The sequence below is a fragment of the Sphingomonas sp. GC_Shp_6 genome (assembly GCF_026540835.1).
Classification (GTDB): Bacteria; Pseudomonadota; Alphaproteobacteria; order Sphingomonadales; family Sphingomonadaceae; genus Sphingomonas.
Genome location: NZ_JALNUO010000002.1, coordinates 57,536 through 112,942 on the forward strand (window position 1 = coordinate 57,536; position 55,407 = coordinate 112,942).

Annotated in this window: 55 protein-coding genes (1 of these 55 running past the window's edge); 25 read left to right on the forward strand and 30 right to left on the reverse strand. The window is 69.0% G+C overall.

The features are described 5' to 3' along the window. On the forward strand, positions 1–594 hold the end of the coding sequence (locus OXQ95_RS02965) for a DegT/DnrJ/EryC1/StrS family aminotransferase (protein WP_267379468.1). The gene continues 1,878 nt to the left of window position 1, outside the view; the window shows 594 of its 2,472 coding nt (coding positions 1,879–2,472); its start codon lies beyond the left edge, outside the window; its stop codon occupies positions 592–594. After that, positions 591–1,667: a glycosyltransferase family 2 protein gene (locus OXQ95_RS02970; protein WP_267379471.1), complete on the forward strand. Its 1,077-nt coding sequence runs from the start codon at positions 591–593 to the stop codon at positions 1,665–1,667. Before OXQ95_RS02965 ends, OXQ95_RS02970 begins: the two co-directional genes overlap by 4 nt. On the opposite strand, the gene OXQ95_RS02975 is transcribed toward OXQ95_RS02970, so the two are convergent. Next, on the reverse strand, positions 1,649–2,332 hold the full coding sequence (locus tag OXQ95_RS02975) for a murein L,D-transpeptidase catalytic domain family protein (protein WP_242096197.1): 684 nt from the start codon (positions 2,330–2,332) through the stop codon (positions 1,649–1,651). The two genes, OXQ95_RS02970 and OXQ95_RS02975, sit on opposite strands and share 19 nt — an antisense overlap. Before the next feature lie 209 nt (positions 2,333–2,541). Between OXQ95_RS02975 and OXQ95_RS02980 the strand changes: the two genes are divergently transcribed. Then, positions 2,542–3,147: a L,D-transpeptidase family protein gene (locus OXQ95_RS02980; RefSeq protein WP_267379474.1), complete on the forward strand. Its 606-nt coding sequence runs from the start codon at positions 2,542–2,544 to the stop codon at positions 3,145–3,147. Positions 3,148–3,160: 13 nt separating this feature from the next. On the opposite strand, the gene OXQ95_RS02985 is transcribed toward OXQ95_RS02980, so the two are convergent. Then, positions 3,161–3,322 (reverse strand): hypothetical protein, encoded by a 162-nt coding sequence (locus OXQ95_RS02985; RefSeq protein WP_267379477.1) that lies wholly within the window; start codon positions 3,320–3,322, stop codon positions 3,161–3,163. 161 nt (positions 3,323–3,483) lie between these two features. Here OXQ95_RS02985 and OXQ95_RS02990 point away from each other — a divergent pair, with 161 nt between their 5' ends. Both OXQ95_RS02990 and OXQ95_RS02995 read left to right on the forward strand, forming a co-directional pair. Continuing rightward, positions 3,484–3,756, forward strand: coding sequence for a DUF1488 family protein (locus OXQ95_RS02990; RefSeq protein ID WP_242096194.1), 273 nt, complete (start codon positions 3,484–3,486; stop codon positions 3,754–3,756). Positions 3,757–3,760: 4 nt separating this feature from the next. Beyond that, complete coding sequence (locus OXQ95_RS02995; protein WP_267379481.1) at positions 3,761–3,961, forward strand: hypothetical protein; 201 nt, start codon at positions 3,761–3,763, stop codon at positions 3,959–3,961. Between the two features lie 22 nt (positions 3,962–3,983). Here the strand turns inward: OXQ95_RS02995 and OXQ95_RS03000 are convergent, their stop codons facing one another. Then, entirely contained in the window at positions 3,984–4,574 is a 591-nt protein-coding gene (locus tag OXQ95_RS03000) for an NADPH-dependent FMN reductase (protein ID WP_267379484.1), read from the reverse strand. Positions 4,575–4,732: 158 nt separating this feature from the next. Between OXQ95_RS03000 and OXQ95_RS03005 the strand changes: the two genes are divergently transcribed. Genes OXQ95_RS03005 through OXQ95_RS03015 form a run of 3 tightly spaced genes read left to right on the forward strand, consistent with a single transcriptional unit; the run spans position 4,733 to position 7,428 of the window. Further along, entirely contained in the window at positions 4,733–5,041 is a 309-nt protein-coding gene (locus OXQ95_RS03005) for a hypothetical protein (protein ID WP_242096192.1), read from the forward strand. A 50-nt stretch (positions 5,042–5,091) separates the two neighbouring features. Continuing rightward, complete coding sequence (locus OXQ95_RS03010) at positions 5,092–5,859, forward strand: energy transducer TonB (protein WP_267379487.1); 768 nt, start codon at positions 5,092–5,094, stop codon at positions 5,857–5,859. A gap of 27 nt (positions 5,860–5,886) precedes the next feature. Then, on the forward strand, positions 5,887–7,428 hold the full coding sequence (locus OXQ95_RS03015; RefSeq protein WP_267379490.1) for a cation:proton antiporter: 1,542 nt from the start codon (positions 5,887–5,889) through the stop codon (positions 7,426–7,428). Positions 7,429–7,431: 3 nt separating this feature from the next. Here the strand turns inward: OXQ95_RS03015 and OXQ95_RS03020 are convergent, their stop codons facing one another. The 4 genes from OXQ95_RS03020 to hpnI are packed head-to-tail and all read right to left on the reverse strand — an operon-like array spanning position 7,432 to position 11,835. After that, positions 7,432–8,409 carry a lysylphosphatidylglycerol synthase domain-containing protein gene (locus OXQ95_RS03020; RefSeq protein ID WP_346731968.1) on the reverse strand — a complete coding sequence of 326 codons (978 nt, stop codon included), beginning with the start codon at positions 8,407–8,409 and terminating at the stop codon, positions 7,432–7,434. Beyond that, positions 8,406–9,230 carry a hopanoid biosynthesis-associated protein HpnK gene (gene hpnK / locus OXQ95_RS03025; RefSeq protein ID WP_242096190.1) on the reverse strand — a complete coding sequence of 275 codons (825 nt, stop codon included), beginning with the start codon at positions 9,228–9,230 and terminating at the stop codon, positions 8,406–8,408. Before hpnK ends, OXQ95_RS03020 begins: the two co-directional genes overlap by 4 nt. A 13-nt stretch (positions 9,231–9,243) precedes the next feature. Beyond that, on the reverse strand, positions 9,244–10,689 hold the full coding sequence (hpnJ, locus tag OXQ95_RS03030) for a hopanoid biosynthesis associated radical SAM protein HpnJ (RefSeq protein WP_242096189.1): 1,446 nt from the start codon (positions 10,687–10,689) through the stop codon (positions 9,244–9,246). A 3-nt stretch (positions 10,690–10,692) separates the two neighbouring features. Next, positions 10,693–11,835 (reverse strand): bacteriohopanetetrol glucosamine biosynthesis glycosyltransferase HpnI, encoded by a 1,143-nt coding sequence (gene hpnI / locus OXQ95_RS03035; RefSeq protein WP_267379493.1) that lies wholly within the window; start codon positions 11,833–11,835, stop codon positions 10,693–10,695. A 160-nt stretch (positions 11,836–11,995) separates the two neighbouring features. Here hpnI and OXQ95_RS03040 point away from each other — a divergent pair, with 160 nt between their 5' ends. After that, positions 11,996–13,129 (forward strand): AI-2E family transporter, encoded by a 1,134-nt coding sequence (locus OXQ95_RS03040; protein ID WP_242096187.1) that lies wholly within the window; start codon positions 11,996–11,998, stop codon positions 13,127–13,129. Positions 13,130–13,325: 196 nt separating this feature from the next. Here OXQ95_RS03040 and OXQ95_RS03045 read toward each other — a convergent pair whose 3' ends face one another. The 4 genes from OXQ95_RS03045 to OXQ95_RS03060 form a co-directional block, all read right to left on the reverse strand. Beyond that, positions 13,326–15,713 (reverse strand): TonB-dependent receptor, encoded by a 2,388-nt coding sequence (locus OXQ95_RS03045; protein WP_267379496.1) that lies wholly within the window; start codon positions 15,711–15,713, stop codon positions 13,326–13,328. Between the two features lie 115 nt (positions 15,714–15,828). Then, a complete protein-coding gene (locus tag OXQ95_RS03050; protein WP_267379498.1) occupies positions 15,829–16,443 on the reverse strand; it encodes a hypothetical protein in 615 nt (204 codons plus the stop codon). 53 nt (positions 16,444–16,496) lie between these two features. Further along, on the reverse strand, positions 16,497–18,659 hold the full coding sequence (locus OXQ95_RS03055; RefSeq protein WP_267379501.1) for an alkaline phosphatase family protein: 2,163 nt from the start codon (positions 18,657–18,659) through the stop codon (positions 16,497–16,499). Between the two features lie 95 nt (positions 18,660–18,754). After that, positions 18,755–19,744, reverse strand: a complete 990-nt coding sequence (locus tag OXQ95_RS03060; RefSeq protein ID WP_267380067.1) for a bile acid:sodium symporter family protein — start codon at positions 19,742–19,744, stop codon at positions 18,755–18,757. Between the two features lie 160 nt (positions 19,745–19,904). Here OXQ95_RS03060 and OXQ95_RS03065 point away from each other — a divergent pair, with 160 nt between their 5' ends. From OXQ95_RS03065 to OXQ95_RS03115, 11 genes are all read left to right on the forward strand, one after another. Then, positions 19,905–20,603, forward strand: coding sequence for an endonuclease/exonuclease/phosphatase family protein (locus OXQ95_RS03065; RefSeq protein WP_267379504.1), 699 nt, complete (start codon positions 19,905–19,907; stop codon positions 20,601–20,603). Continuing rightward, positions 20,603–22,882, forward strand: a complete 2,280-nt coding sequence (locus tag OXQ95_RS03070) for a patatin-like protein (RefSeq protein ID WP_267379507.1) — start codon at positions 20,603–20,605, stop codon at positions 22,880–22,882. The genes OXQ95_RS03065 and OXQ95_RS03070 overlap by 1 nt, the downstream gene beginning before the upstream one ends. 78 nt (positions 22,883–22,960) lie before the next feature. After that, a complete protein-coding gene (locus OXQ95_RS03075; protein WP_267379510.1) occupies positions 22,961–23,302 on the forward strand; it encodes a hypothetical protein in 342 nt (113 codons plus the stop codon). A gap of 1 nt (position 23,303) precedes the next feature. Then, the gene (gene pyrF, locus OXQ95_RS03080; protein ID WP_267379513.1) at positions 23,304–23,978 is read left to right on the forward strand and encodes an orotidine-5'-phosphate decarboxylase; all 675 of its coding nucleotides are present in this window, start codon (positions 23,304–23,306) and stop codon (positions 23,976–23,978) included. Positions 23,979–24,013: 35 nt separating this feature from the next. Beyond that, positions 24,014–24,529 (forward strand): GNAT family N-acetyltransferase, encoded by a 516-nt coding sequence (locus OXQ95_RS03085; protein WP_267379515.1) that lies wholly within the window; start codon positions 24,014–24,016, stop codon positions 24,527–24,529. Next, complete coding sequence (locus tag OXQ95_RS03090) at positions 24,526–25,161, forward strand: phosphoribosylanthranilate isomerase (RefSeq protein ID WP_267379518.1); 636 nt, start codon at positions 24,526–24,528, stop codon at positions 25,159–25,161. The genes OXQ95_RS03085 and OXQ95_RS03090 overlap by 4 nt, the downstream gene beginning before the upstream one ends. Before the next feature lie 59 nt (positions 25,162–25,220). Then, the gene (trpB, locus tag OXQ95_RS03095) at positions 25,221–26,450 is read left to right on the forward strand and encodes a tryptophan synthase subunit beta (RefSeq protein ID WP_242096177.1); all 1,230 of its coding nucleotides are present in this window, start codon (positions 25,221–25,223) and stop codon (positions 26,448–26,450) included. Further along, positions 26,447–27,250 carry a tryptophan synthase subunit alpha gene (gene trpA, locus OXQ95_RS03100; RefSeq protein ID WP_267379522.1) on the forward strand — a complete coding sequence of 268 codons (804 nt, stop codon included), beginning with the start codon at positions 26,447–26,449 and terminating at the stop codon, positions 27,248–27,250. Before trpB ends, trpA begins: the two co-directional genes overlap by 4 nt. Further along, positions 27,247–28,098 carry an acetyl-CoA carboxylase, carboxyltransferase subunit beta gene (gene accD / locus OXQ95_RS03105; RefSeq protein ID WP_242096175.1) on the forward strand — a complete coding sequence of 284 codons (852 nt, stop codon included), beginning with the start codon at positions 27,247–27,249 and terminating at the stop codon, positions 28,096–28,098. The genes trpA and accD overlap by 4 nt, the downstream gene beginning before the upstream one ends. A gap of 38 nt (positions 28,099–28,136) precedes the next feature. After that, positions 28,137–29,450 carry a bifunctional folylpolyglutamate synthase/dihydrofolate synthase gene (locus OXQ95_RS03110; RefSeq protein ID WP_267379525.1) on the forward strand — a complete coding sequence of 438 codons (1,314 nt, stop codon included), beginning with the start codon at positions 28,137–28,139 and terminating at the stop codon, positions 29,448–29,450. Between the two features lie 58 nt (positions 29,451–29,508). Next, positions 29,509–29,937 carry a DUF6628 family protein gene (locus OXQ95_RS03115; RefSeq protein ID WP_242096173.1) on the forward strand — a complete coding sequence of 143 codons (429 nt, stop codon included), beginning with the start codon at positions 29,509–29,511 and terminating at the stop codon, positions 29,935–29,937. A gap of 48 nt (positions 29,938–29,985) precedes the next feature. On the opposite strand, the gene OXQ95_RS03120 is transcribed toward OXQ95_RS03115, so the two are convergent. From OXQ95_RS03120 to OXQ95_RS03130, 3 genes are read right to left on the reverse strand one after another with little or no spacing between them, the layout of a single operon-like run. Continuing rightward, on the reverse strand, positions 29,986–31,704 hold the full coding sequence (locus OXQ95_RS03120; RefSeq protein ID WP_267379528.1) for an MFS transporter: 1,719 nt from the start codon (positions 31,702–31,704) through the stop codon (positions 29,986–29,988). 4 nt (positions 31,705–31,708) lie between these two features. Then, positions 31,709–32,452 (reverse strand): hypothetical protein, encoded by a 744-nt coding sequence (locus OXQ95_RS03125; protein ID WP_267379531.1) that lies wholly within the window; start codon positions 32,450–32,452, stop codon positions 31,709–31,711. 11 nt (positions 32,453–32,463) lie between these two features. Further along, positions 32,464–33,282 (reverse strand): hypothetical protein, encoded by an 819-nt coding sequence (locus OXQ95_RS03130; RefSeq protein WP_267379534.1) that lies wholly within the window; start codon positions 33,280–33,282, stop codon positions 32,464–32,466. 146 nt (positions 33,283–33,428) lie between these two features. Here OXQ95_RS03130 and lipB point away from each other — a divergent pair, with 146 nt between their 5' ends. The 3 genes from lipB (at position 33,429) to OXQ95_RS03145 (ending at position 35,410) form a co-directional block, all read left to right on the forward strand. After that, positions 33,429–34,094 (forward strand): lipoyl(octanoyl) transferase LipB, encoded by a 666-nt coding sequence (gene lipB / locus OXQ95_RS03135; RefSeq protein ID WP_267379537.1) that lies wholly within the window; start codon positions 33,429–33,431, stop codon positions 34,092–34,094. Positions 34,095–34,187: 93 nt separating this feature from the next. Continuing rightward, the gene (locus OXQ95_RS03140) at positions 34,188–34,466 is read left to right on the forward strand and encodes a hypothetical protein (protein WP_242096168.1); all 279 of its coding nucleotides are present in this window, start codon (positions 34,188–34,190) and stop codon (positions 34,464–34,466) included. Positions 34,467–34,675: 209 nt separating this feature from the next. After that, positions 34,676–35,410 carry a hypothetical protein gene (locus OXQ95_RS03145; protein WP_267379540.1) on the forward strand — a complete coding sequence of 245 codons (735 nt, stop codon included), beginning with the start codon at positions 34,676–34,678 and terminating at the stop codon, positions 35,408–35,410. Between the two features lie 191 nt (positions 35,411–35,601). On the opposite strand, the gene queE is transcribed toward OXQ95_RS03145, so the two are convergent. The 7 genes from queE to OXQ95_RS03180 all read right to left on the reverse strand — a co-directional run bounded on the left by queE (position 35,602) and on the right by OXQ95_RS03180 (position 43,368). Beyond that, positions 35,602–36,234 carry a 7-carboxy-7-deazaguanine synthase gene (gene queE / locus OXQ95_RS03150; RefSeq protein ID WP_267379543.1) on the reverse strand — a complete coding sequence of 211 codons (633 nt, stop codon included), beginning with the start codon at positions 36,232–36,234 and terminating at the stop codon, positions 35,602–35,604. Between the two features lie 7 nt (positions 36,235–36,241). Beyond that, a complete protein-coding gene (gene queC, locus OXQ95_RS03155; protein WP_267379546.1) occupies positions 36,242–36,934 on the reverse strand; it encodes a 7-cyano-7-deazaguanine synthase QueC in 693 nt (230 codons plus the stop codon). Between the two features lie 147 nt (positions 36,935–37,081). Continuing rightward, on the reverse strand, positions 37,082–37,993 hold the full coding sequence (locus tag OXQ95_RS03160) for an Hsp33 family molecular chaperone HslO (protein ID WP_267379549.1): 912 nt from the start codon (positions 37,991–37,993) through the stop codon (positions 37,082–37,084). A gap of 109 nt (positions 37,994–38,102) precedes the next feature. Continuing rightward, positions 38,103–39,020: an ornithine carbamoyltransferase gene (argF, locus tag OXQ95_RS03165; RefSeq protein ID WP_267379552.1), complete on the reverse strand. Its 918-nt coding sequence runs from the start codon at positions 39,018–39,020 to the stop codon at positions 38,103–38,105. Between the two features lie 103 nt (positions 39,021–39,123). Continuing rightward, positions 39,124–40,320 (reverse strand): aspartate aminotransferase family protein, encoded by a 1,197-nt coding sequence (locus tag OXQ95_RS03170; protein ID WP_267379554.1) that lies wholly within the window; start codon positions 40,318–40,320, stop codon positions 39,124–39,126. Positions 40,321–40,412: 92 nt separating this feature from the next. Then, the gene (parE, locus tag OXQ95_RS03175; protein WP_267379557.1) at positions 40,413–42,401 is read right to left on the reverse strand and encodes a DNA topoisomerase IV subunit B; all 1,989 of its coding nucleotides are present in this window, start codon (positions 42,399–42,401) and stop codon (positions 40,413–40,415) included. Positions 42,402–42,693: 292 nt separating this feature from the next. Then, entirely contained in the window at positions 42,694–43,368 is a 675-nt protein-coding gene (locus OXQ95_RS03180) for a GcrA family cell cycle regulator (protein WP_267380069.1), read from the reverse strand. A gap of 64 nt (positions 43,369–43,432) precedes the next feature. Between OXQ95_RS03180 and OXQ95_RS03185 the strand changes: the two genes are divergently transcribed. Continuing rightward, positions 43,433–44,284, forward strand: coding sequence for an ABC transporter permease (locus tag OXQ95_RS03185; protein WP_242096160.1), 852 nt, complete (start codon positions 43,433–43,435; stop codon positions 44,282–44,284). A gap of 302 nt (positions 44,285–44,586) precedes the next feature. Here OXQ95_RS03185 and OXQ95_RS03190 read toward each other — a convergent pair whose 3' ends face one another. From OXQ95_RS03190 to OXQ95_RS03200, 3 genes are read right to left on the reverse strand one after another with little or no spacing between them, the layout of a single operon-like run. After that, a complete protein-coding gene (locus tag OXQ95_RS03190) occupies positions 44,587–45,372 on the reverse strand; it encodes a LysR family transcriptional regulator (protein ID WP_242096159.1) in 786 nt (261 codons plus the stop codon). Then, positions 45,369–45,767: a Co2+/Mg2+ efflux protein ApaG gene (gene apaG, locus OXQ95_RS03195; protein ID WP_242096158.1), complete on the reverse strand. Its 399-nt coding sequence runs from the start codon at positions 45,765–45,767 to the stop codon at positions 45,369–45,371. The genes OXQ95_RS03190 and apaG overlap by 4 nt, the downstream gene beginning before the upstream one ends. Beyond that, on the reverse strand, positions 45,764–46,975 hold the full coding sequence (locus OXQ95_RS03200) for an aminotransferase class I/II-fold pyridoxal phosphate-dependent enzyme (protein ID WP_267379568.1): 1,212 nt from the start codon (positions 46,973–46,975) through the stop codon (positions 45,764–45,766). The genes apaG and OXQ95_RS03200 overlap by 4 nt, the downstream gene beginning before the upstream one ends. A 77-nt stretch (positions 46,976–47,052) precedes the next feature. Between OXQ95_RS03200 and OXQ95_RS03205 the strand changes: the two genes are divergently transcribed. Beyond that, positions 47,053–48,285, forward strand: coding sequence for a phospholipid carrier-dependent glycosyltransferase (locus OXQ95_RS03205; RefSeq protein WP_267379571.1), 1,233 nt, complete (start codon positions 47,053–47,055; stop codon positions 48,283–48,285). Here OXQ95_RS03205 and OXQ95_RS03210 read toward each other — a convergent pair. The 6 genes from OXQ95_RS03210 to uvrC all read right to left on the reverse strand — a co-directional run bounded on the left by OXQ95_RS03210 (position 48,282) and on the right by uvrC (position 55,306). Beyond that, a complete protein-coding gene (locus tag OXQ95_RS03210; RefSeq protein WP_267379575.1) occupies positions 48,282–49,379 on the reverse strand; it encodes a glycosyltransferase family 2 protein in 1,098 nt (365 codons plus the stop codon). The genes OXQ95_RS03205 and OXQ95_RS03210 overlap by 4 nt on opposite strands. Then, entirely contained in the window at positions 49,376–50,419 is a 1,044-nt protein-coding gene (gene leuB, locus OXQ95_RS03215; RefSeq protein WP_267379577.1) for a 3-isopropylmalate dehydrogenase, read from the reverse strand. Before leuB ends, OXQ95_RS03210 begins: the two co-directional genes overlap by 4 nt. Positions 50,420–50,447: 28 nt before the next feature. After that, positions 50,448–51,179, reverse strand: a complete 732-nt coding sequence (recO, locus tag OXQ95_RS03220) for a DNA repair protein RecO (RefSeq protein ID WP_242096153.1) — start codon at positions 51,177–51,179, stop codon at positions 50,448–50,450. 120 nt (positions 51,180–51,299) lie between these two features. Continuing rightward, positions 51,300–52,157, reverse strand: a complete 858-nt coding sequence (locus OXQ95_RS03225) for a GNAT family N-acetyltransferase (RefSeq protein WP_267379581.1) — start codon at positions 52,155–52,157, stop codon at positions 51,300–51,302. After that, a complete protein-coding gene (locus tag OXQ95_RS03230) occupies positions 52,145–53,104 on the reverse strand; it encodes a polysaccharide deacetylase (protein WP_267380070.1) in 960 nt (319 codons plus the stop codon). The genes OXQ95_RS03225 and OXQ95_RS03230 overlap by 13 nt, the downstream gene beginning before the upstream one ends. Before the next feature lie 279 nt (positions 53,105–53,383). Next, positions 53,384–55,306 carry an excinuclease ABC subunit UvrC gene (gene uvrC / locus OXQ95_RS03235; RefSeq protein ID WP_242096151.1) on the reverse strand — a complete coding sequence of 641 codons (1,923 nt, stop codon included), beginning with the start codon at positions 55,304–55,306 and terminating at the stop codon, positions 53,384–53,386. Positions 55,307–55,407 lie beyond the last annotated feature (101 nt).

Consider the following 55,407-nt stretch of genomic DNA (forward strand, 5'->3'; position numbering starts at 1 on the left):
CTGGGTGCGGGTGCGGTCACCCTGCTCCACCGGCGGCCGTTGCGGCCCTTCTACCCCTCGGTCGAGGCGGCGCGGGCGGAGGGCTTCACCGATTTCGGGCCTGACGATGTCTGCCCGGTCTCGGGCTTCGTCTATCGGCTTGCGGGCTTCCGGCTGGAAGCGCGCGATCTCGTGCTGCGGATGCTGGCGATCGACGGCCGCGTGCCCGATCCGCGCGTCGCGCTCCACCGCATCACCGGCGACGACGACGCGGCGGCCCGCCGGATCGTGCAGTCCGCGGATCTGGTCGTCGCCGCGCTGGGATACCGGCCGCTTGCTTTGCCTCTGGCGGACGTGACGGGCGCGCCGATCCCGCTCGCGGCGCAGGCCGGGCGGCCCATGGTCGATCGCCATTGCCGGATCGTGGATGGCGCGGGCGACGCGATCCCGGGCGCGTTCGGGATCGGCCTCGCCGCCGGCTTCGTGCCCTGGGGCACGCTGGGCGGCGAGGCCAGCTTCTCGGGACAGGCCAACGGCCTGTGGCTGTGGCAGAACGACGTCGGGCTGATGATCGTCGATCGCATCCTCGGCGAACGCCGGCGGGCCGCGGCGTGAGCGCGGCCCCCACGATCAGCGTCGTCATGGCCGCCTACAATGCGGCCGAGCTGATCGGCGAAACGCTCGACAGCCTGGCCGCCCAGAGCTTCGGCGATTTCGAGGCGATCGTGGTGGACGATCGTTCGACCGACGACACCGCCGCGTTCGTGGCGCGTTGGCCGGACCCGCGCGTGCGGCTGATCGTACAGGACAGTAACGGCGGCCCGGTGCTGGCGCGCAACCGGGGGGTGGCCGAGGCGCGCGGGCGCTATGTCGCCGCGCTCGATCACGACGATCTGTGCCGGCCGGGCCGCTTCGCCGCGCAGGTGGCCTATCTCGACGCGCATCCCGAGATCGCCCTGCTGGGCACCGCCGCCGACTATCTGACCGACGGCAAGGTCACGCCGTCGATCTATCCCGTCACCACCAGCCCCGCGCTGATCGCCTGGCTGAGCCAGATCGAGAACCCGCTCGTCTGGTCGTCGGTGATGCTGCGTACCGATGCCGCGCGGCGGCTCGATCCCTTCACCCAGCCCGCGATGCTCTATGCCGAGGATTTCGACCTGTATCACCGCATCCGCCCGTTCGGCGGCATCGCGCGGCTCGACACGCCGCTGCTGGTCTATCGCCAGCATGCGGGCGGCATCTCGAAACGCTTCGTCGGCACGATGGAGACGAGCGCCGCCCGCGTGCTGGCGGAGGCGCATGCGGCGACGCTCGGCGACCGCGCCGCGGAGATCGCAGACCTGCTGGTGCGCCACAACATGACCAAGCTGCCCGTGCCCGATCGCGCCACGCTGGCGGCGCTGGGCTGGGGCATCGCGACGCTGCAGGCCACGTTCCTGGCGAGCCACCCGTCCTGCTCGGCCGAGGATATCCGGCTGATCCGCTGGGAAACCGCGCTGCGCTGGGCGCGGATCGGGCGGGCGGGGCTGCGGGCGGGAACGATCGGGGTGGCCGACGTGATCGCCGTCCGGCCGCCCCATCTGGGCCTGGGCTATGCCGGCGCAGGCGATCTGCTCTGGTCCGGCCTGGTCGGCGGTGTGCGCCGGGCGCACCGCCGATGGACGCGTCACACCTTGGCGGAATAAATCATCCGACCCGAGCCGAGCTGGGCGAAGACCTGATCCAGATCGTGCTCGCCGACGGCGAAACAGCCCTGGCTGCGGCCCAGCATGCCGTGCGTGCGCAGCATGTCGGGATTGGAATACCAGGCCGAATGCACCACGATCCCGCGCCCGAGCGCATTGCCGTTGGTTTCGTCCAGCCCCTCCAGCCGCTGCGAGCGGCCATGTTTGCCGACATAGTAATCCGACGCCACGAACGCGCCTTCGCACGAGGCGTTGGAGCCGAAATCGTTCGAGAAGCGCTTCAGATAGCCGCTGTGCGCCGGATCCGAACCGCTGCCGTGCGCGACCAGGAACGAGGTGCTGCGGCCGTCGACCATGTCGACGATGTGGAAGCGGGGCTGGGCCGAGGGGGCGGTGAAATCGGCGATGGCGATCTTGTCGCGATGCGGGATCGCGGCGCCGTGCTGGTTGAGCGCGGTGAGCGCGCGGCGGAAGAGTTCGGGGCGAATGGCGCGCGGCGAGGTGAGCGGCGCGGACGGGAGGGGTGGCTGGCTAACGGGGCGCAGCATGCGCCCGGTCAGCCGTTCAGTGGCCCCGGCCGCGCCGGTGAGCGCGAGCGCGCCGGTCAGGGCCAAGCCGTTCTTCAGAAGCGCGCGCCGGGTGCGCACAGCCATATCGTCGTGCATCGAAGCTCCAGGAATGTCGTTGACCCCTCGATCCTTGATGTAGCGCAAATCTGCTGAATTTTCTGCTGCGTTTCCACGGAGTTACACGCCTCGCCCCGTCATTCGCCGCGATCGACCCACGTTTCGTCGCATCGACAGATGGCACCATCGCGATCGTCGCGCGTTTGGAATGTCAACAGAAATTAACGGGCTTGGAAAGGAATCCGATCATGCGCTTCGTCACCGGCTTGACCATGACGCTTCTTGCGATGACCGCGGTTCCGGCGATGGCGGCGAGCGGTGCGGATTCGGGCGCCGCGATCGAGACGGCGTCGAGCGGCCTTTCGGCCAACCAGTTCGTCTGGAACGATACGGCCACCGGCCTCGATCCCGTGGTGATCGTCGTGTCGATCCCGCTTCAGCGCGCCTATGTCTACCGCGGCAAGACGCTGGTCGCCGCGACGACCGTGTCCTCGGGTCGCGACGGCAAGGACACGCCGATCGGCACCTATACGATCCTGCAAAAGGACGCGATGCACAAATCCAATCTCTACAATGCCGCGCCGATGCCGTTCATGCAGCGGCTCACCTGGGATGGCATCGCGATCCATGCGGGCCGCAATCCCGGCTTCCCGGATTCGCATGGCTGCATTCGCGTGCCCGCCGCCTTCGCCAAGAAGCTGTTCGGCGTGACCAATGTCGGCACGACGGTGATCGTCACAGACGCTGCGTCGAGCGACCCGATCCCCGTAGAGCCCGCTGCTGTGGCGCCCGACCGCGACACGGTCGACGCGAATGCCCAGCAGCTCGCCAGCCTGGACAGCCACGGCCGCTGATGGATCGCGGCGCTCATTCGTCGGTGCGAAGCTTCACCTTGTTGGGCAGCTTCTTGCCCTTGGTACGCCGCGACGGGATCTGAACGGGGTTCTTCTTCTTCCATTCGGCCCAGGTCATCGGGCCGTCGGCGGTTTCGATGATCGTGTCGTCCTGCATCGTCCAGCCAGATCCCATGTCTTGCGAAGACATGGTGTATGGCGGATGAGCCGGCAAGCGTCGATCTTTCGCTTTCGACCGGGCACTCCGCGATAAGCCCGTGACAGGGAACCGCGGGGCGGGTCGCTGCGCTTTGCCCCCCACGGCCGCAGTGTCGCGGCGTCAACGGGAGGATCATCATGGCCGAAGACCGGCTGGACATCGACATGCGCACGATCGAGGACAACAGCGACTCCCGCCAGGTTGAGTTCGAAGCCGAGGTGAGCGACGAACGCTATCAGTTCGCCGTACAATATGACGTGCTCGAAGCGCTCAGCACCGTCTCCCCAGAGGGCGACGCCGCCGCCCTGTTCCGCGAACATATCGACGAGATCGCGCATATCGGCGCCACCGCGCTGGCGCGCGATCCCGATCAGGAGATCATCGTCATCAGCGAGAATGATCTGGACTGACAGGGTGCGCACCGTATCCGAAACGACGTCGGTGCGCCTCTACCACCTCGCGGACGGGGTGGACGGGAGCGCGGCGACCACCCTGCTCTACGGCAGCCTAGCCGAGGCCATGGCGCGCGCCGCGCGCGAGAGCGACGAGGTTCAGGCGGGGCTGTTCCTCGCCACCGAAAACGACGTGGTGGCCTATCTCGACCTGATCGACTGAGAATGCCGCCGGTCGGAAGCCATCAACCCGGAACCGCAAGCCCCTCGGCCAGCGGCGCGAACCGCGCGACCTGTTCCCCGATCAGCCGCAATTGTGCGAGCACCGCCGGATCGCTCGCGCTGCCCTCGTCGTCGAACTTGGTGATTTGCGTGTTGATCGCCGCCGCGAAGGGCGTCGGCCAGCCGCGCAACGCGTGCACGATCGAGCGCAGTGCGGCAATCGTCGATCCCGTCGCCTGCCAGCCATAAGCGGTGGCGATCAGCCCCACGGGCATGTCCGCAAGATAAGGCCGTGGATCGCGCGCGGTCTCCTCCAGCAGATCGAGCGCGTTCTTCACCACACCCGATATGCTGCCGTGATAGCCAGGGCTGGCGATCACCACCGCGGATGCATCGCGCACCGCATCGACAAAGGCGCGCTCCGCCTCCGTGCGCTCGGTCGCGCGCGGATCGTAGAGCGGCAGTTGCGCGAGCGCGTCGCCGCCGAAGATGCGGGTGCGAAACCCGATCTCGCCGGCCGCGGCGACCGCGATCCGCAACGCCCGCTCGGTCGACGAGACGCCGCCGATCGTGCCGCCGATACCGACGATGAGGGGGGGCTTAGCGGCGGTCATGGCGGTTCCGATTCGGTCGTGCGGGAAAGCGACCGTTCGCACGATCGGGAACGGCGCGTCCAGCCGACGCGCGCGCCGCGCCTCTCCGACCGGCCCGATGCAACTTACCGCGACACAGGACGTTACGCAGGCGTCACCGCTTTTCAGGGGATTGTTTCATGCGTAAATTCTTGCTGTCGCTTACCGCTCTTTCGCTCAGCCTGCCGATGGCGGTGACCATCCCGGCCGCGGGCGCGAGCGCGCAATATCGGCATCATTATCGCGGCCGCGCCTATCGCCATTATCGTGGCCGCTGCCGCCATTCGAGCGGCACGACGGGCCTGGTGGCAGGCGGCGTCGGCGGTGCGCTGCTTGGCAATTCGGTGTTCGGCCATGGCGCGCTCGGCACGATCGCCGGCGGCGTCGGGGGCGCCTTTGCCGGCCGCGCGATCGACCGCACGATCACCGCACCGCGCCGCTGCCGCTGATCCGGGGCGGGTGACGGGCGCCTTCGCCCGCCACCCCTCCGATCCGACCCATGGCGCGCTATCGCTCCGATGAGCCCGTGATCGACCGTGGCCGTATGGCCTCGGTAGTTGCCGTCGTCGTGATCCATCTGGCGCTCGGCCTCGCGCTCCTGCGCGGGCTAGGCGTCGAACTGCCCCGAGCGGTCGGCGACACGCTGACGACGTTCAACGTGATCCCGCCGCCCCCGCCCCCACCTGAGCGCAAGGTCGAGCCCGAACACCGGGCGAGCCCGCGTAAGGAAGGCGCCGCCTCGCCGCCCAATCTGCGCGCCAAGGCGACCCCGATCGTCGCACCACCGCCGATCGTGCGGCCCATCCTGCCGCCGCCGGTCGTCTCCGCGCCGGTCGCCGGCATCGGCGCCGCGGCGTCCGCCGGCGCTGCGCCGGTGCGGGGGCCAGGCTCCGGCAGCGGCGGGATCGGCAACGGCACGGGCAGCGGCGGTGCGGGGAACGGCGATGGCGGCGGCGGAGGATCGCCGTTGCGGCTATTGTCGGAAAAGGTTCGCTTCCCCAATGACATACCCTATCGTGGCATCGAGCGGGAAACGGTGCAGCTCGTCTTCACGGTGGGCGTCAAGGGCCGCGTGACAGACTGTCGCGTCACCGTGCCGAGCGGCAACGGGCCGCTCGACCGCGTGGTGTGCGACAGCATCCGCCGGGGCCTGCGCTACCGCCCGGCGACCGACGCGCAGGGCCGGCCGGTGCCGACCGAGGTCGATGGCGAACAGACATGGGAGACCTATCGACATGGCGACACCGACGACGACGATCCGCGCTGACGCCGCCACCGTGCCCAGCCGCGCGGCATGACCTTCTTCGAAAGCCTCTTGGCGCTGCTGCTCGCGGCCATCGTGCTGCTCCAGTTCTCTCGCCATCTGTCGCTGCCCTATCCCGCTATGCTGGCGGCAGCAGGCGTGGTGGTGGCGCTGATCCCCGGCGCGCCCGCCATCCCGATCGATCCGCACACCGCGCTCGCGCTGTTCCTGGCGCCGACGCTCTTCGACGCCGCGTTCGACTTTCCCGTCGGCGCGGCGCGCAAATTATGGGGCCCGCTCGTCGCCTTCGCGGTCGTGGCGGTGCTGGTCACCGCATCGGCGGTAGCGTGGATCGGCTGGGCGGTCGCGGGGCTGCCGATCGCGGCGGCGGTCGTGCTCGGCGCGATCGTGGCGCCGCCCGACGCGGCGGCGGCCACCGCGGTGTTGTCCGGCGTGTCGATCCCGCGCAGTTCGGACGCGGTGCTGCGCGGCGAAAGCCTGTTCAACGACGCCACTGCGCTGCTGCTCTTCACCGCAGCGCTCTCGGTCCAGTCGGGCGGCGGCTTCACCCTGCCCGTCGATCTGGAACTCGGGCTGGCGGCGCCGGGCGGGATCCTGTTCGGCATCGGGTGCGCGATGATCGTCCGCCGCACCAACCGGCACGTCGTGGGAACGCTCGGCGGCAGCCTGTTGCAGTTCGTGCAGGTCTTCCTGGTCTGGATCATCGCGGACCGGCTGCATCTTTCCGCCGTGTTGGCGACGGTTGCGTGCGCGATGACGGTCGCACGGTCGACCGAGATCAACGCATCGGCCCGGATGCGCGTCCATTCCTATGCAGTGTGGTCGACGGTCGTCTTTCTGCTGAACGTGCTCGCCTTCCTGCTGATGGGTTTGCAGGCGCGGCTGATCGCGGGGCGGATGCACCACGCCGAGTTCATGGACGCTTTGGGCTTTGCCGGGCTCGTCGTGGCGGCGACGATCCTCACGCGCTTCGCGGTGGTCATTGGCTATAACCGATTTCGGGCGTGGCGGCGTCGCGGCGAGGGCGACGCAGAAACGGCGACGATCGGCCAGGCGGTGCTGGTCAGCTGGAGCGGGATGCGTGGGCTGGTGACGCTCGCCACCGCCTTCGCGCTGCCAGCCAGTTTCCCGCAACGCGACACCGTGATGCTCGCGGCGTTCACCGTGGTGATGGTCAGCCTGGTCGTGCAGGGGCTGACGCTGGCGCCGCTGATCCGCTGGCTGGGGCTCGATCAGCAGCACGCCTATGCCCATGACCTGGCGGTCGCGCGGCGCAGCATCGCCGAGGCGGCGCTCGCCACGCTGGACGACAAGGACGGCGTCGCCGCCGATGCGCTGCGCCACAGCTACGAGGCGGAACGGCAGGCCGCCGAGGAACCCCCGATCGCGGATCCGCTTCACCGCCGCCGCACGCTGGGCTTGGCCGCGGTAAAGGCCGAGCGCCAGCGGCTGGAGGATCTGCACGATTCGCACCGGATCGGCGCGGAGACCTATCTTCAGGTGCAGGAGGAGATCGACTGGCGGACGCTGGTTCTCCTGCCCGACGAGAAGCGCCGCGTCGAGGAAAGCTAAGCGTCAGCCGCGCACGAGGCGGCGCATCGTGCCCGCCTGCCACAGCAGCAGCGTGGGAATGCCCAGCGCCACGTCGCGGCCGCGTTTCGCCAGCGCCAGCGCCAGCGCGGCGTCGGGCGGCAGGCCGAGCGCGGGGCCGACCAGCGCATAGGCCGCCTCCTGCACGCCGATCCCGCCGGGGATGGCGAAGGCGACGCTGCGCAGCGTGAAGATCAGCGCCTCGATTGCCAGCACGGTGCCGAGCGGTAGCATCACGCCCATCAGCCGCAACACCAGCCACGCACCCCCCGCGCTCGCGATCCAGGCGGCGAGATTGAGCGCCAGCGCCAGCGCGACGCGGCCGCGGTGCGCGTAGATCCGCGTAAGTTCGCCGCCGATCGCCTCGATCGTGGCGGCGGAGCCCGGCAGCACCCGTTGCGCGAGGCCGGCGGCGATCCGCAGCAACAGCCGCTGCGCGCCGAACAGCGCCAGCACGATCGCCGCGAGCACCGCGACGCCCGCGAGCAGCAACGGCTTCAGCCGGTCCGCATCCGGCCCCGCCGCCAGCAGCGAGACGACCGTCGCCACCCCGAACAGCGTGAAGGCGAGCTGCGAGGCGAGTTCGGTCGTCATGTCGACGATCAGCGAGGCATAGACGCGGTAGAGCGGCACGTCGCCGCCCGCGATCGTGCGCGCGCCGACCACGATCCCGCCGATCTGCGAAAAGGGCAGCAGGTCCGCCACGGCCTCGCGAACCGCCCGCCCCCAGGCGAACAGGCCGAGCTTCGCCGCCGGCTCGCCGGGTGCGGCGGCGAGCCAGGCCGCGCCCAGGATCACGAAGACACACGCCGAATAACCGCAATAAAGCAGTAGGCCGCTCAGCCCCATTCGCGCCACGACATGGACGATGCCGTCGAACCCGGTCGCCGCGAACGCCCAGATCGCGACCGCCAGCCCGATCAGCGTCGCGATCAGGATCAGCCCGTTGATCCGCCCGCTCAGCGCCCCGCTCCGGCGAAATCGGCGAAACGGCCGAGCCGGATACCGCGCTTCACCAGCGCGGTGCGCGCCGCCGGGTCGAGCAGCCCGGCGAGTTCGTCGCGGTGGCGATAGGCGGGGCCGTGCCCGGCGAAATCGTCGGACGTGGCGGGATGGCTATACACTTCACTGAGCCCCAGCGGCAGATCGGCGATCGCCGCGCGCAACGCCGCTGCATCCATCCGCCCGGAGGCAGCGAGGCCATAGACCTGATCGGGCACCGTCATACCCCGCCGCCGCGCGCGCGTCCGCAACGAGCGCGCAAAGGGCGCCGCGAACCAGTCCACCCCGCGCGGCCGGCCACGCTCGACAGGCGCACGGATCGCGCGCACGCCGTGATGCACGGCGCGTTCGATCACCATCCCGGCGATCACCGGATGAACGTGGAAATGCTTGTGCGCGTTGACATGGTCGAAGGGCAGCCCGGTATCTGCGAAGGCGGCGAACTGCGCCGCGATCTCGTCGCGCAATTGCCGCCGCACCGTGCCGCGCACCGCTATGTCGAGCCCGAAGCGCGCCATATCGGTGCGGAACAGGCCGTCCGCCCCCACCAGATCGGGGATGCGATCGGGCGCGAGCAATGGCCGGGCCTCCACCATCACGAGGTGCAGCCCGACGCCGAGCGACGGCATCGCCCGCGCGCGCGCCACCGCATCGGCTGCGGCGGGCGCCGCCACCATCAGGCTGGCGGCGGTGAGAATTCCCTCCTGGTGCGCCCGTTCCACCGCTTCGTTCACAGCGACCGCCTGACCGAAATCGTCGGCGGTCACCACCAGTCGGATCATCGAAGACGCCGGATCACGCCGCCTCTTTGCGCCGCCGCAGGAAGTCGAAGAATTCGACGCCTTCGCGCAGGCGGCGCTTCATCATGTTCCAGTCGCGCAGCATCTCCGACACGATCGACCAGATCTTGGACGGGCGGAAATAGAAGCGTTTGTAGAATTCCTCGACCTTGTCGAAGATCACCGTGGAGGGCAGGTGCGGATAGCTGAGCTGCGCGATCTGGTTGCCGTCGTCGGTCAGCAGCTCGTTGCTGGTGTCGAACCAGCCATTGTCGCTCGCCTGCTTGTGCAGGAACGTGCCCGGATAGGGCGCCGCCAGCGACACCTGGATCGTGTGAGGATCGATCTCCTTGGCGTACTGGATCGTTTCCTCGATCGTCTCCTCGGTTTCGCCCGGCAGGCCGAGGATGAAGGTGCCGTGGATGACGATGCCGAGCGCGTGGCAATCCTTGGTGAACTGGCGCGCGACGTCGGTGCGCAGGCCCTTCTTGATGTTGTGCAGGATCTGCTGGTTGCCGCTCTCATACCCGACGAGCAGCAGGCGCAGGCCGTTTTCCTTCAGGACCTTCAGCGTGGCGTAGGGCACGTTGGCCTTGGCGTTGCAGCTCCACGCCATCTTGAACCCCGGCTTGCCGAAGCCGAGCTTGCCCAGTTCCACCGCCAGTTCGGCGACGCGCGGCAGATTGTCCGTCAGCGTATCGTCGTCGAAGAAGATCTCCTTCACCTCGGGGAAGTTCGCGATGACGTATTTCACCTCCTCGATGACATGCGGGATCGATCGGGTGCGGTAGTTGTGGCCGCCGACGGTCTGCGGCCACAGGCAGAAGGTGCAGCGGCTCTTGCAGCCGCGCCCGGTGTAGAAGCTGATATAGGGGTGCAGCAGATAGCCCCCGAAATACTTCTCGATCGTCAGGTCGCGCTTGTAGATCGGCGAGACGAAGGGCAGCGAATCCATGTCCTCGATCACCTTGCGATCGCGGTTGTGAATGATCGCGCCGTCGCGGTCGCGCCAGGTGATGCCGTCGATCTCGGCGAGCGGCATGCCCTTGGCGACGTCGAGCACGGTGAAGTCGAATTCGTTGCGCGCGACGAAGTCGATCGCGGGCGACGCATCCATCGCCTCCTGCGGCTGCACCGCGACCTTCGCGCCGATCAGGCCGATCAGGATGCGCGGGTTGCGCTGCTTGATGAGCTCGGCGGTGTGCACGTCCTGCCGGAACGACGGCGTGGAGGTGTGGAGGATGACGAGGTCGCGGTCGTCCACCTCGTGCTTGATATCGTCCCAGGACTGGTCGTGCGCGGGCGCGTCGATCAGCTTGGAGCCCTCGACCAGCGCGGCGGGCTGCGCCAGCCAAGTCGGATACCAGAAGGATTTGACCTCGCGCTTCATCTGGTAGCGCGCACCCGCGCCGCCGTCATAACCGTCGAACGAGGGCGCCTGGAGGAACAGCGAACGCATCATAACTCAGGACTCCGTGGCCGCGATCCGGCCGTCTTCCGTTTCAAGCCTGCGCCCGCGCCAATCGACCGAACGCACGAAGAAGCCAGCGACGAACAGGGCGAACGCCAGCAGATCGCGCAGCGGGATCAACGCCAACGACGTCCCGCGCATACAAGTGATCCGCCGCAACCGCCAGCCCATCGCGGCACGCGCGACGAGCGAAAATGCGATCGGGCCCCAGCCAAGTGCCGGAAATCCCATCAGCGCCGTGCCGATCAGCGCGAGCGGCAGCGGATGGAGCACGATGCTGCCGGCGAAGCCCGCCGGGTCGATCCCCGCCACCGTCGCGTTCCAGCGCAGTTCGTGGCGGACGAGGGCGGCGAAATCGGGCTCGGCGCAGCCATGAGTGACCAGCATGTCGGGCACCACGACGCGCAGCCCCAGTCCCCGCACCGCAGCCCCGATCGCGTGATCGTCCGCCAGCCGATCGGCAAAGGCGGCGAAACCGCCGATCCGCGCCAGCGTCTCGCGGCGGATGGCGATCGTCGACCCCATGCAGGGATGCGCCATGCCCGTGCCGAGACCGATCAGCACCGAGGGCAGGAAATGGAGATCGAGCCCCATCGCACCGATCCGCGACCAGAAGCCGGCATCGCCGCGCCCGCGATAGAGGCACGTCACCGCGCCGATTCCGGGCCGGTCGAGCGCCTCGACCACGCGGTCGAGATAATCGGGCGCCACCGCGATGTCGCTGTCGCTCAGCACCAGCACGTCGTGCCGTGCGGCCGGCAGCATCGCGGTCAGGTTCGCGATCTTGGGATTGGCGCCGCGCGCCGTGCCGCCCACCACGATCGTCATGGCGTCGATCGGCCGCACGCCCTCCAGCCCGGCCGCGACGGCATGGGCGGGATCGTCGGAGCGGTGGACGCCGCACAGCATCTGCACCGCCGGCCCCGCCCCTGCTGATGCGAAGAAGCTCGCGAGATTGGCCGCCAGCCGCGGCTCGGCGCCGTGCAGCGGCTTCAGCAGCGTGACCGGAACGTCACGCCGGCGCGGCGGGGCGCCGCGTCCGAGCCGCCCCGCGAGCCACGCCGCCCAGACGAGCAGCAGCGACCCCACCAGCGACGCGCTCACCAGCAGCAGGCCGAGGATGGAGAGGGCGAGCATCACGCGCAGCCCGCTTCGCCGCGACGGTCGGGCCGATGCCTGGTGCGGCGATTCACGCGATTCCCATTCCACTCATGGCGGCCAATGCCTCGCGCCGTGACGGCGCAGCGCCAACCCACTCTATCGGCTCGGGCTTCTTTTGTAGTATGAATTTCACGACATGACCTCCGAACCCCATAGCCACTCCCCCGCCGGCACGCATATCCGCGATCGGCGCGATATCATGACCGCACCGCAGCGCCGCGCCGGGCTGGTCGCGGCCGGCGTGCTGTTCATCGGCGGCGTGCTGACGCTGCGCGATTTCCTGCCCGCGCTCGTCTGGGCGGCGGTGTTCGCGATCGCGGTGTGGCCGCTGTTCCAGCGGCTCGCGCGGCGCTGGCCGCGGCACCGCCGCGTGCTGTTGCCGGCGCTGTTCGTGCTGGGGGTGCTGCTGGGCTTCGTCGTGCCCGTGGTGTTGGTCGCGGTGCCGCTGATCGCCGATGCGCATGCCGCCGCGCGGTGGCTGGCGCAGGTGCAGCAGACCGGGGTGGGCACCCCCGCTTTCCTCGCGCATCTGCCGTTCGGCGAAACGCTGGTAGCGATGTGGCAGCAGCAGGTCGGCCAGCCCGGCCAGCTGTCGCTGCTGGCGGGGCATGCCGCGCAGGGCAGCATGTTGCGGATCGCGCGTGTCGTCGGCGCGCAGGCGATTCACCGGTCGATGCTGCTGGTGTTCATGCTGCTCACGCTCTTCTTCCTGCTGCGCGATGCCGAGGAGATCATGGCGCAGTTGCGGATCGGCGCCACCCGCGCGTTCGGGCCGGCCGGCGAGAATGTCGGGCGGCAGGTGATCCGCTCGGTGCATGGCACGGTCGACGGGCTGGTGCTGGTGGGCCTGGGCGAAGGGCTGCTGATCGGGATCGCCTATTGGGTGGCGGGGGTGCCGCAGGCGGCGCTGTTCGGGCTGGTGACCGCGCTGCTCGCGATGGTGCCCTTCGGCGCACCGCTGTGCGTCTATATCGCGGGCGCGGTGCTGCTGGCGCAAGGCAACGTCATCGCCGCGATCGGCGTGGTGGTCGCCGGGCTGGTGGTGATCTTCGTGGCGGACCACAGCGTGCGCCCGATCCTGATCGGCGGCGCCACCCGCCTGCCCTTCGTCTGGGTGCTGCTCGGCGTGCTGGGCGGCGTCGAGACCTGGGGGCTCGTCGGGCTGTTCGTCGGCCCCGCGATCATGGCCGCGCTCATCCTACTGTGGCGCGAATGGATCGGCGCGCAGGCGGGGCCGATCAATCCGTGGCAACCCCAGCCGCTCCCCTGAGGCGCATCCACCATGCCGGCCGTTGCGGCGGCGTGGTGGAGCCGGGGCTTGGAGCGGGGTGACGTTAGTTAGATCCAGCCTCCAAATCCGTTCGTGCTGAGCTTGTCGAAGCACCTTTTCCGCAAGCGAGCATTCGCGTGCGCACAGGCCCTTCGACAGGCTCAGGGCGAACGGAGCGAGGTGACGTCATCCCGCCTTAGAACCCCTTCTTCAGCGAGATGAAGAACTGGCGCGGCGCACCGGCCAGCAGCGTCTGGTTGTCGCCGCTGGCGGTGAAGCCGTTCGAACCGATCGTCGAGATATATTTCTTGTCGGTCAGGTTCGTCACGCTGCCCTCGATGGCGACGCCGTGGAGCGCACCCGCGCCCTGGAAGCGATAGCCGATGCTCGCATCGACCAGCACGCGCGGGGCGACCGATTCGTCGTTCAGATAGGTGAAGTAACGCTTGCTCATATAGTCGGCGCCGACACGGCCGGTGAAGCCGTCCTGGTCGAACACCAGCTCGCCCTTGACCATGTGTTCGGGCGTATCGACCACCATCTTGCCATTGGTCGCGACGAGCAGCACGCCCTGCGCATTGCGCACGTCGTTCGCATAGGTCGAATGGTTGTAGGAATAGCTGGCGAACAGCGAGATGGGCGTGACGATCCGGTAATTGGCCGAAAGTTCCGCGCCATAGGTGTGGACGCTGCCGACATTGTTGAGCGTGGCCGGATTGCCGATGATGCCCGCGCCGTTGGCGAAGGCGAGCAGCCGGTTCGAAAAATCAACATAATAGCCGACCGCCGACGCCTGGAACGGTCCTTCGCGGAAGCGCAGGCCGCCTTCGGCCGTCTTCGATCGTTCGGGCTTCAGCTGGCCGCGGATCGCGTCGAAGCCGGCCTGCGTGGTCGAGAACGGCCCGGTCGTCGCCGACGAGGTGAACGCGCGCATGTTCTCGGTATAGTTGGCGAACAGTTCGGCGGCGGGGGTCAGCTTGAACAGGATGCCGGCCTGCGGCTGGAACAGGTCGCGCGCGGTGATCCGCCCGGTGGCGAGCGGCGACGTGGTGTCGCCCAGCATGATCGCGCGGTTGACGACGCGCACGCCTTTCCACCCGCCGTTCAGCACCAGCCGCTCGTCCATCAGCCGCAGCGTATCCTCGACATGATATTGCAGCGTGTCGGTGCCGTATTTGCCGTCCCACTGGGTGCGATAGGGATTCTGCTGGAATTCCAGCGTGTCCCGGTTGGGCGTGGTCGTGTCGGTCATCCCGTAGAAGCGGCGCGCCTGGGTGAAGACGTTGTTTTCGTACCAGCCGCCGACTTCGAAGCGGTTGGGCCCGGTTTCGTACACCAGCGTGCTGATCCCGCCGAACCGCTTGATCCGGTATTCGGTGGTGCGAAAACCGAGCGGGCTGGCGGCGGTGATGACCGACCCGTCCTGGTTGAACGCGCCAGCGGGTGTCGGCGAATAAGGCGTGATCCACGATCCCTGGCCGCGGTTGTTGTGATAATAGGTGGTGGTCTTCAGCGTCAGTTCGGGCGTGAGATGCGCATCGAAGGTGACACCGCCCAGATAGTCGCGGCGCAGGCCGCCGGCGTCGTAATAGGCGTCGTCCACGGTGCCGAAGCCGGCCGGGAAGGTCGTGCCGTAACCGGGCCAGGGCTGTGCCGCCTTCGATGCCGCGGCGACCTGGTTCTGGAAGACCTTGGCGATCTGCAGCGCGAGCGGATAGTTGTTCGCGATATTGTCGTCGCGCAGGCCGCGGCGGGCGATGATGTCGTAGCTCAGATCCTGATAGTCCTGCTCGCGCCGGTCCGAGAAGTTCAGGAACGCCGAGATGCTGCCGAGGCTGCCCAGATCCTGGACCAGCTTGGCATTGGCTTGGTGCTGGCGCTGGCTGCCATAGCCCTTCCACTTGTCGGTCGTCAGATAGGCATAGCTGAGATAGCCCTTCAGCCCGCCGCCCAGATCGCCGCTGTCGAGCCGGGCATAGGCGCGGTAGGTGTTGTCCGATCCATAGGTGCCGCTGCCGGTGATCGCGGCGGTGTCGTGCGGCATCGCGCTGAAGAATTCGATCGTGCCGCCCAGATTGCTGGTCGACGCGGTGCCCAGCGCACCGGCGCCCTGCGCCACTTCGGTGCGCGCAACGTTTTCGGAGATGATCGCGCGGCTGATGTGCAGGCCGTTGACGTTGCCATAGCTCATGTCGCCGAGCGGAACGCCGTCGAGCGTGAAGCCGAGCTGATTCTGGTTGAACCCGCGGAGCGAAATGCGCACCGCCCATTCGTAGGCGCCGAACGGGTCGGCCGCCTGGAAATTGACGCCGGGCAGCTTCTCGATCGCCTTCAGCGGGCTCGAACCCGGCGTCAGCCGGGCGAGGTCGGCGGCGGTGACGCTCTGCACCTGGCGGCTCTGGCCGAAGCCGAGGACCACGATGTCCTTCGTCGAATCGGCGTCGTCCGTCGCCGCGGCGGCGGCCGCGGCGGTGGCGTCCGCGGTGGCCGTCGGCGCTGCCGGCTCGACCTGCGCATGGGCCGCCAGCGGGATCGAGAGCGTGGCGAGAGCGACGCCAGCCATGAGGCGATGGACGATGGTCATGATGTTCCCCTTCGCGCCGCTGCGGCGTCGGCGGACCCATGACCAGGGATCGTTACGCTGCCGTGTCGGTTTCATGACCGAACGAATGACGGTGCCGGTGTTCGATCCGGATCGTTCAATCCGGATCGATGTCGTGGTTGGCATCGTTGCGGATGAAGCCGCGATCATCGATCGCGAAGGTGGAGGGCGCGATGGCGGCGCGCGACATCGCGGTGACGCGCCAGACCGGCCGGCCGTCCTTCGTGGCGATCAGCAGCGGGATGCGCGCGACCGGATCCCAGCAGATATGATCGACGCGCGGCCCCTGGGCGAGATCGTACCAGCGGCAGCCGGCCACCGGCTTGGGCAGACCCGCCGGCGACGTGCCGGGCGTCAGGCGATAGGCGCCCTTGGGATGGCGCAGCCCGTGCGTCAGATCGAACCAGTCGGTGAAATTGCCGACACGGTAGAGGTTGGCGCGACCGATCCGCGTGCTGATCCGCCGCTTCATGTCGAGCAGGGTCAGGTCATAGGCGGCGTCGCCCGGCCGGTGCGTGGCGACGCTGACGAGCGCGTCGTCGGTGACGCGCTTCACCCGCCGGTCCCCGTCGCGCCACACCGTCATGCGGTGGACGCGACCGTCGCCCATGAACATCACGTCGTAGCGCAGCGCCGCCGGTTCGCCCGCCGCCGAGAAGATCCGATCGAACGACGCGGCCGGGGCGACCGCCGCGAGAGGCGCGGCGGCCATGATCACCAAGGCCGCCCCCGCCGATCGAAGCGCAATCCCGGCTATTGTCACCCTCACTGGCGCGTCGCCTTGGCATAATCGAAGTAGCGATAGGTCTTGCCGTCGATCGTCAGGTCCTTGACCTGAAGCGTGATCGCATAGGTGCCGCGGGTGAACAACGCGTCGCGCGTGTTGCCCGTCGGATCGGTCGGCACCTCGAACGACAGGCCGGTGGCGCTGCCGGCGGACGGCGTCACCGCGGAGGCCGCGACGCTCGCCGTGCTCGCGCTCTGCGGATAGACCAGCGCCTCGTTGATGATGCGCCCGTCCGCCTGCGGCATCGACAGACCGAGCAGCCACGCGACGGTGGGCGCCACGTCGACATTGCCGGTGGGCGTGGTCAGCGTCGTCGCCTTGCGGAACGAGGGGCCCGAGGCGATGAGCGTGTTGTGCACGTCCGTGGTGCCAAAGCTGCCGTGCATGCCGCGCTGGCCGCCGGTGCTTTCGAACTCGATCCCGGTCTTGCCCTGGATCGACACCGTGTCGTCCCAGGCGAAGGAAACGACGACATCGGGCTGGCCATTGTCGCGCCGGGTCGCGTTTTCGAGGTTCACCTGCGACATGGCGAGCGTTCCGGGGATCGATCCGTACCGGCTGTCGACGAAGATCGCGCCATATTCCTCGCGCTGCTGGAGGAAGCGGACGAGGTTGCGGATCGTCGTCAGGTCGTGGCTCGGCACGTAGAAATAATCGGAGCCGCCATTGGCCGCGACCACGATGCCGTTGGTGGGCAGGCTGCCCGGTGCGGGCACCTTGAAGCTGGCGACCGGGGCCGCGAGCGTCGCGCTCACCGCCTGATATTTGGTGTTGGCCGCGCCGCACAGCGCGCCGCTGACGTCCGCGCGCACCGGCACCGTCGGCGTGCCCGTCGTGCCGAGGCCGTACATCGCGCTCGTGGAGCAGCCGCTGCCGTCATAGGCCTTGAAGCCGCGATAGGTCAGCAGATCGGCGGAGCGGACGTCGCCCGAGAAGGAATAGCCCGTCGAACTCGCGCCGCCCAGCGTCGCCGCGCTGGTGCCGCTGGTCGCGCCGTTGACCGGCGTGCCGTTGGGCGCGGTGCCCGAGGCGGCGATCGCGCGCAGCGGATAGAGGCTGAGCGGCCCCGAGACGCTGGAATGCGCGTGATCCGAGACGACCACGACGTTGGTGGTCGTATCCAGCCCCTGCGCCTTCAGCGCCGCCATCAGCTCGCCCAGCCGCGCATCCTGCGATCGCAGGCCCGCCCGCGCGTTCGCCGATCCGGGGCCATAGCCATGCTCGACATTGTCGGGCGTGCGGAACCAGATGAGCGAGAGCATCGGGTTCTTCTTGGGCAGGATGTAGGAGGTGAACACCGACAGCATATATTTGTTGGCGGCATCCTCCGGCGCGCCCTGCGTCGTGTCGCTCGAGTCGCGCGCGGCGACCGTTAGCTGCCCGTTGGGATCATAGGCCGTGGTGTTGAACGTGACATAGCCCGCACGCGCCGTGGGATTGCCGTTGTTGGCAGCGAGCGTGACCGCGTTGGTGCCCGAATAGCCGTTCACCGTGTTGGCGGGCAGCGCGGTGCCGTTCGCCTGAAGCTCGGTGACGAGGCTGCGCGGCTGCACCGTGTTCTCGTCGAGGAAATAGCCGCCCTTGCCCAGATCCTGGATATAGGCCGCGCCGCTCTTGCCGACCGTCGCGGTGACGACGCCGGCCGCCTGCGCGGTGGCGAACAGGCTCTTCACCAGCAGCAATTGGCCGCCGTAATAATTGTTGAGCGTGGTGAGGACCTGATAATCCTCGGTGAAGACGGGATCCTGGTAATCCTGCGCGGTGCCCGCCGCCGAATTGCCGGCGGGAATGGTGTTGCCGATGCCCTGCGGCGGCGTCCAGAAGGTGTTGCCGTAGAAGCCGGAGGTCTTGGGGAAGGATCCGGTCGCGAAGGACGATCCGTTCATCATCGTGAAGGTGGGATAGGTCGAGTGGTTGTCGGTGAAGTTCACCCCGCCCTGCTGGAGTGCCAGCAGGTTCGGCGTGTCGGTCGCGCTCACGTCGTCGGGGCGCAGGCCGTCCCACACCATCACGATCGTGCGCACCGGGCCGGGCGTCGGCGTCGGCGAAGGTGCCGGCGCGACCTGCGCATAATCGCCCCCGCAACCGGAAAGCAGCGCACCCAGCGCCAACAGAATGATTGAACCCAAACGATTCTTCATGATCGCCCCCCCACCGACCGCCGCAGCATGCGCCACGGCAGAATGGAAAGTTCGCTAGCCCCGGCATATGACGGGCGCGTGACTCATGCCGGCGATCACGCCGCGGCGGACTCCGGTTCCGCGCGCGCCGCATAGCGCCGGGCGAGCACCGCGCACACGAAGAGCTGCGCCTGGTGGAAGATCATCAGCGGCAGGACGATCAGCCCGGTGGCGCGGCCGGGAAAGAGGATGGCGGCCATCGGGATGCCGCTCGCCATGCTCTTCTTCGAGCCACAGAAGACGATGGTGATCCGGTCCTCGATCGAAAAGCCGAGCCGCCGGCTCGCGATCATGGTTCCCGCGATCACGATGGCGAGGATGGCGAGATCGAGCAGCAGGATCGCGCCGATGCTCGCGATCGACAGCGCGCTCCACAGCCCTGCGACCACGCCGGCGCTGAACGCGGCGTACACGACGACCAGCACCGATCCGCGATCGACCACTGCGGTAAGCTTGGGATGTGCGAGCAGCCATCGCCCCGCGAGCGGACGGATCGCCTGGCCGACGACGAAGGGCAGCAGGATCTGCGACGCGATATCCTCCAGCGCCAGGAGCGACAGGCCGCCGCTCGCGCCCGCGAGCAGCCGGGCGACGAGCAGCGGGGTGAGCACCACCCCCAGCAGGTTCGACAGCGACGCGCTGCACAAGGCCGCCGGCACGTTGCCGCGCGCGATGGACGTGAAGGCGATCGACGACTGCACCGTGGAGGGTAGCAGACAGAGATAGAGCAACCCCGTCACCACGTCGTGCGGCAGCCAGGGCCGGACGAGCGCGGTGACGCCCAGCCCGACGAGCGGAAAGGCGATGAAGGTGCTGGCAAACACCAATGATTGCAGCCGCCAATGCGCGAGCCCCGCCCCGATCGCCCGCGGCGACAGCCGAGCGCCATACAGCAGGAACAGCAACGCCACCGCCAGCATCGTGCCCCGGTCCACGATCGGCACCGCGGCACCGCGGGCCGGCAGGATCGAGGCCAGCGCAACGGTGGCGATCAGCAGCAGCAGGAAGCGATCGGTCCTGGCGAGAAGGGCGCGAAGGGAAATCATGGGCAAGGACCTGCTCTGTTGCACGGAGGCGGACGCGTTCGAGCGCGACAACGCGAGACATCGCCACTCGACCCCGCGCGGCTCCCACGGCATGGAAACGCAGGGTCCTGCAACCGGCATCCGGCCTGCGGCGTTGGCGGATCCGAGAACGAGGGGGTCGATGCTGAAGGTCGCCAGCTACAATATCCACAAGGGCATCGGCCTGGACCGGCGCCGCAACCCCGAACGCGTGATCGAGGTGCTGCGCGAGATCGACGCGGACGTGGTGGCGCTGCAGGAGGCGGACCGGCGCTTCGGCGCGAAGGCCGGCGTGCTGCCGCTCGCGCTGCTGGCCGAGCATAGCGATTGGAAGGCGGTCGATTTCGGGATGCGCGGGCTCAGCATGGGCTGGCACGGCAACGTCATCCTGGTGCGCAAATCGGCCGAGATCCTGGCCGCCGAGACGATCCACCTGCCCGCGCTCGAGCCGCGCGGCGCGGTCGTCGCCGACGTGCGCACCGCGGGCGGCGTGGTGCGGGTCGTCGGCATGCATCTCGATCTGTCGGGGCTATGGCGGCGGCGCCAGGCGGCGGCGATCATCACCCATGTCGCGGCCAGCACGCGCGCCTATCCGACGGTGCTGATGGGCGATCTGAACGAATGGACCGCGGCGGCGGGGTGCCTGCGCGATTTCGCGCGCGACTATGCCTGCGCGGAGACCGGCCCCAGCTTCCATGCGCGCCGGCCGGTGGGGCGGCTCGACCGGATCATGGTCTCGCGCGATCTCGCTGTCATCGGCTGCGGCGTGCACGCCAGCGCGCAGGCGCGCAAGACGTCGGATCATCTGCCGATCTGGGCCATGGTGGAGCCCCGCGCCTGATGCGCGAGAAGGAGCTGCGGCTGGCGCTCGTCTGCTATGGCGGGATCAGCCTGGCGGTCTACATGCACGGTATCACCAAGGAGATCTGGCACCTCGCCCGCGCGTCTCGCGCGTTCCACGACGGCGTGGCCGCAGAGGGTGCCACCGCCGCCGTCTATCATGCGCTGCTGGCCGAAATGGCCGAACAGGGCGGCACCAAGGTGCGCGTGCTGGCCGATATCGTCGCGGGCGCGAGCGCGGGCGGGATCAACGGCATCTTTCTCGCGCAAGCGATCGCCACCGGGCAGAGCCTCGATCCGCTCACCGATCTGTGGCTCACCTCCGCCGATGTCGAGGCGCTGATCGGCCCCGAGGCGCGCCCGGCCTCGCGTTTTTCTAAGCTGTGGGCGCTGCCGATCGCGTGGATGGCGGCCGGGCGCAGCGCCGATACGGTGGAGGCGCTCGACGCCCCGACGCGCGACGAGGTGCGCGCGAAGCTGTCGCACTTCATCCGCTCGCGCTGGTTCGAACCGCCCTTCGGCGGCGAGACGTTCGTCGGCCTGCTGCTCGATGCCTTCGCGACGATGGCGAAGGGCGCGCGCGGCCCCCGCCTGCTGCCGCCCGGCCAGCCGCTCGACCTGTTCGTGACGGTTACCGATTTCACCGGCCATCCCGAACGCCTGCGCATCAACTCGCCGCCCGAGGTGGTGGAGACCGAACACCGGCTGGTCGTCGGGTTCAGCGATCATGGCGAACCCGCCGAAACGCTGGCGGCCATTCCTGAACTCGCCTTCGCCGCACGCGCCACGTCGAGCTTTCCCGGCGCCTTTCCGCCGTTCCGCGTCGGCGAGCTCGATTCGGTGTTGAAGCGCCGCCGGATCGGCTGGCCCGGCCGGGGCAGCTTCCTCAAGCGCGTCCTGCCGCGGCAATTCTCCGCCGGGCAAGTGGAGCAGGTGGTGCTGATCGACGGATCGGTGCTCGCCAACGCGCCGTTCCGCCCCGCGATCGAGGCGTTGCGCGAGCGCCCGGCGCGCCGGCAGATCGACCGGCGCTTCATCTATATCGATCCCTCGCCGGGGCTGAAGATCCGGCTGGGGCGCGGCGGGGAGACGCCGGGATTCTTCCAGACGATCCTGGCGGCGATCAGCGAATTGCCGCGTCAGCAGCCGATCCGCGACAATCTCGACGCCATCGCCGAACGCTCGCGCCGGATCGACCGGATGCGCGGCATCGTCGATGCGATCCGCCCGGAAGTGGAGGCGGAGATCGACTCGCTGTTCGGGCGCACGCTGTTCCTCGATTCGCCCACGCCCAAGCGGCTGTTCGCCTGGCGCCGCCGCGCGCAGGAGGGCGCTGCGGCACGCGCGGGCTATAGCTATGCCGCCTATGGCCATTGGAAGGTGGCGGCCGTCGTGGAGAGCGTCGCCACGCTTCTCTATCATGCGGGCGGCGAGCCCGGCACCCAGCGCTGGCGCCGGATTCGCGCCGCGATCGAGGCGGCGGTGGCGGCACGAATGCCGGACGGCGCCGGCGACGCCGCGACGATCGATTTCCTGCGCACCTTCGATCTGGGCTTTCGCATCCGCCGCCTTCGCCTGCTGGCCCGGCGGCTGGCCGATATCGACGCCGACGCGGGCGACGACACGGGCGACGATGCGCTCGCCGCGATGCGCGCGGCGATCTACCATTCGCTGTCCGCCTATCTCGACCGGCAGCGCGCGGATGCGCATGCGCCGCTGCGCCGGCTGATCGCGGCGGTGCGCGGCGACGGCGAGCCGCTGCTCGATGCGCTGGCGACCTCGCTCGACCTCACGGGGCTCGATGCCGAAACGGACGTGCGGCTGGCCGAGGCGCTGGCAGGGCTCGCCAAGCCGCTGCGCCGGCCGCTGCTGATGAGCTATCTCGGCTTCCCCTATTTCGATGCCGCCACGCTGCCTTTGCTGCAGGGCGAAGGGCTCGACGAGTTCGACCCGATCAAGGTCGACCGGATCGCTCCCGACGATGCCGCATCGATCCGCGCAGGCGGCGCCGAGGCGACGCTGAAGGGCATCCAGTTCAACAGCTTCGGCGCGTTCTTCAGCCGCGCTTACCGCGAGAACGACTATCTCTGGGGGCGGCTCCACAGCGCGGAGCGGATGATCGACATCACCGTCTCCACCCTGGCCGCCCGCGCGCGGCTGCGCCCCGGCCGCGTCGCGGCCATCAAGCGCGCCGCCTTTCGCGCGATCCTCGACGAGGAAGAGCCGCGGCTCACGAGCATCGCCGCGCTGTTCGAAACGCTGCGGCGCGAGGTCGGCTGACGCTTCCGCCGCCCAGAGGCTGGCCAAAAGCGCACCGACGCGGTAGCCTTTGCGCTTTCATGGAGTGAGCCCCCGCCGATGCAGTTCCTGAAGATCCTCTTTTGGTGCCTGCTCACCTTCCTCGCGGCGATCTTCACCTATGGCAATTGGGACCGGGTGGAGATCCATCTGTGGGGCGGCATGGTGGCGGACGTGAACCTGCCGCTGCTGTTGCTCGTCGCCTTTCTGGTCGGCTGGCTGCCGATGCTGATGTACCATCATGCGGTGCGCTGGCGGTTGCGCCAGCGGCTCGCCACCTGCGAGCGGATGATCGCGGACGCGCGCGCGATCGCGGTGCCCGTGCCCGTGCCGGTCGCCGAACCCGTGATCGTCGCGGACCTGGGCGACCGGCCGGCGCCGGCGGCCGGGACGCTGCTCTGACATGCCGAGCCGCATCTATGTCGCGATCGACACGCCCGATCTCGCCCGCGCCAAGGCGCTGGTCACGCGCGTGCGCCATCATGTCGGCGGGCTGAAGCTCGGGCTCGAATTCTTCACGGCGCACGGCCCGGCCGGCGTTCGCGAGATGGCGGCGCTGGGGTTGCCGATCTTTCTCGATCTGAAGCTTCACGACATCCCGAACACCGTGGCCAAGGCGGTGCAGGCGCTGGCGCCGCTCGAACCCGCGATCCTCACCGTCCATGCCGCGGGCGGCCGCGCGATGCTGGAGGATGCGAAGGCCGCCGCCCCCCCCGCCACCAAAGTCGTCGCCGTCACGATGCTCACCAGCCTCGACGCGGCCGATCTCGCGGCGACGGGCGTGGGCGGATCGGCGCACGATCACGTCGTCCGCCTCGCCGAACTCGCGCGCGACAGCGGCGTGGACGGCATCGTCTGCTCGGGCGCGGAAGTTGCCGCGGCCAGGGCGGCGTGGCCGCACGGCTTCTTCGTGGTGCCCGGCGTCCGCCTCGCCGACGACGATGTCGGCGACCAGAAACGCGTCGTCACCCCCCGCGCCGCCGCCGATGCGGGCGCCTCGATCCTGGTGATCGGCCGCCCGATCACCGCCGCCGACGATCCCGACGCCGCCGCCCGCGCGATCGGCGCGACGCTGTAGTTGCCGGCCGCGCGCACCATGCTACGGCGCTACCAATGTCCGACCTCGCCATCCGCCCCGCGACCGACACCGATCTCGTCCCGCTCCAGGCGCTGATCCAGCGTGCCTATCGCGGCGAGACGTCACGCGGGGGCTGGACGCACGAGGCCGACCTCATTCCCGAGGGCGAACGGATCACCCTCGACGACCTCCGCACGATGCTGGCCGATCCAAAGGAGCGCCTGCTGGCGGGGTGGCTGGGCGACCGGCTGATCGGGCATGTCCGCATCGCGCACGCGGATCATGGCCTGGCCCATCTTGGGCTCCTGTGCGTCGATCCGCTGATCCAGGCGGGTGGGCATGGCAAGCGACTGATCGCCGCCGCCGAAGCGACCGCGCGCGAGACGTTCGAGGCCAGGCGGATGGAGATGACCGTCATCTCGATGCGCGGCGCGCTCATCGACTATTATGGCCGCCGCGGCTATGCCCCGACCGGCGAAGTCCGGCCATTTCCGATCGCCCTTGATCCGCCGCTGTTCCTCACCGTCCTCGAAAAGCCGCTGGCCGCATGACCGTCGCCGTCAAGATCTGTGGGCTGTCGACCCCCGCTACGCTGGACGCCGCGATCGGCGGCGGCGCGGCGCATGTGGGATTTGTCTTCTTCGGTCCCTCGCCCCGCAACCTGTCCTTCGATCGCGCCGCCCAACTGGCCGAAAGGGTGCCGGGCCATATCGACCGCGTCGGCGTGTTCGTCGATCCCGACGACGAATTGCTGACGCGCGCGATCGAGGCCGGGCGGCTGGCGACGGTGCAGCTGCACAAGACCCCGCCCGCCCGCGCCGCCGCGATCCGCGCGCGGTTCGATCGCGCGCTATGGGCGGCGGTCGCGGTGAAGACGCGCGCCGATCTGGACGCCGCGCGCGGCTTTATCGGCGCGGCGGACCGGATCCTCTACGACGCCAGGACGCCCGAGGGCGCGGCCCTGCCGGGCGGCATGGGCGTGCGGTTCGACTGGTCGCTGCTGGACGGCTTTGCCCACCCGCTTCCCTGGGCCTTGTCCGGCGGGCTCGATCCCGCAAACGTCCGCGAGGCGATCCGGCGCACGGGCGCGGAGACCGTCGACATATCCTCGGGCGTCGAGAGCGCGCCCGGCGTGAAGGACACAGCGAAGATCGCGGCGTTTCTGGCGGCCGTCGCGGCGTAGCGGCCGGGCGTTGCCCGCCAAGGGGTGACAGCGCTTTCCGAACTGCTAGACGATCCGGCATGAACGCCCCCAATTCCTTCCGCAACCAGCCCGACGAGCGCGGCCATTTCGGCGATTTCGGCGGCCGCTACGTCGCCGAGACGCTGATGCCGCTGGTGCTGGACCTCGACCGCGAATATCGCGCGGCCAAGGCCGATCCCGCCTTCCAGGCGCAGTTCGACGATCTGCTCGAACATTATGTCGGTCGCCCCAGCCCGCTTTATTATGCCGAGCGGCTGACCGCGGCGCTGCGCGAATCCGCGCCCGCGGGGATGGGCGCGCAAGTGTGGTTCAAGCGCGACGAACTGAACCATACCGGCGCGCACAAGATCAACAACTGCATCGGCCAGATCCTGCTGGCGATGCGGATGGGCAAGACGCGGATCATCGCCGAGACGGGCGCGGGCCAGCATGGCGTCGCCACCGCGACGGTCTGCGCGCGCTTCGGCCTGCCGTGCGTGATCTATATGGGCGCCAAGGACGTCGAGCGGCAGGCGCCCAACGTGTTCCGCATGAAGCTGCTCGGCGCCGAGGTCCGCCCCGTCACCAGCGGCGCGCACACGCTGAAGGACGCGATGAACGAGGGCATGCGCGACTGGGTCGCGAACGTCCACGACACTTTCTACATCATCGGCACGGCCGCCGGCCCGCATCCCTATCCCGAGCTGGTCCGCGATTTCCAGTCGGTGATCGGCAAGGAGGCGCGCGCGCAGATGCTGGCGCGGATCGATCGCCTGCCCGATCTGCTGGTGGCGGCGATCGGCGGCGGATCGAACGCGATCGGGCTGTTCCACCCGTTTCTCGACGATCCCGACGTCGCGATGCTGGGCGTCGAGGCGGCGGGCCACGGGCTCGACAAGGCGCATGCGGCGAGCCTGGCGGGCGGCGCCCCCGGCGTGCTCCACGGCAACAAGACCTATCTGCTGCAGGACGAGGACGGCCAGATCACCGAGGCGCATTCGATCTCGGCGGGGCTCGACTATCCCGGCATCGGCCCCGAGCATGCCTGGCTGCGCGACATCGGCCGCGTGCAGTATGACAGCGCCACCGATGTCGAGGCGCTCGACGCGTTCCAATTGCTGTGCCGCACCGAAGGCATCATCCCCGCGCTCGAGCCCTCGCACGCCATCGCCGCGGTCGCGCGCAAGGCGCGAGAGATGCGCGAGGACCAAATCATCCTCGCCAATCTGTGCGGGCGCGGCGACAAGGACATCTTCACCGTCGCCGAGGCGCTGGGGGTAGCGATATGACGGCCCGCCTAACCGCCGCCTTCGCCAAGCCGCATCCCGCGCTCGTCGCGTTCGTCACCGCGGGCGATCCGACCGCCGCCGCGACGCCCGCGATCCTCGACGCGCTGGTGGACGGCGGCGCCGACGTGATCGAACTCGGCATGCCCTTCACCGATCCGATGGCGGACGGCCCCGCGATCCAGGCGGCCAATATCCGCAGCCTCGGCGCGGGCACCACCACCGCCGGCATCCTGCGCATCGCCGGCGATTTCCGCGCGCGCCACCCCCAGGTGCCGCTGGTGCTGATGGGCTATGGCAACCCCATGCTCCGCCGCGGCGCCGACTGGTTCGCCGCCGCCGCACGCGACGCGGGCGTCGACGGCGTCATCTGCGTCGACGTGCCGCCCGAGGAGGACGATGCGCTCGGCCCCCAGCTGCGCGCCGCCGGGATCGATCCGATCCGACTCGCCACCCCCACCACCGACGCGGCCCGGCTGCCGACCGTGCTGGCCGGCGCGAGCGGCTTCGTCTATTATGTCTCGGTCGCAGGGATCACCGGCAAGCAGCAGGCGCAACAGGCCTCGATCGACGAAGCGGTGGCGCGGCTGAAGGCGGCGACCGACTTGCCGATCGCGGTGGGTTTCGGCATCCGCACCCCCGAACAGGCCGCCGCCGTGGCGCGCGTCGCGGACGGTGTGGTGGTCGGCTCGGCGATCGTCGAGCTCGTCGCGCAGCATGGTGCGGATGCGGCCGGGCCCGTCCGCGCCTATATCCGGACTTTGGCGGATGCCGTCGCCGCCGCCCGAAAGGTAACCGCATGAGCTGGCTCAACAGCGTCCGCAACGCCATCCCGTTCGTCGCCAAGAAGACGACGCCCGAGAATCTCTGGCACAAGTGCAAGGGCTGCGGGCAGATGGTGTTCACCAAGGAGCTGGAGGAGAATCTCTCCGTCTGCCCGCGCTGCGACCATCATGAGCGCATCGGCCCCAAGGTGCGGTTCGAACAGGTGTTCGACGCCGGCAGCATGGCCGAGCTGCCCACCCCCAAGGTGCCCGAGGATCCGCTCAAGTTCCGTGATTCGAAACGCTATGCCGATCGGATCAAGGCCGCCCGCACCGCCACCGGCGAGGGCGATGCGCTCATCAACGCGCGCGGCACGATCCTCGGCCGCCCGGCGGTGGTCGGCGTGCAGGATTTCGCCTTCATGGGCGGATCGATGGGCTTGGCGGTCGGTGAGGCGTTCGTGCGCGGCGTCGAAGCGGCGATCGCGGACGGCGCGCCCTATGTCATCTTCACCGCGGCGGGCGGCGCACGAATGCAGGAGGGTATCCTGTCGCTGATGCAGATGCCGCGCGCGACGGTGGCGATCCAGATGCTCCACGACGCCGGTCTGCCCTATATCGTCGTGCTGACCGACCCGACCACGGGCGGCGTAACCGCCAGCTATGCGATGCTGGGCGACGTGCAGATCGCCGAGCCCAACGCGCTGATCGGCTTCGCCGGCCAGCGCGTGATCGAAAGCACGATCCGCGAAAAGCTGCCCGAGGGGTTCCAGCGCGCGGAATATCTGCTCGATCACGGCATGCTCGACATGGTGGTCCATCGTCGCGACCTGCGCGAGACGCTGGCGCGGACGATCGGCTATCTGGGCACGAAGCAGGCGGCCTAGAGCGGCCGCTCCCCTCCATCTGCGAAGGAGGACGCACCATGCCCGATCACGCCATCTCCGCGCATCCCGCCGTGCAGGCGCAGCTCGACCGGCTCTGGGCGCTGTCGCCCGGCGCCGACGTGCTGGGGCTGGAGCGGATCACCAAACTGCTCGGGCGCCTGGGTGATCCGCAGCACGCGCTGCCCCCCGTCTTCCATGTCGCTGGCACCAACGGCAAGGGCTCGACCTGCGCCTTCCTGCGCGCCGCGCTGGAGGCGGCGGGCCATGCGGTCCATGTCTATTCCTCGCCGCATCTCGTCCGCTTCAACGAACGGATCCGCATCGCCGGGCGGCTGATCGAGGACGAACCGCTCGCCGCACTGCTGGGCGAGGTGCTCGACCGGGCGGACGGAATCGGCGCGAGTTTTTTCGAGGTGACGACCGCCGCGGCGTTCCTGGCGTTCGCGCGCACGCCCACCGCTGCCACGATCGTCGAGGTGGGGCTCGGCGGACGGCTCGATGCCACCAACGTCGTCACGCCGGCGGTGACGGGGATCGCGGCGCTGGGCATGGATCACGAGACGTTTCTGGGCGACACGCTCACCGCGATCGCGCGCGAGAAGGCGGGGATCGCCAAGCGCGGCGTGCCGCTGGTGACGATGGACTATGCGCGCCCGATCCGCACCGCGATCGCCGCCGTCGCCGAGTCGGCCGGCGCGCCGGTGCATGCACGCGGCACCGCCTGGACGACCGAGGCCGCGCGGACCACGCTGCGTTATGCCGATCGGGGTTTCTCGGTGGTGACGCCCCGGCCCCGGCTCGTGGGCGCCCATCAGTCGCGCAATCTCGGCCTCGCCCTCGCGATGCTGCGTCATCAGGGCGCGGTGAGCGTGCCCGAGGCGGCGATGCGCGCCGCGGCGGACTGGGCGCAATGGCCCGCGCGCATGCAAAGGCTGGCGTCGGGGCCGCTGGTCGATCGCCTGCCGCCGGGCAGCACCGCCTGGCTGGACGGCGCGCACAACCCGAGCGCCGCCGCGCCCGTGGCGCGCACGCTGCGCAGCGTGGCGCGCGGCCAGCCCGTGGCGCTGGTGATCGGCATGCTCGCCAACAAGGACGCGAGCGCGGTGCTGCGCCTGCTCGCTCCCGCCGCCTCGCGCGTGATCGCGGTGCCCGTGCCCGGCCATGCGCATCACCCACCCGAATCGCTCGCCGCCCTGGCGCGGTCGTTCGGCACCGACGCGGCCACGGCGCCCGATACCGAGGACGCGATGGCCGACATCGCGAAGGCGGCCGCGCCCGTCACCGTGCTGATCGCAGGCTCGCTCTACCTCGCCGGCGTGGTGCTCGCCGCAAATGACGAGCCGCCGACCTAGTTGCTATTGACTTGCAATAACGGTCAAGCGACCATGGGGCACCGAAGCGGAGTTCCCCATGTCCGATACGCATACCGCCACCGCCATCCTCCCCCACCTCCAGCCCGGCTGCCCCGATGCGCGGCTCGCCCTGTTCGCGATCCGAAGAATGGGCGCACACGGGCTTTGCGACGCGCGCGCCTCGCACGCGCTGTTCACCGCGTTCGGCGAGGGTTTTCGCCGGCCGCTGCTGCTGCTCCGCGCGCTGATGGCGGATGTCTCGGGCAGTGCGGCGGGGCGAATCGCGATCGCGCCGTGCTGCTGCGCGCGGATGACCGCGTCCGAACAGGCGCTGCTGACCGTCCTCGCGCGGGTCGAAACCGCCCCCGAAGCGGCGCGGCTGCTGATGGCGGATCTGCTCGGCATCCGCCAGGTCGACGGCGTGCTGGCGAGCGCGGCGGCGGTGGCGGCGGCCTTCGCCGACGAGGGACGGCCGATCATCGCCTAAGGCGGCAAGAAAGAGGGTTCCGTCACCGAAGACGGGATAGCGTCCGATCTAGGCCGCCTCGCCCGTATGCCCCGGCTCGCCGCGTGCGCCCATACGGGTCGAGCGCCACCATTCCAGCCCGACGAACAGCACCGCCACCAACCCCGCCGCCGCCACCCAGCGGAACACCGGCGCATAGCCATAGGCATCGAACATCTCGCCTGCCACGCCGCGCCCGAGCGACCCGATCAGGAAGGTGAGCGACGACAGCAACGCATATTGCACGGCGGCGAACCGCTTGCTCACGATCCCCGAGACATAGGCGACGAACGCCGCGCCCGAGATGCCCGTCGCGATGTTCTCCCCCGAGATCGCGAGCAACAGCCGAACCATCCGTTCGTCGCTACCCATGGCGCTCGACAGCACGTCGAGCCGTAGCAGGTGCGCCACGATGTCGAGATGCGTGCCGCCTTCGGCCAGATCGGCATAGACGAAATTGCCGAAGATCGGCAGCACCGCGCCCAGCATCACTGTTGGAAAACGGCCGATCCGCGCGAACAGATAGCCGCCGGTGGCGATGCCCAGGATCGTCATCACGATACCGAAGACCTTCGACGCGAACGCCACCTCGTCCTTCGTGTAGTGAAGATAATCGAGATAGAAGGGAAAGGCGAAGGACGACCAGAGATTGTAGCAGAGCGAATAGGTGAGGATCAGCCCGATCACGCCGAGCACGCCCCAGCCGAGACGCGCCACCAGATCGGCGAGCGGCGCGATCAGCGCCCCGTAGAGATGGTTGGCGAAGGTCCGCACGCCCGATCGCACCGGATCCGCCGCCTGCTGCACATAGCGCCCCCGCGCGCGCAACCGGTTGATCGTCGCCGCCACCGCGAGCGGCACGAGGATCGTCGCGATCACGATCCACGGGCCGGTATAGCGCATGAAATCCGCCGCCGAAGGCCGCACAGCGCCCGGCGGCAACTCCTCGAGCATCGCCACCATGAAGCGCGCGATCGCCGCGATCGCCCATACCCAACTCGCGCCCACGACCAGCAGCGCGACGGCGCGTGCCCGCGGGCTCAGCTCGCCCGGTTGCGCGAGCAGCGCGTGCAGCGCCCCGCTCGGCGGCCGGGCGGTGTCGGGCGCGAGTGACGCTGCCACGATCATCAGGCCGACGAAACCCGCCATCAGCAGATACACCGCCTCCCACGAGATCCGCGCGGCGAGGAACAGCGCGAACGCGCCCCCGACGATGCTCGCGATCCGGTAACCGAACTGATAGATGGCCGACAGCAATTCCACCGGCGTCGCTTCGTCCGCCACGTCGATCCGCCACGCGTCGACCGCGATGTCCTGCGTCGCCGAAGCGATCGCGGCCACCACGGCGAAGATCGCGAACTGGCCGAGATGCGTCGCCGGATCGGTCAGCGCGAGCGCGACGAACGCCGCCGCCATTACCGCCTGGCACAGGATGATCCAGCTCTTGCGCCGCCCGAACCGGCCGAGCACCGGCAGCTCCAGCCGGTCGACCAGCGGCGACCAGAGGAACTTGAACGCATAGGCCAGCCCGATCCACGACAGCACGCCGATCGTGGCGAGGTTCACCTTCGCCTCGCCGAGCCAGGCGTTCAGCGTGCCGATCAGCAGCGCGAACGGCAGCCCCGAGGAGAAGCCGAACGCCAGCATCGTCGCCGATTTGCGCGTGCGCAGCGCCACCGCCAGCAGCCGCCAGCCGCGCGGGCGCACCGTCACCCGATCCCCGTCCGTCACTCCGGTCTCCCGCGTCATGCCGTCATTCCCGCGCACGATGCTGCCGCGTCAGCCCGCGATAGGCAACGAGCGCGATCAGCGCGGTGGCCAGCCCCGAACCCATCGCCGCGATGGCGGCGCCGGCATCGACCAGCGCGATCAGCGCCGGGCTGCCCTGCCCGCCCTCGCGCAGGATCCGGTCCGCCTCGAGGAACGGCGTGCCGATCAGCCAGCCGCTGAGATAGGCGAAAGCGGAAAGACCTGTCAGCGCCAGCCCCGATCCGCGCGTCAGCGCCAGGCTGCGCCGGATCGCGGCCCAGGCACCGATCGGCGCCTCGGCCAGCAGGATGGGCCCCACCGGCAGCAGCCGCCCGAGCACATAGAGGCCCGGCAGCACCCAGAGCAACAGCCCCGCCCCTGCCGGCAGCGATCCCACGACGGTCGCGAGCGCGAAACGGGGAAAGATCCGCGCCGCGCGGCGCAGCGCCTGGCCGGCATCAGGCCGCGGCGTCTCCAGATAGAGCGCGAGGATCGTCGCGGTGCCGAGATAGCCGATCAGATAGGCCGCGACATACCAGCCGCCATAGGTGCCCGCCCAATCCGAAACCGACTGGATCCAGGCGAGCGTCTGCGCATCGCCCGCGCCGGACTCCGCGGTGGCGGCGGGGGGACCCGGCACCAGCAGCGCGAGCGCGAAGGCGGGCAGGAACAGGAAAGGCCCCGTGATCCGCAGCAACAGGTCCGCGTCGCGGCGGAACAGCGCCCAGGCATCGCGCAGGACGCGCATCGTTTCGATTTTCATTCGGTGAAGGCGGCGTCCCTGGCGGCGACATAGAGTTGTGAGGCGAAGACCGTGGCCACCACCGACAGGGCCGTGGTCACCGCCGCCCCCGCGACCCCGCCCAGAAACGCCGCGGTGACGCCGGCGCCGAGGATCAGGCGGAAGACGATGCCGACCACCGCCTGCGAGGCGATCATCCCGACGAGCAGCACGATGGCATAGAGGATCAGCAGCCCGATCAGCTTCCACGTCAGCCCGTGCGTCAGGCGGAAGGCGCGCGGGATCGAACGCAGCCCGAGCCGTTCGTTGACGATCACCGGGTTCAGCAGGAACAGCCGCGCCCCCAGTACGAGAAAGACGATCGCGAGCGCGAGGATATAGAGCGTGACGAAGAGCGCGGCACCGGGCGCGATCCGGGGCATCACGCCCGCCTGCATCAGCACCAGCGACGACGGCCCGAGCGCCGCGCCAAGCGCGACCATGCACGGCACGAGAAGCACTGCGAGCGCGATGCCGAGCAGCAGGACGATGCCGATCGCGGCGGGCAGGCGCCGCGCCGCGATCCGGGTCGCATCGTCGCGCGTGACGGCGGGATCGGACGACAGCGCCACGATCGCGAGTTGCCCCCAGATCGTCGCCAACGCCGCCACGATCGCGATCAGCGCGACGATCCCGGAATGGCTCGGCGTGACCGCGCCATAGGCGGTATAGGCGGTGAACGCGGTACGGACGACCGTGGGCAGGAAGATGGCGAGCGCGGCAATGCCCGCCAGCGTGCCGCCGCGTCCGCCGAGCACTTCGGTGGTACGGTCCCAGACCCGTCCGATGCTCACCATGCGATTGCCCCCGTTTTCGCCGCGACCTCGCTTGGCATGCTAGTCGAAGCGGCGTGCCAAAGCGAGCCCTGCGCTTGCCCCCACGCTTGCCCCGACGCCTGCCCCGACGCTTGCAAGCGCGCCGCTTCGTGCGCAGATGCGTGGTCGTGACCGATCCCATCGCCGATCCCGAATGGCGCATCAGCCCAGGGCTGATCCCGTATGCCGAATCGCTGGCGGCGATGGAGGCGCGCGCCGCCGCGGTCGCGGTGGGCGAGCAGCGCGAGCTTGTCTGGCTGCTCGAACACCCGCCCGTCTATACCGGCGGCACCAGCGCGGACGCCGCCGAGCTGATCGATCCGCGCTTTCCCGTCGTCGAGACCGGGCGCGGCGGGCGCTACACCTATCATGGGCCCGGCCAGCGCGTCGGCTATCTCGTGCTCGATCTCGGGCGGCGGGGGCGTGACGTGCGCGGGTTCGTCCATGCGCTCGAGGATTGGGTGATCGCCGCGCTCGGCGATCTGGGCGTGACCGCGTTCAGCGTGCCCGGCCGCGTCGGCATCTGGACGCGAGACGGCGGCGCGGAGGCCAAGATAGGCGCGATCGGCGTGCGGGTGAAGCGCTGGGTGACGCTCCACGGCTTTGCGGTGAACGTTGCGCCCGATTTGTCGCATTTCGGCGGGATCGTGCCGTGCGGCCTCGCCGAATTCCCGGTCACCAGCCTTGCAGCACTGGGCCGGAACGCGGATCTGGCAGCATTCGACGCGGCGCTGGCGGCCAATCAATCGCACTTCCTCCAAACTCTTTCTTCGTCGCGACAAAACGAGGCTTGAGGGCGGAAGCGCTTCGGTTTAATGTCCACTGTGATTTGGGTATTAAAGGGGCGACCCGCGCCGTCCAAATCCTCTATCCAAGGGAGCTATCCAATGCGTGCACTCATTTCCAAGGTCCTGACCGGTTCGATGATCGCCGGTGCGGCACTCGCGGTTTCGGCTTGCGGCCCGAAGACCGATACGACCACCGAGAACACGATGGTCACCGACATGAACTCGACCGAGGGCATGGACACGATGTCGGACAACATGACGGCGGTCGACGGTGCGTCGAACGGCGGCATGATGGCGAACGACACGATGGGCAATGGCGGCATGATGGCGAACAGCACCATGACGACCACCAACACCACGACCACGAACGCGATGTAATCAACCCGCCAGGGTTGATCGCGTCTTCGGACGGAAAAGGGCCGACCGGGCGACCGGGCGGCCCTTTTTTCGTGCGCCGCATTCCCGCCGGATCGTTGCGCAGCCGTAGCGCCGTTCCGAGCCCCCGCTGCGACGGATCGTGGTTAAAAAGCATTTGGGCCGTCGCGCGAAATGCCTTAGATTCCACCCCTGTTCCCGGGGAGGGTAAGATGCGTAACGTGCGTTCGGCGGCCATATCGGCTGCATTGGTGATGGCGACGACGGCGAATTCCGCCTCCGCCCAGTTCTTTCTTCAACCGCACGACATGAGCGGCCAGCCGGTGCGCGGCGACGAGGCCGATATCGGGCTCAACATGCCGGGCGCGACGCCCGCCGAACAGCGCGCGGCGATGATCTGGACGATGCGTTCGGCGCTGAACGTCGCCGCGCTGCAATGCCAGTTCGAGCCCACCCTGCTCGTCGTGTCGAACTACAACGCGCTGCTCACCGATCACAAGGACGAACTGAAGACCGCCATGGACGGCGTGAGCAAATATTACACGCGCATGGCCAAGACCAAGAAGGCCGGTCAGGACGCGTTCGACCAGTTCAACACGCGCAGCTATTCGGCTTATGCCACCGTCAACGCGCAGTATAATTTCTGCCAGACCGCCAATTCGATCGGCCGCGAGGCGATCTTCACGCCGCGCGGCCAGCTCGGCGCGCTGGTCGAGGGGCGGATGCGCGAGCTGCGCAACAGCCTGACGCCCTGGGGCGAGCAGCGCTTTCCGCGCTATATCGGCCGCGACACCGCGCAGGTGAAGCTGCCTCGGCTCGATGCGATCTGCTGGGACAAGAAGGCCAATTGGGTCGAGAAGAAGTGCGGCCCGATCAACTGGCCACCCGCCATGGCACCGGCCGCGGTCGCCGTGGCGGCGCCGGCAAATGCGGTGGCGTCGCAATAAGCCCCCCGCCCCCATCCCCGCACCGGCGGGGATGGGGGCGGAGTTCGATGAGCTTACTTCGATCCGTTCGCCCCGAGCAGGTCGAAGGGCCTGTTCAGAATGCGAAGGCGCGCCTGCGGAGAGCGTGCCTCTACAGGCTCAGCACGAACGGATCTCGTGATCCGGTCAAGCCGATGCCCTCCGCTTCAGGCTCAGCGCAGCCCGAGCATCTTGTGCGTCTGGAGCGACAGCCGCCATTGCGGCCGGTCCATCACCAGCGCGATCGCCGCCGCCACATTTGCCGCGCCGTTCGCATCGTCCATCGGCTGGATCAGCCGGTGGGTGAAATCCCAGCGCTCCGCCGCATCGAGATCGCTGCCCGCCTGCGGCCATACGAGCTTCAGCTCGTCGCCCCGGCGCTGCACGACCACGCTGCCCGCCTTGGGGCTGACGCAGACCCAGTCGATCCCCGGATGCGCCGGCAACGTGCCGTTGGTCTCGATCGCGATCCGGAACCCGGCGGCGTGGAGCGCATCGACCAGCGCATCGTCGATCTGGAGCATCGGCTCGCCCCCGGTGAGCACCACGAATCGGTTCGTGCCGCCATCGCCCCAGTGTCGCACCACATCGGCGACGAGCCCGGCGGCATCGACGAACTTGCCGCCGCCCAGGCCATCGGTGCCGACGAAATCGGTGTCGCAGAAGCGGCAGATCGCGGTCGCGCGGTCCTGTTCGCGGCCCGACCACAGGTTGCAACCGGCAAAGCGCACGAACACCGCGCGGGCGCCGGCGTTCACGCCCTCGCCCTGGAGCGTCAGGAACATCTCCTTGACGGCATAGCTCACGGGGCCCTCAATCCGGCCGAACGGCGTAGACCGTGGGATCGGCCACGCCCGCTTCCTCGAAGCCGCGTGCGCGCAGCCGGCAGCTGTCGCACAGCCCGCAATGCTCGCCCGCCGGAGTCGGATCGTAGCACGACCAGCTCAGCCCCATGTCGAGCCCGAGCCGCTGCCCCTCGCGTACGATATCGGCTTTGCTCATCATCTGCAGCGGCGCCCGGATGCGGAAGGGATCGCCCTCGACGCCCGCCTTGGTGGCCAGTTCGGCCAGCGCCTCGAAGCCGGCGATGAACTCGGGCCGGCAATCGGGATAGCCCGAATAATCCAGCGCATTGACGCCGATGAACAGGTCGTGCGCCCCAGCCGCCTCCGCCCAGCCGAGCGCGAGGCTGAGAAAGATCGTGTTGCGCGCGGGCACATAGGTGACGGGGATGCCCGGCTGCACGCCCTCCTTGGGCACCGCGATGTCGGCGGTGAGCGCGGAGCCGCCGAATGCCGACAGATCGAGCGGCAGGACGATGTGCCGCTCGGCACCGATCGCCTCGGCGACGCGCGCCGCGGCGGCGAGTTCGATCCGGTGGCGCTGGTTGTAATCGACCGAGAGTGCGAGCAGACGGTAACCGTCCGCCACCGCGGAGGCGGCGGACACCATCGAGTCGAGCCCGCCCGAGACGAGCGCGACCGCAAGGGGCTTGGGAGATGTCATGATCCCCACGCCGCTAGGCCCGCTCCGCCGCCATCGCAAACAAAAAAAGGGCCGCACGGTGGCGGCCCAGGCAGGCCTTGCGGCCGATTGGGAGAAAAGCGTGCCGAAAGCACCACCCCTCTGTTGCAGAGGAAGGTAAAGGACGCGTTACGAAACGCCCACTTCCTCCGCCGGCACCGGAAAGACGCTGGCGCAAAAGGCGCAGTCGACGCGGATCATGCCGTCCGCATCCGCCATCTCGCGCCGTTCCTCGACGCCGAACTTGGCCAGCACGCCCGCGATATGCTCGGCGGTGCAGCGGCACCCGCGCGCCAGCCCGGTCGTGGCGAGCACGCGGACATCCTCCTCGTTGAACAGCCGCCATACGAGCGTTTCGAGCGCGATCGCGGGCGCTGCGAGCTCGTCCGCGCCCATGGTGAGCCCCAGCGCGGCGACATGCTCCCATTCGGGGTGGTCGAGCTTGGTGTGCAGCCGCTCGCGGCCATCCTCGCCTTCGGGCAGATGCTGGAGGAACAGGCCGCCCGCGATCGTGGTGCCGTCGGCGCGCTTGTCGATACCGACGCGGACGAGGCTGGGGATCTGTTCGGACTGGATAAAATAGCTTTGTGCCGCCGCCGACAGCGTCTCGCCGTCCAGCGGTACGATGCCCTGATAGCGCTCGCCGCTGGTTTCCATGTCAAACGTGATCGCGAGATAGCCCTGGCCGAACAGCGCGAAGAGCGTGGGGTTCTCGGGCGCCTCGGCCAGCTTGTCCGCGTCATATTGGATATAGCCGCGCAGCTCGCCGCCGCGATAGTCGCAGACGAGCAACTGGACGACGCCGCTGTCGCTGCGCGTCTGCATCGTCAACTGGCCGCCGGCGTCCTTCAACGTCGATCCGATCAGCGCGCACAAGGTCAGCGCCTCGGCTAGCAGCGCCTCGATCGCGGGCGGATAGGCGTGCGCCCACAGGATCGTGTCGAGCGTCGGCCCCAGCCGAACGATCCGCCCCCGCGCATGGCGCAGCGGGATCGCGAAGCCGAGCGCGCGATCGGTGTCATCGGTAATCGGTCCGTCCATCCGTCATCCCCGCGAAAGCGGGGATCCCGCTTCTTCCTTCACCGCCGCGTCGAGCAGCGGAATACCCGCGTTCGCGGGCATGACGGAGATAGGGAGATACGCTCCCCGATCAACCGATCTGCCCGAAGCACCAGCGCAGCACGCTCTTCTGCGCGTGGAGCCGGTTCTCCGCTTCCGCCCAGATCAGCGATTGCGGGCCGTCGATCACGTCCGCCGTCACCTCTTCGCCACGATGCGCGGGCAGGCAATGGAGGAACGCCGCATCGGGCTTGGCCGCCGCCATCAGCGCGGGCGTCACCTGATAGGGCATCATCGCCGCCAGCTTCGTGTCGGCATGCGCCTGGCCCATCGAGATCCAGGTGTCGGTGACGACGATGTCGGCGCCCTCCACCGCCTCGCGCGGATCCGCGACGATCCGGGCACGCCCCCGGCCGGCGATCACCGCCTCCTCCTCGGGCTGGAAGCCCTGCGGGCAGGCGGCGACCACGTCGAAATGCATCAGCCCCGCGGCCTCGACGATCGAAGCGAGCACGTTGTTGCCGTCGCCCAGCCACGCGATCTTCAGGCCGGGCAGCGCCTTGCCGCGCTCCACGATCGTCAACAGGTCCGCCATGATCTGGCAGGGATGCGAGGCATCGGTCAGCCCGTTGATGACGGGGATACCGGCGTGATGCGCCATCTCGTCCAGCTTGGCGTGATCGTCGGTGCGGATCATGATCGCGTCGCAATAGCCCGACAGCACGCGTGCGGTATCCGCGACGCTTTCGCCGCGTCCCAGCTGCATGGTGCCGGCATCCATGACGATGCTCGATCCGCCGAGCTGACGGATCGCCATGTCGAACGACACGCGGGTGCGGGTCGAACTCTTTTCGAACACCATCGCGAGCGTATGGCCGGCGAGTGGCGCGTCGGCATCGGCGCGCCCCTTGGGCCAGCCGGCGCGCGCGGCCTTGCGATCGATCGCATCGGCCAGCATCGCCGCGATGCCGTCCGGCCCCGCATCGGACAGGTTCAGGAAATGGCGCATCTCAATTCTCCCCCCATGACGACCGGGGATCACGCCGCCCTGCCCGGCGGCGCCCGCTCGCGATGGTCCGCTTCGTCGCTCCCCGCATCGGAGCCTGTCGTTCTCAGTCGTCCGCCGCCGGCACATAGACGCGCGCGGCGGTGGCCAGCTTGTCGAGGCATTCGACGACATGGCTCTCGTCGATCACCAGCGGGGGCAGGATGCGCACGACGTTCCCGCCCGCCGCGACCAGCAGTAACTGATGGTTGTCGCGCGCATGCGCCACGAAATCGCGCGGCTCGACGCCCGCCTTCAGCTTCAGCCCCAGCATCAGCCCGCGCCCGCGCACGCCCTCGAACACATGGTCGTGATTGGGGATCAGTTGCTCCAACCCGCCGCGCAGCCGCTCGCCCATTGCCTCGACCTGCGCGAGGAAGCCGTCTTCGAGCATCACGTCGAGCACCGCCTGCCCCGCCGCCATCGCCAGCGGATTGCCGCCATACGTAGAGCCGTGGGTGCCGATCACCATGCCCTTGGCTGCGCGTTCGGTGGCGAGGCAGGCGCCCAGCGGAAAGCCGCCACCGATGCCCTTGGCGATGGGCATGATGTCGGGTTCGATGCCGTAATGCTCATAGGCCCACATCTTGCCCGTCCGGCCATAGCCGCACTGCACCTCGTCGAGGATCAGCAACAGGCCATGCTCGTCGCACACCCGACGCAGGCCCTGGATGAATTCGGGCGTGGCAACCGAGACGCCGCCCTCGCCCTGGATCGTCTCGACCATGAAGCCGGCGGTCTCGTCGTCGATCAGCGCCAAGGCGGCCGCCAGATCGTTGAACGGCGCATAGGCGAAGCCGGGCAGCAGCGGCTCGAAGCCGTCGCGCATCTTGGACTGGTTGGTCGCCGAGATCGCGCCCATCGTCCGCCCGTGAAACGCGTTCTCGAACGTGATGATCGTGTGGCGCTGCGGATTGCCTTCCGCGAAATGGAAGCGGCGCGCGGTCTTGATCGCGCATTCCACCGCCTCGGTGCCCGAATTGGTGAAGAACACCGTGTCGGCGAAGCTGTTGGCGACGATCCGCTCAGCCAGCGCCTCGCCCTGCGGGCTGCCGTACAGGTTGGAGACGTGCATCAGCGTGGCGGCCTGTTCGGCGATCGCCTTCACCAGATGCGGATGGCCATGGCCCAGCGCGTTGACCGCGATGCCCGCCGCCATGTCGAGATAGCGCGTGCCGTCCTCGCCGATCAGGTGACAGCCCTCGCCGCGCACCGGACGCACGCCGCACCGCGGATAGACGGGCATGAGCGGGGTGATGGCCACGGGCGCTTCCTTCCTCGAAACGAAAAGGGCGGCCCGTGGAGGACCGCCCCAAAGCCGTTCAATACGGGCGATCGCACCCGCGAATCAACACCTCACGCGTCGATCGCCTCCTCGTCCATCCGCGCGGCGTTTTCCTGGATGAAGGCGAAGCGGTGCGCGGGATTCGTGCCCATCAGCCGATCGACCAGATCCTTCACGCCCGCGCGCTCCTCATATTCCTGCGGCAGCGTGATGCGGATCATCGAGCGCGTCTTGGGATCCATCGTGGTTTCGCGGAGCTGGATCGGGTTCATCTCGCCCAGCCCCTTGAAGCGCGACACCTCGACCTTCTTGCCCTTGAACGCGGTGCGCTCCAGCTCGGCACGGTGCGCGTCGTCGCGCGCATAGAGCGATTTCGCGCCCACTGTCAGGCGATAGAGCGGCGGCTGCGCAAGATAGAGATGCCCACGACGGACGAGATCGGGCATCTCCTGGAAGAAGAACGTCATCAAAAGCGTGGCGATGTGCGCGCCGTCGACATCGGCGTCGGTCATAATGACGATCCGTTCGTAGCGCAGCGTATCGGGCGTACAGTCCTTGCGCGTGCCGCAGCCGAGCGCGAGCGTCAGGTCGGCGATCTCCTGATTGGCGAAGATCTTGGCGCTGGTGGCAGACGCCACGTTCAGGATCTTGCCGCGGATCGGCAGGATCGCCTGCGTCTTGCGGTCGCGCGCCTGTTTCGCCGAGCCGCCGGCCGAATCGCCCTCCACGATGAAGAGTTCGGTGCCCTTGGGGTCGTCCGCCGAACAATCGGTCAGCTTGCCGGGTAATCTCAGCTTTCTCGCAGACGTCGCGGTCTTGCGCTTGACCTCGCGCTCCTGCTTGCGCCGCAGGCGCTCGTCCATCCGTTCGAGGACGTAGCCCAGCAGCGCCTTGCCGCGCTCCATATTATGGCCGAGCCAATGGTCGAAATGGTCGCGCACCGCCTTTTCGACCAGTCCCGCCGCCTCGGGCGAGGTCAGCCGGTCCTTGGTCTGGCTCTGGAATTGCGGCTCGCGGATGAAGACCGAAAGCATCAGTTCGCTGCCGACCATCACGTCGTCGGCGGTGATGTCCTTGCCCTTCTTCTGGTGCACCAGCTCGGCAAAGGCGCGAAGCCCGCGCACCAGCGCCTGACGCAGCCCCTGTTCGTGCGTGCCCCCATCGGGCGTGGGGATGGTGTTGCAGTACCAGCTGTAGGATCCGTCGCTCCACAGCGGCCAGGCGACCGCCCATTCGACGCGCCCCTGCTCGGCACCGTCGGTCCTGGGAAAGTCCTGCGACCCGGCGAAGAAATCCGCGGTCGCGCATTCGCGGCCGGCGATCTGCTCGCGCAGGTGATCGGCCAGGCCGCCGGGAAACTGGAACACCGCCTCGGCCGGCGTATCGTCGGTGAGCAGGTCGGGCGCGCAATGCCAGCGGATCTCGACGCCCGCGAACAGATACGCCTTGGATCGCGCGAGCCGGTAGAGCCGCTGCGGCTTGAAGCTCAGCTCGGGCCCGAAGATCTCGGCATCGGGCGTAAACGCGACCGAGGTGCCGCGGCGGTTGGGCGTCGGGCCTACCGTCTCCAGCGGCCCGAGCGTCAGCCCGCGCGCGAATCGCTGGCGATAGAGCTGCCGGTCGCGCGCCACCTCCACCACCGTGTCGGACGACAGCGCGTTGACCACCGACACGCCCACGCCGTGCAGGCCGCCGCTGGTGGCATAGGCCTTGCCCGCGAACTTGCCGCCCGAATGGAGCGTCGACAGAATCACCTCGAGCGCCGACTTGCCGGGAAATTTGGGGTGCGGATCGACCGGGATGCCGCGGCCATTGTCGACCACGGTCAGCCGGTTGCCGGGCTCCAGCGTGATCTCGATCCGCGTCGCATGGCCGGCGACCGCCTCGTCCATCGCATTGTCGAGCACCTCGGCCGCCAGATGGTGCAGCGCGCGCTCGTCGGTGCCGCCGACATACATGCCGGGGCGGCGGCGGACCGGCTCCAGCCCCTCCAGCACCTCGATCGACGATGCGTCATAGGCGGGTGTGGATTTGGAACCAGCAAACAGATCTTCGGCCATGAAGGGATTCATGGGCTACGTGTGGCGTGAGGGCAAGCGCGACGGTTTTTTGGTGAGCCAGGCGGGAACGACATTGTTCCCCGGCGAAGGCCGGGGCCCGGGTGGGAAGGCCATCGTGACGAAGGGCTGCGCTTCGCAACACATGTCCCCAACTGGCCCCGGCCTTCGCCGGGGAACAGGAGTGCCACGGGCTCTCCACCACGCACCATGGGCAAAGCCCATGATGTCGGACGCGGCTTTCGGCCGCGCCGGCCAGGCGGACCGCCGCTATGCGTCGGTAAAGCCTTGGGCTTTACCGTACGCGCGGTCCGCCGAACGGGAGCGGCGGCGGCGGGCGGCGGTCGCGGCGGGGGAGCTGCGCCTGATAGGCATGGCCGCAATGATCCACGCAGTACGGGAAGCCCGGATTCACCTTGTCGCCGCAAAAGTGAAAGTCGGGCTCGCCGGGATGGCCGAGCGGCCATTTGCAGATGCGGTCGTTCAGATCGAGCAGGCTCGTCTTGCCCGCCATGTCGGCCGAGGGCTTGGCCGGCACGAGACGGCGCGGCGGCGCGGGCGTGCTGGGGGGCTGTTGCTCGCCGGGCGCCTGGCGCAGGAAGCCGCCGGGGCCGACCGAGCGCAGGATCGGTTGCGGGGGCCGCACGGGTGCGGGCTCCTCGGCGTCCATGTCCTCGTCGGCGGGGGGTGCCGCGACCGGGGCCGGCGCGGCGCGGACCGGTTCCGGCTCGGGTTCGGGCGGCGGGGGTGGCACCACGACCGGCGGCGGCGCGGGTTCGACCGCGACCGGCTTTGCCTCGGGCTCGTTCGACTTCACCGGCGACGGGCGCGACTGGAGGCCCAGCCGGTGCGCCTTGCCGATCACCGCGTTGCGGCTGACGCCGCCAAGTGCCTCGGCGATCTGACTCGCGGTCTGCCCGCCCTCCCACATCGTCTTGAGCGTATCGATCCGCTCGTCCGTCCACGACATCGTCGTCATTCCTCGTCTTTCGTCGCCTTGCGGGCGGCAGCGGCAGCGATTACCGCCCATCTTCATGAGCAGCCAACCCCAAATCGGCGAATTGCAGTCGGCGGTGCGTTCCGCCCCCGGCGTGCCCGTCATCCGCAACGTGAACTGGGGCGGCCTTCGTACGCTCTATATCAAGGAGGTGCGCCGGTTCTTCAAGGTCCACCTCCAGACGGTGTGGGCGCCCGCCATCACCACGCTCCTCTATCTGGTGATCTTCACGGTCGCCACCGGGGGCAAGCGGCCGGTCTTCGTCGGCGGCTATCAGGTGCCGTTCGCCGATTTCATCGCGCCCGGCCTGATCGTGATGGGCATGCTGCAGAACAGCTTCGCCAATTCCAGCTTCTCGCTGCTCGTCGGCAAGATCCAGGGCACGATCGTCGATTATCTGATGCCGCCGCTCTCGTCCGCCGAACTGCTGTTCGCGCTCGTGGCGGGCGCGGTGACGCGGGCGTTCTGCGTCGGCGCCGCGGTGTGGCTGGCGATGGCGATTTGGCCGGGCGTGCACGTCACGCCGCATGCGCCGTTCGCGATCCTGTGGTTCGGGCTGCTCGGGTCGGTGTTCCTGGCGCTCGTCGGCATCCTCACCTCGATCTGGGCCGACAAGTTCGACCATGCCGCCGCGGTGCAGAATTTCGTGATCGCGCCGCTCACCCTGCTGTCGGGCACCTTCTATTCGGTCGACCGGCTGGCCCCCGCCTTCCGCGTAGCGAGCCACCTCAACCCGTTCTTCTACATCATCTCGGGCTTTCGCTACGGCTTTCTCGGCATCGCCGATTCGCCCGTGATGCTGGGCGGCGTCGCGATCCTGGTGGCCGATCTGGTGCTGGGCGGCGTGGTCTATGCCGCCCTTCGCGGCGGGTGGAAGCTGAAGAACTAGCGGGATCGCTATCGCGCTGATGGATGTGGTCACGCGGAGGACGCGGAGCAGGTGCGCCTGGCGCACCATCGAGACCTTACCTCACCCCGTTCGCCCCGAGCCTGTCGAAGGGCCTGTGCCATACGCAAACGCACGGATGCGCAAAGCGTGCTTAGACAAGCTCGGCACGAACGGAGTGGGTGATGGAATCAAGTGGTCGTCATCCCGCTCCGATCACCGGCGGTTAGAGCCAGCACTCCCGAACGCGCGCCACTTCCGTGCCTCCGCGTGAACCACGCCCCACGCGGCCTCGCCCCGGAGGTTCAGCCCGTCAGCGCATCCACCAGTGCGCGCACCTTCTTCTGGCGCCACTGCGGCAGCGGCGCGACCAGCCAATAGCCGCTGCGCGACGGGCGCGGTTCGCCGATCGCGATCAGCCGTCCCGCAGCCAGATCGGGCGCGGCGAGCAATTCCGGCACCGTCGCCCGGCCCAGCCCCGCGGTCGCCGCGTCGATCGCCAACCCCGCATCGGCGACATGCACCAGCGCCGCCGCCTCGTCCGGCCCGCCGATCCAGGCAATGGCCGCATCCGCGCCGCCCGGCCGCGCGACCGTCACCAGGCCTTCGGAGGCGATCGCCTCGCCCTCATGCCCGCCCGGTCCCTCGCCCCAGCGGATCGCCAGATCGAGATTGGCTTCGGTGAAATCGACGCCCTCGTCCGCGCTCAGCAACACGAAGCGCAGATCGGGATCCGCCGCCGCGATCGCCGCGAGCCGCGGCATCAGCCACTTCTCGGTCACGTCGCGCGGCGCCGCGATCGTCAGCGACTTGGACGATTGCCCCGCCTGCATCGCGCGCACCGCTTCCTCGAACTGGAGGAACCCACCGCGCAGCGCCGGCAGGCCGCCCTCCGCCTCGGGCGTCAGTTCCAGCCCACGCGTAGTGCGGCGGAACAGGACCACGCCCAGCGTATCCTCCAGCGCGCGAATCTGCTGCCCTACCGCCGCAGGAGTGACCGCGAGTTCGTCCGCCGCCCGCGTGAACGACAGGTGCCGCGCCGCCGCATCGAAGACTCGCATCCCGTTCAGCGGCAGGTGAGTCCGTTTCACGGGGTCACCGCAGGCGCGAGCAGGGCGAACCGCGGAATCTCGACATCGAACACGTCGCCGCGCTCGTCCACCATGCGATAGCTGCCCTGCATCGCGCCCGTCGGCGTGGCGAGCGGGCAGCCCGAGACATAGTCGAAGCTGGCGCCGGGCTCGACGAGCGGCTGTTCGCCGACTACGCCCTCGCCCTCCACGGTGTGGCGCGCGCCGCGGCCGTCGGTGATGACCCAGTGCCGCGTCAGCAACTGCACCGCGCCCGCACCGTCGTTTTCGAGGCGGACGTGATAGGCCCAGAACCAGCGGCCGCGATCGGGCTCGGACTGCTCGGGCAGATAGCTGACCGACACGCGCACCGTCACCCCGCGCGTCGTCTGCGCATGGGGAAAGAGCGCCTTCACAGCCCCGCGACCGTCAGCGCCTGGTCGAGATCGGCGATCGTGTCGCGCACATCCTCCAGCCCGACATTGAGGCGCAGCAGCCCCTCGGTCACGCCCATCTCCAGCCGCTTGTCCTCGGCGACGCCCGCATGCGTGGTCGAGGCCGGGTGAGTCATCAGCGAGCGCGAATCGCCGATATTGTTCGAGATATCGACGAGTTCGAGCGCGTCGAGCAGCGCATGCGCCTGGGCGCGCCCGCCGGGCACCTCGATCGCGAGGATCGGCCCATAGGCGCCCAGCATCTGCCGCGCCGCGATCGCATGCTGCGGATGGCTGGCGAGGCCGGGATAGAGCACGCGCGGCACGCGCTGTTCCAGGAAGCTCGCCACTGCCATCGCGTTCTCGGACTGGCGGCGGATGCGCAAGTCGAGCGTCTCCAGCCCCTTCAGCACCACCCAGGCGTTGAACGCGGATAGCGTCGGCCCGGTGTTGCGCGTGAAGGGCAGCAGCGTGTTGTCGATGAAATCCTTCGTCCCGCACACCGCGCCGGCCAGCACGCGGCCCTGCCCATCCATCATCTTGGTCGCGCTATAGGCCGTCACATCCGCGCCGAAATCCATCGGCCGCTGCAGCGCGGGCGTGGCGAAGGCGTTGTCGACCACGGTGACGATCCCGCGTTCGCGCGCGATCGCGCACACCGCGGCCAGATCGGCGATGTCCATCGTGGGGTTGGCGGGCGTCTCGAAGAAGAACACTTTGGTCTCGGGCCGGACGGCATCGATGAACGCCTGCGGATCGCGCGCGTCCACGATCGTGGTACCGATGCCGAATTTGGGCAGCAGCGTGTCGGTCAGCCAGCGGCACGAGCCGAAGGCGGCGCGGCCGCCGACGAGATGGTCCGCGGTCTGGAGCTGGCACAGCAGCGCCGCCGTCATCGCGGCCATGCCGCTCGCCATCGTACGGCACGCCTCGGCCCCCTCCAGCAGCGCGATCCGCTCCTCGAGCATCTCGACCGTGGGGTTCTGAAGGCGCGAATAGGTCATTCCCGCCTGCTCGCCCGCGAAACGCGCGGCGGCGTCGCCCGCGCAATCATAGGCATAGCCCGAGGTGAGGAACAACGCCTCCGACGTTTCGCCATATTCGCTGCGGGCGGTGCCGCCGCGGATCGCCTGCGTCGCAGGGTGCCACTGGCGGGTGATTTCGCGGTCCTGGCCGGTCTTGCGCTTCATGCCACGCGCTTTGCCCGCTCGCACGGACGGCTGCAAGGGAGCTTGCCGCCGGGCGCGGATGCAGGAACAAGGGCGCGGTGCCCCGCTTCTTCCGCCGCCCCCTGCCCGCCGCGCTGGCGATCGGCCTGATCGCGCAGGCGCTGTTCTGCTGGCGGCTGACCACGCCGCACCAGCTCGTGTTCGACGAGATCCATTATGTGCCCGCCGCGCGCACGCTGCTGACGCTCGGACATCCTGCCAACATCGAGCATCCGCTGCTCGGCAAGATCCTGATCGCGCTCGGCATTCGGCTGTTCGGCGATGGGCCGCTCGGCTGGCGGATCCTGTCGACCGTCGCCGCCAGCGCCGTCGTGACGGGCAGCTTCGCCATCCTCTGGCTGGTGTTCCATCGGCTGCGCACCGCGACGATCGGCGCCTTGTTGGTGATGCTCAACTTCACCGTGTTCGTGCAGGCGCGGATCGCGATGCTCGACGGATTTCTTGCCGCCTTCGTCGTGCTGGCGATCGCGGCGATGCTCTGGAGCGCGCGGGGCAAGGGCGCGGCAGTGTGGTGGCGCTGGGTGCTGGGCGCGATTCTGCTGGGCCTGGCGGTCGCGTGCAAATGGGCGGCGGTGCCCTATCTCGCCTTCGCCGCGGCGGCGTTCGTGGCGGTGCGCCGGCGCCACCCTGCGGCATGGCCGGGGCTGCCGACGCTCACCGCGCTCGCGCTGCTGGGGATTGCGAGCGGGGTGGCGTATCTCCTCACCTTCGCGCCCGCCTTCTTCTATGCCGACGAACCGCTGACGCTCGCGACGCTGATCCCGTTCCAGGCGACGATGTACGCACAGCAGGTGCAGGTGCTGCCGCATCATGTCTACCAATCCGCCTGGTATGGCTGGCCGCTGATGCTCCGGCCGATCTGGTATTTCTACGAAGTGGCCGATGGCGCGCAGCGCGGCATCCTGCTGCTGGGCAATCCAGCGGTGATGTGGGGCGGCCTCGTCGCGGTGGCCGCCTGCCTGTGGGCGGGCGCGCGCGGGAACGGCAAGGCCGGGGCGATCGGCCTGTTGTGGCTCGGCTCCTATCTGATCTGGGCGATCATCCCCAAGTCCCTGGGATTCTATTATTATTACTATCTGCCGAGCATCTGGCTGCCGCTCGCCATCGCCGCCGCGTTCGATCGCGAGCGTGCGAGCGGGGGCTATTGGGACGAGGCGTTCGTGCTGGCGGCGGCGGTGCTGTTCATCCACTTCCACCCCATCCTGTCCGCCGCGCCGCTCGCCGGCCCGCAGGCGTTCCACCGCTGGATGTGGTTCGGATCCTGGGTCTAATAACGGCCCCAGGTGAATTTGGACGACAGCACGTAATTCCACACCGCGCCGATCAGGATGCCGGCCAGCGCCGACGTCGCCGCGGTGCCGTCGCGCGCGTCGTAGAGGAACGCCGCGATCCCGATATTGGCGACCACGCCCACCGCGCACACCGCGCAGAAGGAGATCCACCCGTCGAACAGCGCCCGCGCGCCCTTCAGCCGGCGATCGCGATAGGTCAGCATGTTGTTCAGGAAGAAATTGAACGTCATCGCCGCCACCGCGCCCAGGATCTGCGCCGGCAGGAACGCGCTGCCCAGCAGCATCGCCGCGCCCAGCACGCCCATGTGCACGCCGATGCCGAGCACCCCGATCGCCGAGAACATCGCAAAGCGGACCGGCACGAAGCGGCCGAACTTGCGATCGTAAAGCGCGATGAGATATTCCATCGCGACGACGTGATCGAGCTTGCTCTCCCCCTCCGTGCGCACGCGGAAGGTGTAGGGCAGCTCGGCGAAGGCGAGCGGCTGCGGCGCCGCGGTCATGATGTCGAGCAGGATCTTGAAACCGATCGCTGCGATCTTGGGCACCAGGCGGCGCACGACGGGCGTGCGGATCATGAAGAAACCGCTCATCGGATCGGTGAGATCGGCTTTGAGCACCCGCCGCGAAAGCCTTGTCGCGAATGCCGATTTGGCGACGCGGTCGCGGTCCCACTCGCCCGTGCCGCCACCCGGGACGAAGCGCGAGCCGACCACCAGATCGAGCGCGGGCTCGCCCTGCAGCAGATCGAGCATCCGCGGCAGCAGCGTCTCGTCATGCTGGAGATCGCCATCGATCACCGCGACGATCGGCGCCGCGGTCGCGCACATCCCCTCGACACAGGCGGAGGACAGGCCGCGGCGGCCGATCCGCTGGATCACCCGCACCCGCGCATCGACCCGGCCGATCGTGCGCGCGGCGTCCGCGGTGCCGTCGGGGCTGTCGTCGTCGACGAAAATCGCTTCCCACCGCCGGCCGGCGAGCGCCTGATCGAGCCTCGCGACCAAGGTCGCCACATTGCCCGATTCGTTGAACGTCGGGATGACGACCGCGAGTTCGAGCAGTCCGCTCACAAGCCCTGGAGCACCGCGTCGGTCATCGCATCGGTGGAAAGCGCGCCACCCAGATCCGCCGTCCGCGCGCCGCCGCGGATCGCCATCGCCACCGCCGCCTCGATCCGGTCCGCCGCATCCGCCCGGTCGAGCGAGTGCCGCAACATCATCGCCGCCGACAGGATCGCGGCGCAGGGATTGGCCAGGCCCCGCCCGGCGATATCGGGCGCGCTGCCGTGGATCGGCTCGTACAGGCCCTTGCCCGATCCATCGAGCGCGGCCGAGGGCAGCATCCCGATCGAGCCGGCGCACATCGACGCCTGGTCCGACAGGATGTCGCCGAACAGATTGCCGGTGACGATGACGTCGAACTGGCCGGGATCGCGAACGAGCTGCATGGCGGCGTTATCGACGTACATATGTGACAGGGCGATGTCGGGATATTGCGCGGCCGTCTCGATCACCACGTCGCGCCACAATTGCGACGTCTCGAGCACGTTCGCCTTGTCGACCGACAGCAGCCGCCCCTTGCGCGTGCGCGCGGTCTCGAACCCGACGCGTGCGATCCGCGCCACCTCGGCCTCGTCATAGCGCATCAGGTCGTATCCCTCGCGCAGCCCGTCCGCCAGGGTGCGACGGCCCTTCTCGCCGAAATACACGTCGCCGGTCAGCTCGCGGACGATCACCATGTCGATCGTCCGCGCGATGGCGGGCTTGAGCGCCGAGGCGTCCTCCAGCCCCGCGAACAGCTTGGCGGGGCGCAGATTGGCGAACAGGCCGAGTTCCTTGCGCAGGCCCAGGATCGCCTGTTCGGGCCGCAGCGCGCGTTCGAGCCCGTCGAATGCCGGATCGCCCACCGCGCCGAACAGCACCGCATCGGCGCGGTGCGCGAGCGCGAGCGTCGCGGGCGGCAGCGGATGCCCCGCCGCGCGGTACGCCGCGCCGCCCACGGGCGCCGCCTCGAAGACCAACCCGAGGTCGAGCGTGTCGAGCACGCGGCGCGCCGCGGCGGTGACTTCGGGGCCGATGCCGTCGCCGGCCAGGATCGCGATCAGGGTCATGGATCATGCCTTGCCGGGTGCACCCGAATCACGCAACCGCCCTCTTCAGCCGATCGATCAGCCGGGCACGGCCCGCGGCCACGCGTGCCTGGCGCTCGATCAACAGGTCGCGTTCGAGGAAATGGCCGGTGATGCGCAGCGCCGCGAAGATCGCGGGCCAGTCCGCCGCGCCGCCAAGCCGCAGAAAATCGGGAAGCGGCAACAGCTTCGCCTCGTAGCCCATCGCGGCCCCTGCGCTGACCGCCGCGCCGCTCCGGGGGCTGACATAAGCGAGATCGCTGGTCGCGCCGGTCGCCACGCAGGAATCGAGATCCAGCCCGAAGCCCAGCTCGGCGAGCAGCAGCAATTCGTACCGCGCCAGCGCCGCCGCCCAGTCGCGTGCGGCGGGTGCCGCGGCCACCGCGTCCAGCAGGCCGCCCAGCGCGTCGTACACGCGCGGATAACGCTGCGCCTCGGGCAACACCGCCGCCGTCAGCGCGCAGGCCCAGGCGATCGCATCGGCGGCGAGCGGCTCGCCGTGAAGCGCCGCGCGGCTGACGAGCAGTTCGGGAACGAGGCCGGCAAGCTGCTCTCCGGTACGCGCGCGCCATTCGCCCCGGATCAGGTTGGCGGGCAGCAGCACCGGCCGCAACTGGCGCGACCGGCCGCCGCGCACATAGCCGGGCTGCAACCCGTCATCGCGGGTTAGCGCACGCACCACCGCCCCGTTCTCGCCGTGCAGGCGGACGGCCAGGACAATGGCTTCGGCGACGATGTGCATCGCGCGCTTCTAGGTGGGATCGGGGGTCGGGCATAGGTGGCGCCGGTGGGTAGCGGCACGAAGGTGAAGGTTCGCGCGGAGGCGCGGAGATGGTTCGAGCGCGGCAGCGCTCACCCCCCCTTAACGCCGCACCCGCCGTGCCAGCGCGGCCAGGCGCGGCGACGCCGCCCGGCGCTTCGCCCAGCCGACCGCGCGATCGAACCCGGACAGCGCCGCGAGCAGGCCGCGGTTGGCAAGCGTCGGGCGCAGCAGCAGCAGGTCGACGCAATCGGTGCTCCCGCTGGCGAGCTGGCGCTTGTGCTGCCCCTCGCCTTCGGTGAAGTCGAAATGCGTGAAGCGATCGGCGAAGAGATCCCGCAGCGCCGCCATCTGCAGCACCGCACCGGGCGAACGATCGGAAAAGGCGGGATCATGGCCGACATGATCGTAGCGAAGCACGTCGCCATCGGCGGTGCAGCACAGATAGGCGGCGGGCACGCCCTCCACCACCATCAGCCATGCCCGCACCCGGTCTTCGGCCGCCAGCGACAGCAGGGGCGCCGGATCCTGCGGCAGCCCCGATCCGAGCAACCGCTCCTGATAGGTCGTCGCCGATACCGCGCGGGCGAGCGGATGAAAGGCGGCGACCTCGCGCGGTGTGCGATAGGCGCGCACCTCGCCGCCGAGCTTGCGCGTCTTGCGCCCGAGCCCCGAGCGGACGTTGCCGGACAATCCCGCGAACCAGGCGGGTTCGTCCGCCAGATCGACATGATAGCGGCGATAGCGTTGCCGAACGGTGGCGAGCAGCCCGTGCGTATTTAGCGCTGCGGCAAGATCGGCGTGGAGCGACGTCACCAGATAGCCGTCCGCACCATCCAGCGGCGGAAGGACGGGCACGACGCCGGCGAGCACATCGGCGAGCGACAGCGGCACGCGCGCCAGCCGGCGCTCGACGCGCGCGAACGTCCTTGCGCCGATCTGGAATTTCAGCGCGACCATCGGCGCTCGGACACCCAATTGGACCAGAGCTGCTCCGCCTGACGCAAGCGGCGGCGCACCGCGCGGGGCGGCAGCGGGCGGTCTTCGCGGTCGAGCGGCAAGGCGGGGCGATCGGCGAAATGCACCGTCGGCAGCACCGCGCGCCGCGCCGCGAGCATGCGGCACAGCGCGTCGAACCGGCGGACATGCACCGCATTCGGCCGCGTGCCCGCGCGGTTCGCGAGTTCGAAGCCATGGCTGACGATCGTCACCGCGGCATGGCCCCGGCGCACCGCATGGTCGAGCGCCGCGCGCGCCTCGTCGGTAGACAGCGCACAAAGCTGGAAGGTGCGAAGCCGGCCCGCCCCATCCTCGATCGTCGTGACCGGCAGCTCGATCACCCCGCGGCGCAGCGGTGCGATCCGGTTCGCGGGCAGGCCGATCCGGCTGAACCGCGGCGCCTCCGCGCCATTGTGACTGCTGTCATAGACGAAGCCCAGCCGATCGAGCGCGGCGAGCGTGGCATCGTCCGCGGCATAGCTTCCCGCACGAAACGCGATCGGCGGCGGCGCGCCGGCCGCGATCAGCAGTTCGGTCGCCTGCGCGATCAACGCGACCTGCTCGCCGGCATCATAGTCGAACAACTCGAAGCGCGCATGCGATCGGCCGCGATCGCCCACCGTCGCGCCCGACCAATTGGCATGGAGGTGAAGCTGCACCTCCTGCCCCGCCGCCAGGATCGCCTCCACCAGCCGCGCGATCGGCGCGATGCCGAAGAGCAGCGCGGGCATCGGATCGACGAAGAAACACGCCTTCAGGCCATGCCGCTGCAGCACCGCGAGCTGATAGCCGATCCCCACCCCCGCCGGCTCGATCGAGCGCGCATGGATCGCCGCGCCGTCCAGCCCCGCGCGATGGTGACGCCAGGCATATTCGGTGTCGATCGTGAGGAACACGGGCGTCGGCATGCTCATGTCATAACCGCGTCGCGTGAAGAAAGCGTGCGGTTCTGGTTCGGCGCTCCAAGCTGATCCGACTTTCGATTCTTCGGCCGGATCCCGATAGGGCGTTTCGAGGCTCATCGGTGCTTCGACCGGTCGGCAATACCGGCTTCTCCGGCATCCTCATGACTTGGTGTGCGACGACAAGGGCGCCGTTGCCTGCAGGACTGGCCCCTCGACAAGCCCAGGGCGAACGGGGTGGGTGAACGAGCGTCTTCCCGTTCGCGAAGACGGCGGCGCGCCCGATCACCGCGCGTGGAAGAAGTCGTACAGCCCCTGCGCCATCGTCCGCGAGACGCCCGGCGCCTTTTGCAGATCCTCCAGGCTGGCGTTGCGAACCGCGCGCGCGGTGCCGAAATGCATCAGCAGCGCCTTCTTCCGCGCGGGGCCGATGCCCGGCACGTCGTCGAGCGGGCTGGCGCCGATCGCCTTGCTGCGCTTGTCGCGATGCGCGCCGATCGCAAACCGGTGCACCTCGTCGCGCAGCCGCTGGAGGTAGAACAGCACGGGCGCGTTCACCGGCAATTGGAATTCGCGGCCATCGAGCATGTGGAACACCTCCCGCCCCTCGCGCCCATGGTTCGGCCCCTTGGCCACGCCGACCAGGCACACATCCTCGATCCCCAGATCCTCCAGCACCGCCTTGGCCGCGTTCAACTGGCCGCGACCGCCGTCGATCAGCACCAGATCGGGCCAGGTCGCGTCGTCGCGGTCGGGCGCCTCGTCGAGCTGCCGCGCGAACCGGCGCCGGAATACCTCGCGCATCATGCCGAAATCGTCGTCGGTCGCCGCTTCGTTCCCCTTGATGTTGAACTTGCGATACTGACCCTTGCGAAATCCCTCGGGCCCGGCGACGACCATCGCGCCCAGTGCGTTGGTGCCCTGGATATGGCTGTTGTCATACACCTCGATCCGGTCGGGCGGCTCGGGCAGTTCGAACAGTTCGGCCACCTCGCGCAGCAGCCGGGCCTGGGTCGTGCTTTCCGCCAGCCGCCGGTCGAGCGCCTCCTCGGCGTTGCGCTTGGCCTGATCGAGCAGGCGGCGGCGGGTGCCGCGCTGGGGCACGCTCAGATCCACCTTGCGCCCGGCCTGCGTGCCCATCACCTCGGCGAGCAACGCCGCCTCGGGCAGCTCCCGATCGACGAACACGGTGCGCGCGGGCGGCACCTCCTCGTAGAATTGGGTGAGGAAGGACGACAGCACTTCGTCCTCGGGCACGTCCGCGACATGGCCGGGAAAGAAGCTGCGATGCCCCCAATTCTGGCCGCCGCGGATGAAGAACGCCTCGATTCCGATCACGCCGTCCTTGCTCGCCATCGCGAAGATGTCGGCGTCGCCGATCCCCTCGGCGTTGATGAACTGCGTGCCCTGGATGAAGGTGAGCGCCTTCAGCCGGTCGCGCAGCAGCGCGGCAAGCTCGAAATCCATATTCTCGGCGGCGGCCTGCATCTGCGCGCCGAGCTTGGCCTGAACGTCGGTCGCCTTACCGGCCAGGAAGTTCTTGGCGTCGCCCACCAGCTCGGCATAGCCGGCCGCGTCGATCCGGCCGACGCACGGCGCCGAGCAGCGCTTGATCTGGTAGAGCAGGCACGGCCGGTCGCGCGTCTTGAAGAAGCCGTCGGTGCAGGAGCGCAGCAGGAACAGCTTCTGAAGCGCGTTCAGCGTGTTGTTGACCGATCCTGCGCTGGCGAAGGGGCCATAATAATCGCCCTTGGCGCGCCGCGCGCCGCGATGCTTCTGGATCCGCGGGAAGTCGTGATCCTGGCGCAGCAGGATGAAGGGGAAGCTCTTGTCGTCGCGCAGCAGCACATTGTAGGCGGGGCGATAGCGCTTGATGAGCTGTGCTTCGAGCAGCAGCGCCTCGGCCTCGTTGTTGGTCGTTACGATCGTCATCGACCGCGTCTGCGCCACCATCCGCTGCAGCCGCTTGGTCAGCCGATCGACCTGCGTGTAGTTGACGACACGCTGGCGCAGCGCCCGCGCCTTGCCGACATAGAGCACGTCGCCGCGCGCATCGTGCATCCGGTACACGCCGGGCCGCGCGGGCAAGGTGGCGAGCACGTTGCGGATCGCCGCCACCCCGGCGGCGAGATCGGGCGTATCCGATCCCCTGACCGCGAAGGTGGATTTGTCCTCGTTGAACCGATCGGGGGCGTTGGGCGTCGACATCGCCGCCGATCTAGGGATTCTAGCGGGTTCGCGCCAGCATTCGGTGGGTCGCGCCGGAGGGCTGTTCACCAGCGCAGCGCATGTTCCCCGGCGGAGACATG

What these genes read in the sequence shown, in the direction of transcription:
- OXQ95_RS02975 (WP_242096197.1), bottom strand. Translation starts at nt 2,332, where the DNA reads ATGCACGACGATATGGCTGTGCGCACCCGGCGCGCGCTTCTGAAGAAC.
- OXQ95_RS02980 (WP_267379474.1), top strand. Translation starts at nt 2,542, where the DNA reads ATGCGCTTCGTCACCGGCTTGACCATGACGCTTCTTGCGATGACCGCG.
- OXQ95_RS02985 (WP_267379477.1), bottom strand. Translation starts at nt 3,322, where the DNA reads ATGGGATCTGGCTGGACGATGCAGGACGACACGATCATCGAAACCGCC.
- OXQ95_RS02990 (WP_242096194.1), top strand. Translation starts at nt 3,484, where the DNA reads ATGGCCGAAGACCGGCTGGACATCGACATGCGCACGATCGAGGACAAC.
- OXQ95_RS03000 (WP_267379484.1), bottom strand. Translation starts at nt 4,574, where the DNA reads ATGACCGCCGCTAAGCCCCCCCTCATCGTCGGTATCGGCGGCACGATC.
- OXQ95_RS03005 (WP_242096192.1), top strand. Translation starts at nt 4,733, where the DNA reads ATGCGTAAATTCTTGCTGTCGCTTACCGCTCTTTCGCTCAGCCTGCCG.
- OXQ95_RS03010 (WP_267379487.1), top strand. Translation starts at nt 5,092, where the DNA reads ATGGCGCGCTATCGCTCCGATGAGCCCGTGATCGACCGTGGCCGTATG.
- OXQ95_RS03015 (WP_267379490.1), top strand. Translation starts at nt 5,887, where the DNA reads ATGACCTTCTTCGAAAGCCTCTTGGCGCTGCTGCTCGCGGCCATCGTG.
- hpnK (WP_242096190.1), bottom strand. Translation starts at nt 9,230, where the DNA reads ATGATCCGACTGGTGGTGACCGCCGACGATTTCGGTCAGGCGGTCGCT.
- hpnJ (WP_242096189.1), bottom strand. Translation starts at nt 10,689, where the DNA reads ATGATGCGTTCGCTGTTCCTCCAGGCGCCCTCGTTCGACGGTTATGAC.
- hpnI (WP_267379493.1), bottom strand. Translation starts at nt 11,835, where the DNA reads ATGCTCGCCCTCTCCATCCTCGGCCTGCTGCTGGTGAGCGCGTCGCTG.
- OXQ95_RS03040 (WP_242096187.1), top strand. Translation starts at nt 11,996, where the DNA reads ATGACCTCCGAACCCCATAGCCACTCCCCCGCCGGCACGCATATCCGC.
- OXQ95_RS03045 (WP_267379496.1), bottom strand. Translation starts at nt 15,713, where the DNA reads ATGACCATCGTCCATCGCCTCATGGCTGGCGTCGCTCTCGCCACGCTC.
- OXQ95_RS03050 (WP_267379498.1), bottom strand. Translation starts at nt 16,443, where the DNA reads ATGGCCGCCGCGCCTCTCGCGGCGGTCGCCCCGGCCGCGTCGTTCGAT.
- OXQ95_RS03055 (WP_267379501.1), bottom strand. Translation starts at nt 18,659, where the DNA reads ATGAAGAATCGTTTGGGTTCAATCATTCTGTTGGCGCTGGGTGCGCTG.
- OXQ95_RS03060 (WP_267380067.1), bottom strand. Translation starts at nt 19,744, where the DNA reads ATGATTTCCCTTCGCGCCCTTCTCGCCAGGACCGATCGCTTCCTGCTG.
- OXQ95_RS03065 (WP_267379504.1), top strand. Translation starts at nt 19,905, where the DNA reads ATGCTGAAGGTCGCCAGCTACAATATCCACAAGGGCATCGGCCTGGAC.
- OXQ95_RS03070 (WP_267379507.1), top strand. Translation starts at nt 20,603, where the DNA reads ATGCGCGAGAAGGAGCTGCGGCTGGCGCTCGTCTGCTATGGCGGGATC.
- OXQ95_RS03075 (WP_267379510.1), top strand. Translation starts at nt 22,961, where the DNA reads ATGCAGTTCCTGAAGATCCTCTTTTGGTGCCTGCTCACCTTCCTCGCG.
- pyrF (WP_267379513.1), top strand. Translation starts at nt 23,304, where the DNA reads ATGCCGAGCCGCATCTATGTCGCGATCGACACGCCCGATCTCGCCCGC.
- OXQ95_RS03085 (WP_267379515.1), top strand. Translation starts at nt 24,014, where the DNA reads ATGTCCGACCTCGCCATCCGCCCCGCGACCGACACCGATCTCGTCCCG.
- OXQ95_RS03090 (WP_267379518.1), top strand. Translation starts at nt 24,526, where the DNA reads ATGACCGTCGCCGTCAAGATCTGTGGGCTGTCGACCCCCGCTACGCTG.
- trpB (WP_242096177.1), top strand. Translation starts at nt 25,221, where the DNA reads ATGAACGCCCCCAATTCCTTCCGCAACCAGCCCGACGAGCGCGGCCAT.
- trpA (WP_267379522.1), top strand. Translation starts at nt 26,447, where the DNA reads ATGACGGCCCGCCTAACCGCCGCCTTCGCCAAGCCGCATCCCGCGCTC.
- accD (WP_242096175.1), top strand. Translation starts at nt 27,247, where the DNA reads ATGAGCTGGCTCAACAGCGTCCGCAACGCCATCCCGTTCGTCGCCAAG.
- OXQ95_RS03110 (WP_267379525.1), top strand. Translation starts at nt 28,137, where the DNA reads ATGCCCGATCACGCCATCTCCGCGCATCCCGCCGTGCAGGCGCAGCTC.
- OXQ95_RS03115 (WP_242096173.1), top strand. Translation starts at nt 29,509, where the DNA reads ATGTCCGATACGCATACCGCCACCGCCATCCTCCCCCACCTCCAGCCC.
- OXQ95_RS03120 (WP_267379528.1), bottom strand. Translation starts at nt 31,704, where the DNA reads ATGACGCGGGAGACCGGAGTGACGGACGGGGATCGGGTGACGGTGCGC.
- OXQ95_RS03125 (WP_267379531.1), bottom strand. Translation starts at nt 32,452, where the DNA reads ATGCGCGTCCTGCGCGATGCCTGGGCGCTGTTCCGCCGCGACGCGGAC.
- OXQ95_RS03130 (WP_267379534.1), bottom strand. Translation starts at nt 33,282, where the DNA reads ATGGTGAGCATCGGACGGGTCTGGGACCGTACCACCGAAGTGCTCGGC.
- OXQ95_RS03140 (WP_242096168.1), top strand. Translation starts at nt 34,188, where the DNA reads ATGCGTGCACTCATTTCCAAGGTCCTGACCGGTTCGATGATCGCCGGT.
- OXQ95_RS03145 (WP_267379540.1), top strand. Translation starts at nt 34,676, where the DNA reads ATGCGTAACGTGCGTTCGGCGGCCATATCGGCTGCATTGGTGATGGCG.
- queC (WP_267379546.1), bottom strand. Translation starts at nt 36,934, where the DNA reads ATGACATCTCCCAAGCCCCTTGCGGTCGCGCTCGTCTCGGGCGGGCTC.
- OXQ95_RS03160 (WP_267379549.1), bottom strand. Translation starts at nt 37,993, where the DNA reads ATGGACGGACCGATTACCGATGACACCGATCGCGCGCTCGGCTTCGCG.
- argF (WP_267379552.1), bottom strand. Translation starts at nt 39,020, where the DNA reads ATGCGCCATTTCCTGAACCTGTCCGATGCGGGGCCGGACGGCATCGCG.
- parE (WP_267379557.1), bottom strand. Translation starts at nt 42,401, where the DNA reads ATGGCCGAAGATCTGTTTGCTGGTTCCAAATCCACACCCGCCTATGAC.
- OXQ95_RS03180 (WP_267380069.1), bottom strand. Translation starts at nt 43,368, where the DNA reads ATGTCGTGGACGGACGAGCGGATCGATACGCTCAAGACGATGTGGGAG.
- OXQ95_RS03185 (WP_242096160.1), top strand. Translation starts at nt 43,433, where the DNA reads ATGAGCAGCCAACCCCAAATCGGCGAATTGCAGTCGGCGGTGCGTTCC.
- OXQ95_RS03200 (WP_267379568.1), bottom strand. Translation starts at nt 46,975, where the DNA reads ATGAAGCGCAAGACCGGCCAGGACCGCGAAATCACCCGCCAGTGGCAC.
- leuB (WP_267379577.1), bottom strand. Translation starts at nt 50,419, where the DNA reads ATGACCCTGATCGCGATCCTGGCCGGCGACGGCATCGGCCCCGAAGTC.
- recO (WP_242096153.1), bottom strand. Translation starts at nt 51,179, where the DNA reads ATGCACATCGTCGCCGAAGCCATTGTCCTGGCCGTCCGCCTGCACGGC.
- OXQ95_RS03225 (WP_267379581.1), bottom strand. Translation starts at nt 52,157, where the DNA reads ATGGTCGCGCTGAAATTCCAGATCGGCGCAAGGACGTTCGCGCGCGTC.
- OXQ95_RS03230 (WP_267380070.1), bottom strand. Translation starts at nt 53,104, where the DNA reads ATGCCGACGCCCGTGTTCCTCACGATCGACACCGAATATGCCTGGCGT.
- uvrC (WP_242096151.1), bottom strand. Translation starts at nt 55,306, where the DNA reads ATGTCGACGCCCAACGCCCCCGATCGGTTCAACGAGGACAAATCCACC.